Raw genomic sequence first — 49,364 nt, 5'->3', positions numbered from 1 at the left:
TAAAAAAGACAATGATGGGTTAATTCCATCATTGTCTTTTTTTGCCGAATATATTACTTTTGTGTATAGCCAAGTAACAATGTAAATAAATTAAACTGTAAAGGCAATACTACATTCCTTCTTTTACAAAAAAGTGTATAAATACTGACGATACTTCGACAATTTCCTCGGAAATATTTCCTTTCTCCACATAATTTGATACACTACATGTGAACAGACACTTGTATTACATAAGCTAAAATAATAACTTACTGTACAAATTAAAAAGCACACTCTTCATATGAAGAATGTGCTTTTATGTTATTAACGTTTAATCCAAATAGCACCTGCGGATTTATCCTCTGCCTGTCCAACAACTTGGAATTTAAGTCCAAGGTTTGGAACTTTTCTTCCTGCATCAGCAATTTGTTTGTTACTATATACTTTTGAATCATCAAAAGTTGTAACACCTTGTAATCCAGAATAGTTAAACTGTCCACGTGTTAATGAATTTGCACTCCATGCTGGTGTTTGATCAAATGAAAATGCAGCATCTGCAATTTGCATACCTGTATTACCGTAAGTTGGTCTTCCGTTTAAATTGCCAACAAATGCTTCTGGATGAGAATCTACCACACCAAGGAATCCTTCACCTGGATGCACCCCAACCCAGTTATCTTTGAAGCTATCATCTGCATACCAAACGACAAGACCTGTATTATACACTGGACCTTTTCCTGCTTTTAATCCATTATCTGATCCCGCATAGTTTCTCCACTCTAAGTAGTAATAATGAGCTTTCTTTTCTGTCCCATCAGAAACAACAAAACCATTTAAATTCATTTTAGATTGTCCTTCTGCATCATCAGAAAATACAACTTGTCCATCAACAGTTACATTTACATTATCCATCGCAAAACCTTTATATGTTACAGCTGGATCTGTAATATAATCGAATTGCAGTTTCACTTTTTTCCCTTTAAATTGACTTAAATCATATGATTTATCAATCCATTTTCCACCTGTTGTATCTTTATCTTCTTGGACTATTTTTTCTCCGAGTCTATCAATTAATGTTTTCGTTCCATCTTCTGTTACTGCATGCACTTCGACAAAATCGCACTCTGCTTCTAACTCATAATTTGCTTTATAATCGAATTTCGCATTTGTTCCTTTTGTTAAATCAAAGAATGGTGTTTCTAATGTTGTATGCATATCATCACCTCTTGTACTATAATATGCATATTTCCCTAACTCCGGTTTAATCGTTTCAACACTTTTACCTGGTAAGTTAACACGTACAACGCCTGGACGATTGGATTTCGTAACACTTTGATCGATATATGTAGGAACTCCTACACCACGCTTAATTTTATCGTAATCTACTTCTAAAATTTTTGCCCAGTTGCCACCCATATTCTTTTGTAAGAAGTCTTTATTTTGTGGTGAGAAACTAGTTGGCTCTGTTCCTGCAATTTTCCCTGTCCAACTACCTCCACTCATTAATGACCAAGCTTCGACAGGTGAACCAGTTCCAGTATATTTCGTGTCATATTCATCTGGTAAGCCAAGGTCATGTCCAAATTCATGCGCAAATACACCTACTGCTCCATCTTCTGGTTCAATTGTGTAATCATGCGCCGCTACTTTTCCACCAAAGTAATCTACCTTTGATTTCGTACCTTCAACCGCTACTGGATCTATTGCTAATTTTGAACGATGTGACCAAATTGCATCATCACCTAATTTACCGCCACCAGCTTCTTGACCAACACCAGCATGGATTACCATTAAATGATCGATTACACCATCAGGTTCATTTTGATTTCCATCACCATTTGTATCATATCTATCGAATTGATCAAATTGAGATAAATCTAACCCTTTCTCAGCGGCTGCATGTAAAGCTTCTTTCACTAAATCACGTGCGCCTTTTGGTCCTTTATTATCGTGACCACTGCTACCATCAGCACCATAATCAGACGCTTTTCCTGGAACAGTTAGCCACTCCGTTACATATCCATCTGTCGTATAACTTCCACCAGACTGCTCTTCATAATATTGTTTAAATGTTTTTACTTTCGAACCATCAAATAACGTGTATGGTTCATTACCAAATAACATTTTTTGATAATGCTCTCTACTAAAGTCTTTCGAATACATATACCCTGGCGTTTGATCAATATTATTATGTTTATAATCACTAAATTCAACGAGTAATACTAATACTTTATCATTTCGAACCGGTCCATTATATGGCGCTTGCTTTGCTTTAGAAGTTGGAACTTGCCCATTCAATTGCTTTTTATTTGGTTCCGGTTTTTGTTCAGGACTAACATTTTTTTCAGGTTTCTTTACTTTCTCCTTTTCCTCCATTTTTTTCTCTTTTACTTTTTTCACGAAATCAGATGCCTCTTTAGCAGTATCCGCTGGAAGAATTTCTTTATTTGCCTGATCGCCTTGTTTCTTTTCAATATACTTTTCGACAGCTTTTTTCGTTTCTTCTTTAGATGATGCTGGATTAATTGTTCCTCTTTCTTTCAATGCTTCCGCTAAACGATCTTCTTGAATTAAATTGTAATCAATTGGTGTTGTAGATACATTTTCTTTCTCTTTTGCTGGCGTTTCTGCGTATGCTAGCGGAGTACTCATTACAGATGTACATCCGATAATTGCCGCAATTGCTAATGATGATAACACTTTAAATGGCGCTTTTCTTCTCATTCTATTTCTCTCCTTTTGTATATAAAACTTAAAATTCAGATAAATAAGTGCGTTTAAATCGAAATCCTACTTTCTGCCCTCCCTATATAAAAAGGCATAATTCTATAAACGTTAAGCTTTCTGTTATAGAATCATGCCCTCCAGTTTTCTGGTCAGACCCTCTATCTTCTTATATCAAAATATGAAAAATAAAGAGTGATTTGTATATATTAAATAGTTTATATAACAAATTTAAAAGACAATATGCAAAATTGCATGAAAATTCTTTTAAATAAAAAAGAACCCTAGTCAATTAAACTAGGATTCTTGATTTTCTATTATTTCTCTTGTGTTTTTTCCCAATCAGCTAAGAATTTTTCAATTCCTTGGTCTGTTAATGGGTGCTTCACTAATGAAGCAATTACGTTTGCTGGGATTGTTGCAATATGTGAACCGTTTAATGCTGCTTCAGTTACGTGAACACTGTGACGTACAGATGCTGCAATAATTTCTGTTTCAATGCCATGAATTGCAAAGATCTCTGCGATTTGGCGAATTAAGTCCATACCGTTATGGCCGATATCATCTAAGCGACCTAAGAATGGTGAAACGTATGTCGCACCAGCACGAGCTGCAAGTAATGCTTGAACTGCTGAGAATACTAATGTAACGTTTGTACGAATTCCTAAGTCAGAGAATGCTTTTACTGCTTTTAAACCTTCTGTTGTCATCGGAACCTTTACAACAACGTTTGGAGCAATTTTCGCTAATTCTTTTCCTTCTTCAATCATTTTATTAGCTTCTAAGCTAATTACTTCTGCACTTACAGGACCTTCTACAACGCTGCAGATTTCACGAATACGCTCGTGGAAATCTACACCTTCTTTTGCTACAAGTGATGGGTTTGTCGTTACTCCAGCTAATACGCCTAATGCATTTGCCTCTTTAATTTCGTTAATGTTTGCTGTATCAATAAAGAATTTCATTTGTTATTCTTCCTTCCTGGTTTTCATTTTATATTTATTTGTTTTTCTTAATAAGCTCTAATTCAATCGGAATAGATTTGTCCACTTTTTTACCTTGCGTGATCTCTTTTGCTGTTTGCATCGCCTTCTCCCCGATTAATTCCGGTTTTTGAGCAACTGTTGCAGCCATACGCCCATCTTTAACCGCCTTTACAGCATCTTCTGTTGCATCAAAACCAACAACGACTACATCTGTTTTTCCAGAAGACTTCAATGCTTCAAGTGCCCCTAATGCCATTTCATCGTTATGCGCAAACACGGCTTTAATATCACCATTTGCTTGCAAAATGTTTTCCATAACAGATAATCCTTTTGCTCTATCAAAATCAGCTGCTTGTTTTGCAACTACTTTTAAAGACTTATCCGCTACGTTATGGAATCCTTTCCCGCGCTCACGAGCAGCAGAAGAGCCAGGGATTCCTTCTAATTCAGCAACATTTGCTCCCTCGCCAACTAATTCACGAATGTAATCACTAGCCATTTGACCACCTTCAATATTATTAGAGGCAATGTGAGAAACAACTTTACCTGAATTTGCAACGCGGTCTACAGTAATAACAGGGACATTTGCTGCATTTGCCGCACTTACTGCTGAAGCAACAGCATCTGAATCAGTTGGATTAATAACAACTACATCGACACCTTTTTGAATTAAATCTTCAACATCATTTGTTTGCTTTGCTGCATCATTTTGCGCATCAACAGCAATCAATTCAATGCCGCTTTCTTTCGCTGTCTTTTCTGCCCCTTTTTTCAAAGTCACAAAAAATGGATTGTTTAAAGTTGAAACAGAGAATCCAACTTTAATAGTTTTATTTCGACCTTTATCGCTAGAATCCTTTGCCCATTCTGGTGGTTCCATTGAACAACCAGCAGTAATGACCATAATACATGCAACGAGTATAAGTAACCATTTCTTCATGAACTTTCCCTCCATTACGCTTCTTTTCGACGATCAATTAATACAGCTAGTAAGATTACAAGCCCTTTTACAACTTGTTGGAAGAAAGAAGATACACCTAATAAATTTAAACCGTTATTTAGTACACCGATAATGAGTACACCGATGAATGTACCAACAATCCATCCTCTTCCCCCAGAAAGACTTGTTCCACCTAATACAACTGCTGCAATTGCATCTAATTCGTAAGAAGTACCTGCAGTTGGCTGTGCAGAATCTAGTCGTGATGTTAAGACAATACCTGCAAGCGCTGCCAAAATTCCGGAAAGACCATAAATCATTACTTTAATTCTCGTAACATTAATACCTGATAGTGCTGCTGCTTCTTCATTTCCACCAATTGCAAATGTACGGCGACCAAATGTCGTTTTCTTCAAAATGAAGTACAGTACTGCGAAAGCGATCATCATTGTAACAGCTGGTACCGGAATACCGAGAAAATAACCACGTCCAAACATTTGGAACATTAAATGATCACCAAGACCAGTGATCGGACGTCCGTCCATATAAACAAGCGTCAACCCACGAAAAATAGTCATTGTTGCTAACGTCGCAATAAATGGAGCTACTTTTCCCTTCGCAATAATGATACCGTTTACAATCCCCATTATAAGACCAGCCACTAATCCAACTGCCATTGCAAGAAACGGGTCCATGCCACTTGCCATCATTCCAGCAACAAGTGCACTTGATAATGCTAAAATAGAACCTACCGATAAGTCAATACCCCCTGTTAAAATTACAAAGGTCATTCCGAATGCAATAAGCGCATTAATCGATACTTGACGCAGTATATTAAATAAATTTGGAATTTCAATAAATGCTGGATTTAAAGCTGTAATTACGACGATAATTAATACTAAACCGATTAAAGAACCGAGTTGCTGTAATACATTCCCCTTCTTAGCCATTCTTACTCTCCCCCTGTAGCTAGTGCCATAATAGACTCTTGTGATGCCCCATCTTTCTCTAAAATGCCTCCGACTTTTCCTTCATGAATGACAAGAACGCGATCACTCATTCCTAAAACTTCTGGAAGCTCAGATGATACCATAATAACGGCATCGCCTTGCTCAGTAAGCTTATTCATAATAGAGTAAATTTCTTTTTTCGCTCCAACATCTACACCCCTTGTGGGCTCATCTAAAATGAGTAACTGCGGGTGGATACCTAGCCATTTTGCAATAACAACCTTTTGCTGATTTCCACCAGAAAGAGATTTCACTGCTTGCTCTCCACTAGATGCTTTCACATTAAGTAGCTTCATCATATCCGCTGTAAACTGTTGTTCTAATTCGTTACTTAAGACATTTCCCTTTGAAAGACTCTCTAAATTCGGTAAAGCTAAATTTTCTCGAATTGAGAAATCTAACACTAACCCTTCAGATTTTCTATCCTCTGTAATAAAGGCTATTCTTTGTCTAATCGCATCTATCGGACTATCAATCTTTACTTCTTGTCCACTTATAAAAATTTGGCCAGAATCTAACGGTTCGTATCCAAATATCGCTTTCATAATATCTGTACGGCCAGCTCCCATCAAGCCAGCAACACCAAGGATTTCACCTTTTCTAACTTGAAACGAAACATTTTCAAACTTCCCTTTTTTCGTTCCATTACGCATTTCAAAAATAACATCGCCAATTTGACTATTTCGTTCTGGGTAACGTTCACCAATGCTGCGCCCCACCATCATACTCACTACTTCATCAAACGATGTTTCCGGAATCAATCTCTTTCCGACATATTCCCCATCACGTAAAATCGTAATGGCATCACATATTGAAAAAATTTCTTCCATTCGGTGTGAGATATAAACGAACGAAACGCCTTCTTTACGTAATTTATTAATGACAGTAAACAACGTTTCAATTTCACGATCTGTTAATGCAGCTGTAGGTTCATCCATAATAATAACGCTCGCGTTTGTCATTAACGCTTTCGCAATTTCGATAATTTGCTGTTGTCCAACCGATAACTCTCCTGCCAACATACCGCCTTTTACATGTAACCCTAACTCCGTTAGTTGCTGCTGCGCAATCGCGTTCATTTGACGCGTACGTAAAATACCTGTCTTCCCATACATTAACTCTTTACCGAGAAACATATTTTCAGCTACTGTTAAGTTCGATAATATGTTCAATTCTTGATGTATAAATGCAATACCGTACTCTTCAGCTTCTTTCGCATTTTTAAAAGTTCGTTCTTGTCCATCAATCGTGATTGTTCCACCATCTTTTTTGTATACACCTGTTAAAATCTTCATGAGCGTTGATTTACCCGCTCCATTTTCCCCCATCAATGCATGAACTTCTCCTGTTTCAATCATAAACTGTGCATTCTTCAAAACAGGATTGCCATTGAACGCCTTTGAAATATTTTTCATTTCAATACGCATTCCCATCACTTCCCTTTATTAAAAAATCACGCCTGCATGTAAAATTACATTGGCATAAGGAGTAGCCTCTCCTGTACGAATAATCGCCTTCGCTTTCTTCGTATGCTCTTTAAATTGTTCATGAGATACATATTCAAATGCTGGCTCTATTAGTTTCAGCTCGATCTCTTTATTTACTTCCACATTATTATTAATGACTTCTTCTGCTAACGTCACTTTTTCAATTGCCATATCATCAGCTACCACTTGCAATACGTCTAAAAAGCTAGGTTTTCCAATCTCAACTGCTAAATCAATTCGTTTTACTCCGTCTGGAATTGGTAACCCGCAGTCTGCGATTACAATTGTATCTGTATGCCCAAGTGAAGCAAGGACTGATGCAATCTCACTGTTTAATACACCGTGCTTTTTCATCCGACAATCACCTGCACTTCACGTACTTTATCTCTCGTTGGCATACCGCCTTGTGCCCCAAGCTTCGTTACAGAAAGGCCACCAGCAATATTCGCAAAACGAATTGCTTTTTGAAGTGCTTCTCCTTCAGAAAGTGCAACTGCTAATGCACCATTGAATGTATCACCAGCTCCAGTCGTATCTACTACATCAACAGCAATGCTAGGAACATGTACAATCTCCGTACCATTATGGAAACGAACACCGTTAGAACCTTCTGTCATCAATAGTTTATTTGGATATTTAGCCAGTAAATCTTCAATTGGTGATGTGAAATCATCTAATACGATGCGACACTCATGTTCATTTGGCGTAATATAAGTTGCCTTTTCTAAAATATCTTCTGATAACACTTGTGCTGGTGCTGGATTTAACATAACTGGGATTTTGTGTTCCTCACAAATGGCCAATACATATTTTACTGTTTCAAGTGGAATCTCTAGTTGAAGAACAACCATATCTGCTTTTATAAGAAGATCTTTTGAACGATCTACAATCGACTCATTTACAAGAGCATTCGCCCCTTGCACGACAACAATACTGTTATCCTCTTCTGCTAAAACGATATGAGCAATTCCTGTTGCCGCATCTGTAACCGGTACCACATAGTCGATAAAAACACGTTCGTTCTCCAAATTTTTCCTAACTACAGTTCCATAATTATCGTTTCCTACCGCGCCAACCATCGCTACATTTGCGCCTAATCTAGCCGCAGCCACTGCTTGGTTGGCTCCTTTCCCTCCTGGGATTGTATGAAATGCTTCACCAATTACTGTTTCTCCTGCTTTTGGACGTTTTGTTGATACAGCCACTAAGTCCATTGAAATACTACCTACTACTGCAATATTTGGCACCTGTTTCATCTCCTTACTTCGTTGTATTTCGTTCTATAATTTCAATCGGTAAACGATAGTGTTTCTCTTCTAATACGTTTCCTTCCATCTGCTCTAACAACAGCTCTGTTGCAATTTTCCCCATCTCATAAATTGGCTGTGCAACCGTTGTAATAGATGGATACATTATTTCGGTTAAAGAAATTCCATCGAATCCGATAATTTGTAAATCATCTGGAATAGAAATCCCCTTTTGAAGTGCAGCCTTTACAATACCTATTGCAATTAAATCATTTCCAGCAACAATTCCATCAATATGTGGGTATTTTTCTAATAATTCCACCGCTACACGCTCACTATTAGCTGGATCAAATGTACTCTCTGCAATCATATAAGAAAGATTATTTTGCGTAATAACGTCTACAAAGCCTTCAAAACGTTCATTAGCAGTGCTTATGTCACGCGGTCCACGAATATGCGCAATATGTTTACAACCTTTATTTATTAATAACTTTGTCGCTGCCTGACTCCCTGCATAGTTATCTGCATATACAGTAGGTATACGCTCATTAAACATACGGTCAATTGCAACAACTGGAACAGACAACTTCATGTAATTAACACTATTTTGTGGATTTGTTGCTACAATAAATCCATCCACATTATTTTGCCTAAGTACATCAATATATTGCTTTTCTTTCTCTAAACTCTCATCAGAGTTACAAAGGACAACTGTGTATCCTTCCTTATGTGCTACATCTTCTACGGCACGTGCAACTTCTGGAAAGAATGGATTCACGATATTTGGAACAACTAAGCCAATTAAACGAGATTTTTTATTATACAGTGAACGCGCTACGGTACTAGGTTTATAATCTAGCATCTCAATTGCTCGCTCTACTTTCTTTAATGTATCTTCATGAACATATCCATTTTTATTTAACACTCTGGAAACGGTCGCAACAGATACTCCCGCTAATTTTGCAACGTCTTTAATCGTACTCATTCTCTTCCCTCTCCATTTCGTGTAACCGTTTACAGAAAATAATATAACGCATTTCTAGAAATACGTCAATCATTTCTCACGAAAAAAGCTTTTAAGGTTATACTCAAAAAAAGCACCGCCATAAGGCGATGCTTTTTCATTACGAATATGATACAGTTTGTTCTTTTTCCTCTGCAGCTGGCTCTTCAGTACCTTTTTTACGATCTGATAGTTTAATCTTCTGTAAGAAAATCGTAAAGATGGCACCTACCACGATAAATACTAATCCTGTTAAGAATACAGTATGAAGTGAGTCTACTAATGAGTTTTTCAGAATTGGTACAATGCTGTTAGCGAATGCTTCTGGCATTTGTTTTAATGCCTCTGGACTAAATAGCATCGAGTATAAACCTTGTGGGTCTGTATGAATCATATCTTTGAATTTCGTTACCATTTGTCCCGCTTCTTTAGGGAATGTATCTAATACAGGTACTAAATTCTTTGTTAACGTTGTACCTGAAGTGTTATTCATAATTGATCCTAAAATTGTAATACCAAATGTTCCACCGATTTGACGGAAGAACTGACTTGATGATGTTACAACACCAAGATCTTTTTTCGGGAAACTTTCTTGTAACGCTAATGTTAATGTTGGCATTACAAGACCCATTCCTAAACCGATAACCATCATATAAGAAGTGGCAGTTAATTTAGTTGTGTGCATATCCATCGTTGTTAATAACCAGAAACCACCAGCCATAATAAGCATTCCTGTAATAATTTGCGGTTTTACACCAACTTTTAATACAAGTTGCCCACCGATAATACTCATCACAATCATAGTAATCATCATTGGCGTCATGATTGTTCCGGATTCAGCAGCACTTACTCCTACAATTCCTTGCATGAAGAATGGTACGAACATAATCGCACCGAACATTCCGATACTCATAAAGAATCCAATCGCATTCAGTAATGTAAACGTGCGATTTTTAAAGAAATGCATCGGTAAAATCGGTTCTTCTGCTTTTGTTTCAACGATAATAAAGCTAACAATACCAATTAGAGCTAATGCAAATAACCCGATAATTTGCCAAGAATCCCATGGGTAATCTTTCCCGCCAAACGTTAATGCAAGTAGTAAACTTACAACACCGAGAATCATCGTAAAGATCCCAGCAATATCAATTTTAATCGGTCCTGTTTGTTTATGTGATTTTAATCCCATTGCAATAAAGATTGTTGCTAAAATACCAACCGGTAAGTTAATGTAGAATACCCATCTCCAGTTCACTGCGTCTACAATCCAACCACCCACTTGTGGTCCAATTACAGAAGCAAGACCGTATAACGCACCAAAAATACCTTGCCATTTCGCACGTTCTTTTCCCGTGAACATATCTCCGATAATAATCATAGCCATTGGCATCATAATACCGCCACCAAGACCTTGAATACCACGGAAAATAATTAATTCTGTCATACCATTTGCCATACCACATAACGCTGAGCCAACCATAAAGATAACTAGCCCTGTTATATATACGTTACGACGGCCAAGTAAATCCGCTAATTTACCTGCAATTGGTACAACTGTTGTTGATGTTAACATATAAGCTGTTGTTAACCATGTCATTAAGCTTAATCCGCCTAGTTCACCGACGATACGCGGCATTGCTGTACCAACGATTGTTCCATCTAATGCAGCAAATAGCATCGCGATTATTAAACCGATTAACAGCAACTTTCTATTTATGTTTTCTTGTTGCTCCATGTAATCTCCTCAATTCCTCTTAGTTATTCTCTTTTTTCTCTTGTGTCCCGCAAATAATTGTTTCTAACTTCTCAAAGAGGCGTAACAAATCTTCTCTTTCTTGTAATTCTAAATGTGAGAAATATTTTGCAATGTGCTCATTACGAGCGATCATTGCCTCTTCTACTCTAGCTTTCCCCTTTTTTGTTAACTCAATGATGACAACACGACGGTCATCTTTGTCGTGATAGCGTTCTACAAGCTCTTGATCAATTAGGCGATCAATCATGACTGTAATTGCACTAGGCTTTACATACATCTTTTTCGCTAATTTTGTCGCTCTTGAAGCACCGTAATGATCTAAAATCTTTAAAATATAAAACTGCGGTGGTGTAAGTCCTGTTGCTTGCATTTGTTCTAATAACTCCGTCTGCATTTTCTTTCCAATCGAAAAGGCAAGAGCTTGAATTTTATCGATATGCGTCATATCATTTGGCATGTTATCCACCTCTTATTTAAGCAATAAAATATTTAATGTATTTAAATATTAATCCCACGAATAAAATTCGTCAACACTTTTTATTTATAAAAACGTTTACATTTCTGTCACAAAGTTGTATAATTTTCGACGAAGTTAATATTGACAGTCACGGAGAATCGGAGTATACGGCTATGAATCATAAAAAAGGAAACTTTTTTATATTTCATGGCCTTTTTATATTCTCTCAGACTTACAACATTTCGAATTCATTAGGGGAGGATTTTCATTTTATGTTTTTCACACAATTATTTAAACCTGCACCCCACGCGGAACGCTTACCAGCTGATCGCGTTGATAGCGAATACCGTAAATTACGTTTACAAGTATTCTTAGGTATCTTCATCGGCTATGCAGGTTACTACTTTGTTCGAAAAAACTTTTCACTAGCAATGCCATACTTAATCGAACAAGGCTTTAGCAAAGGGGAACTTGGGGTTATCCTTTCAGCAGTTTCTATCGCTTACGGATTAAGTAAATTTCTTATGGGTATCGTATCCGACCGTTGTAATCCTCGCTACTTTTTAGCAGCTGGGCTATTTTTATCAGGTATCATTAATATTATTTTCGGCTCATTTTCTTTCATTACAACGAGCATTATACTTATGTTTGTCCTTCAGTTTTTAAATGGATGGGTACAAGGTATGGGATGGCCTCCTTGTGGTCGTACGATGGTTCACTGGTTCTCTATTAGTGAACGTGGTACAAAAATGTCTATTTGGAACGTTGCTCATAATGTCGGTGGCGCACTAATGCCTTCTCTTGTGACATTAGGCTTATACTTCTTCGCAAATGACTGGAAGAGTATTTTTTACTTCCCAGGTATTCTTTCAATTTTAGTTGGTATTTATGTATTAATTACGATGAGAGATACACCTCAATCTTGTGGATTACCTTCTATTGAAGAACATACTGGAGAATATCCATCAGATGAAAAAGTAAAAGATCGAGAACGCGAACTTTCAGTAAAAGAAATTTTATTTAAATACGTACTAAACAATAAATTTTTATGGTACATCGCTATCGCGAACGTTTTCGTTTATTTCGTACGTTACGGCGTTGTAGACTGGGCTCCTACTTATTTAGTAGAGGAAAAAAGTTTCACTCATAGTAGCTCTCGTACAGCTTACGCTCTATACGAATGGGCTGGTATTCCAGGTACACTTCTTTGCGGATGGATGAGTGATAAACTGTTTAAAGGACGCCGCGCACCTGCTGGTATTTTATTTATGGTTGGTGTATTTATCGCCGTTCTTGTTTACTGGCTAAACCCTCCTGGTAATCCAATGGTTGATAGTATCGCACTTGTCGCGATTGGATTTTTAATTTACGGACCTGTTATGTTAATCGGTCTACACGCACTAGACTTAGCACCAAAAAAAGCTGCTGGAACTGCCGCTGGTTTAACTGGTTTCTTCGGTTACCTAGGTGGAGCTACTTTTGCTAGCGCAGCTATGGGCTTTATCGTTGATGCATTCGGATGGGATGGCGGATTCATCTTATTACTTGTATCTTGTGTACTTGCAATGTTCTTCCTTGCTCTTACTTTAAAGACAGGATCTGCAAAACCAAAACAAGCTTAAGTACTAATATTATTCTTATCAAAAAAAGAGAGACTGTTCTTTCCAGAACACCTCTCTTTTTTCTACATATAAATCTTTTTTCTTACAAAAGATTTATTCTCCTCTTTTTATATGTTAGCGTTTTCAAATTACTTTAACACCTTATATAACAGCATTCAATCTCTGTATAAAAAGATTTTTGAATATTTTCTCAACTTACACTTGTCAAACATTGTCATTTTATATTAAAATAACAACAACATACAAAATATTTAGTCTTTTCTGAAAAGATGGAGGGATAGCCATGAAGAATCCACTTCTTCGCATTGAAAACTTACAGACTTCCTTTCGCATACAAGATCACTATCATGCCGCAGTTGATGATGTTTCGTTAACTGTCCATGAAAATGAAATTGTCGCGATCGTTGGTGAATCAGGTTGCGGAAAAAGTGCACTTGCCCTTTCTATTATGCGACTGCATAATGAAGCAAATACAAAATTACAAGGGCAGCTTAACTATAGAGATAAGGATCTACTAACTATGTCAGCCGCAGAGATGAATAAAGTACGCGGATCAAACATCGGTATGATTTTCCAAGAACCTCTTACAGCACTCGATCCTCTTATGACAGTTGGAAAACAAATCGAAGAAAACTTAGACTACCACACAAGCCTTTCAAAAGTTGAAAAGAAAGAACGCACCTTAGAACTACTCCATCAAGTTGGTATTCCAAAACCAGAACTTACATATAAACAATACCCACATGAATTATCTGGCGGAATGAGACAAAGAATTGTTATCGCAATTGCAATTGCTTGTAACCCAGCACTCATTATTGCTGATGAGCCAACAACGGCTCTTGACGTAACCATCCAAGCACAAATTTTAGACTTACTAAAATCTATTCAAGAACAAACGAAAATGGGCATCATTTTAATTACCCATGATTTAAGTGTTGTCGCAGAAACAGCCGATCGTATCGTCGTTATGTACGCCGGACAAGTTGTAGAAACAGGAAAAGTTGAAGAGATTTTTAATAACCCTCTTCACCCATATACTCGTTCTCTATTAAACTCCATTCCATCTGCGTATGCTGAAAAAGAAAAATTGCATGTAATTCAAGGGGTGGTTCCTTCGTTAGCGAAGCTTCCTCGCACAGGTTGTCGCTTCCAAGCTCGAATTCCATGGATTAGACCTGATCAGCACGAGGAAAATCCAATTTTACATGAAGTAAAGCCAGACCATTGGGTGCGTTGTACTTGCTACAAGCATTTCAACTTCCAAGATAAGAAAGGAGATGACGTAACTCATGGCACTGCTTAAAGTAGAAGATTTAAAAGTACATTTCCCAATTAAAGGTGGTTTCTTCGGCCGCACATTAGATTACGTGCGTGCTGTCGATGGTGTAAGTTTTGAATTACAACCAGGTGAAACATATGGGATCGTTGGTGAATCAGGAAGTGGCAAATCAACAACGGGTAAAGCAATTATGCATTTAACGAAAGCAACAGAGGGTAGCATTCATTTTAATAATAGGGATTTAACAAAGTTAAGTCGCTCTGAGCTACGTGAACAACGAAAAGATATTCAAATGATTTTCCAAGATCCGTATTCATCATTAAATCCGAAGAAACGTGTTCTCGACATTATTGCTGAGCCTCTTCGAAATTTTGAGAAGCTCTCACCTGATGAAGAACGTAGAGCAGTTCAAGAATATCTTGATAAAGTTGGTCTAAATCCAGAGTCAATTTATAAATATCCACATGAATTTTCCGGTGGGCAAAGGCAGCGGATTGGTATTGCACGCGCTCTTACATTAAAACCGAAGCTTATTATCGCTGATGAACCTGTATCAGCACTGGATGTTTCTGTACAAGCTCAAGTATTAAACTTCTTACAAGATTTACAAGCTGAGCTCGGACTAACATACTTATTCATTAGTCATGATTTAGGTGTAATTCGTCATATGTGTGACCGTATCGGTGTTATGTATCGCGGACGCATCGTCGAAGAAGCAACTAGTGCAGAAATTTATAGTAATCCGCAACATATTTATACGAAGCGCCTAATATCAGCAATTCCTGATATTCGTCCTGAAAACAGAGAGAGACAGCGTAAGCTCCGTCAACAAGTAAGCTCTGAATACGAGAAATCATACGAAAATTATTTCAATGAACACGGTCGGGCTTATGACTTAAAAGCAATCTCGCCAACGCACCGGGTGGCATTACCATAAGGGAGTGATAAAACATGTGGAAGTTTATATTACGGAGATTTTTAGTAATGATCCCGCAATTATTCGTGTTAAGTGTACTTGTCTTTCTACTAGCTAAGGCAATGCCAGGCGATGCCTTAACCGGCAGAGCGATGAATCCAAAAGCGGATCCAAAAGTGATTGAAGAACAACGTGAAAAGCTTGGATTAAATGACCCAGTTGCAACACAATATGTTCGCTGGATTAAAAATGCCGTCCAAGGTGACTTCGGTATTTCCTATGCACATAAAATGAAAGTAACCGATTTAATTGGAGAACGACTTGGAAATACAGTATCTTTAGCACTTGTCATTCTTATTCTTACTTATTTAATTGCCATACCACTAGGAGTTATAAGTGGGCGGTGGAATGATACATGGGCTGATCGACTCATTACCATTTACAACTATCTAGGATTTGCTACACCGCTATTTATATTTGCATTAATTATGCTCTTCCTATTCGGATTTAAGTTTGCAATATTCCCAACCGGTGGTAGCGTCGATCCTCAAGTTGCAACAGGTACATTTGCTTACTATTTAAGCAAATTGAATCACCTTCTATTACCAGCTTTATCCGGCGCATTAATTGCAACAGTTGGTACAGTTCAATATTTACGAAGCGAAATTATCGATACGAAACATAAAGATTTTGTTCGTACAGTAAGAGCAAAAGGTGTTCCAGAATCAAAAATCTATTCTAGACATATTTTACGAAATTCATTCTTACCAATTGCAGCCTTCTTAGGTTATGAAATTACAGGATTGGTTGGCGGTGCCATCTTCTTAGAAAGTATTTTTAGCTACCCAGGAATTGGACAGCTATTTATACAATCTATCTCTCAACGCGATTTTAGTGTAATAACTGCACTCGTTATGTTTACTGGATTTGCAACGTTACTTGGAACTCTCCTTTCAGATATTATTCTAAGCATCGTCGATCCACGTATTCGTATTGATTAAAGAAAGGAGCAGACGTTATGTTAGCAAACCCTGAAAAACAAACTGAAGTTGTTCATTACGAAAAAAGCCCTTCTGGTTTCTCTATTATGTGGCGAGAACTTCGTAAAGATAAATTAGCAATGTTTTCACTTATTTTCCTAGCAATCTTATTACTAGCAGTCTACGCAACATCTTTTATTATGAAACAAGAAGATATTGTACGAGTTGATTTATTCGCTATTTATGCTCCTCCCTCTGCTGAACATTGGTTAGGAACAGATTACGGAGGACGCGATATTTTCGGCCAACTTATTATTGGTACACGTAACTCATTTACAATTGGATTAGCAATTACTATTCTTTCTTGTTTAATTGGCCTTTCGATTGGATTAATTGCCGGTTATTTTGGAGGAGCTATTGATAATATCATTATGCGCATTATCGACTTTGTTATGGTTTTACCATTTTTAATGCTTGTAATTGTATTTATTACACTTGTTCCTACATTCAATATCTTTACTTTCATTTTAATTATGAGCGTGTTCTTATGGACAGGAAAGGCAAGATTAATTCGCTCAAAAGTATTAACTGAAAAAGAACTAGATTATGTCTCTGCATCTAAAACTTTAGGAACACCAAACTGGAAAATCATCCTTTTCCAAGTACTACCTAACTTAAGTTCCATTATCATTGTTAGTATTACATTAAACCTTGCTGGAAACATCGGTATTGAATCTGGTCTAACTTTCTTAGGATTTGGTCTACCAGAAAGTACACCAAGCCTTGGTACACTTGTTAGTTATGCTAGAAATCCAGATGTATTACAAGAGAAATGGTGGATTTGGTTACCCGCATCAGTCATGATTTTAACATTGATGCTGTGTATAAATTTTATTGGTCAAGCGCTACGCCGTTCGGCCGACGCAAGACAAAGAAAAGGATAAGGGGTGGAAGAAATGACAAATAAGCCAAAGTTTTTCAAAGTATTAAGTACACTTGCGGTTTCAACATTACTACTTTCAGCATGTGGGGGCAGTGGTGGTAGTGAAAAAACGAGCAGCACAAAAAAAGTAGATACAAATAAATTTAGTGCATCTGTTAAAAATGATAAAAAGGAAATTAAAGATGGTTCATTAACATATGGTCTTGTTTCTAACACACCATTTGAAGGACTTTTGAACTTCGCTGTATATGAAGGAGATCCTGATAACCAAGTCATTACCATTTTCGATGAATCTTTATTATCAAATGACGAAAACTGGGAATACACGAATGATGGTGCTGCTACATATGAAATTTCTAAAGATAAAAAGACAATTACACTGAAAATTAAAGATAATGTAAAATGGCATGATGGAAATCCTGTTACTGCAGAGGATTTAGAATATTCTTATCTTGTAATTGGTAGCAAACAATATGCCGGTTCTCGCTATGACACTCAAATGCAAATGATTGAAGGTATGGAAGATTACCACAATGGAAAAGCTGACAAAATTTCAGGTATAAAAGTAACGGATCCAAAAACAATTTCGATTACATATAAAGAGCCGAATCCTTCAGTGAAAACTGGGCTTTGGGCATACCCTCTTCATAAGAAATATTTAGGAGATGTACCAATCGATAAATTAGCAGAATCTGATAAAATCCGTAAAAACCCAATTGGTTTTGGACCTTTTAAAGTGAAGAAAATTACTCCTGGAGAATCCGTTGAATTTGAACGTTTTGATGACTATTATGGTGGAAAACCAAAGCTGAAAAGCATGGTTTTAAAAGTTGTTAACCCTTCCGTTGTTAACGCGTCCTTAAAAAATGGCGATATTGACATTGCTGAAGTAAGTGCAGATCAATATCCAAATGTAAGTAAATTAAAAAATGCACAATTAGTCGGTAAAACCGATTTATACTATAGTTATATCGGCTTTAAATTAGGCCATATGGATAAAGAAAAAGAAGAAGTAGTGATGGATAAAGAGAAATTTAAAGATGTTCGTGTACGTCAGGCGATGGCGTATGCTATTGATCGAAAAGAAATTGGTGAAAAATTATATCACGGCCTACGTTATCCGGCTAACTCACCAATCCCACCATCTCTACCAAAATATCATAACAATAAAATTGGTGCCTATGATAAAGATGTAGAGAAAGCTAAAAAGTTATTAGATGAAGCTGGCTATAAAGATACGAACGGGGATGGATTCCGTGAAGATCCGAATGGTAAAGAATTTAAAGCTAATTTCTTATCAATGAGTGGTAGCGATGTAAGTGAACCACTTGCAAAATTCTTTATTCAATCTTGGAAAGACATCGGGCTAAAAGTTGAGCTTCTTGATGGTCGCTTGCATGAATTCAACTCATTCTACGATATGATAAAAAAAGATGATCCAAAAGTTGATCTTTTCGCGGCAGCTTGGGGAACTGCATCTGATCCAGACCCTTCTGGTATTTGGGCTAAAGACGCATCGTTCAATTACACACGTTGGGCTACTGACAAAAACACAGAATTATTAAAAGAAGGTATTTCTCCAAAAGCTGCTGATGAAAAGTACCGTAAAGATGTATACGATAAATGGCAAAAATTAGTTCATGATGAAGTGCCATTAATTCCACTTCATTATAAATTTGACTTAAAAGGTGTAAATAATCGCGTAAAAGATTATAAATATACACCAGTGGATCAATATAAATGGGGTAACGTTAGCGTAACAAGCGATAAAGCAGAAACAGAGAAATAAGAAAATAGCTCCTGGCGCTGAGATACATGCCAGGAGCTATTTTTTATTTACAATCCTTCTCTTGCTATTAATAACAACCAATTCCTTCCCTACTCTAAAATTAAAAGATTTGATGAACCATCTTTATTAAAATAGCTAACGTAACAGATGCAGCGAATCCCCCTAAACAAATAAGACCGACACCTTGGCTATATGATAAATTTTGAAATGCTTTCATCTTTTTCATCCCCCCTCTCTCCCCTTCGATATGTTTATTTTACCAATGGAATAATTTTCATAACATCGATTTCACTAACAACTAACTTACAAATTTGTAAGTTAACTATTCCCCTTTAAAGCTATATATCTAGTATGTCCAAGCTCTCTCCCTTTATACGTCAAAAAAGACCTCGAATTATATCAAGGTCTTGCTTACACTACAGAATATATCACTCAATTTATTTAATAATCATCACCGGGCATTTCACACGTTTTGCTATTTTATGACTGACACTACCAAGCACCATTTCTTGCAATGTATTTAATCCTCTACTCCCAGCAATAACAAGGTCTATATCCCCTGTATTTACATATTGAACGATCGTATCTCCAGGATCACCATGTAATATCGTAATTGTATAAGGAATGTCCTCTTTCTTTAATAAACCTTCAATCTCTTTTAATTTATCTTTTCGACTAGCCGATATTGTTTCTAAATCTGTTTGACCTTGTATAATATCTGATTTTGCCGTTCTATTATCTACTACGTACACAACTTCAACATTTGTTTCTTCATTAAATTTCGCAATATACGTTGCATGTTCCGCTGCTCGAAGTGCATGTTCAGAACCGTCACATGCTAATATAATTTGTTTGTACATATGCTGAATCCCCTTTTCGTTATCCTACCCGTATTATATAATAAAGCCCCCTAAAAAGGAGGCTTCTAACTAGCAATTCTTTTATTATAAGTAGCTAAATTTGAAATGATCTTCGAGCTTCGTTCATTTAATCCCGTTATACTTACTTTCACGCCACTTTGTTCATACTTCATGATAACTTTATCAATTGCGGCTACTGCTGAATCGTCCCATACGTGTGCGTGAGTAAAATTCAACTCAACTTCTTTTACATCTTCATTGAATGAAAAGTTATTTATAAAGTCTGCTGTAGATGCAAAGAAAAGTTGACCGTGAATTTCGTATATTTTCTTATTTTCAATATATAAATGTTTCACGTGAATCTTTGCCATATTGAAAGCAAATAAAACTGCACTAATTACTGTTCCGATAATTACACCTAATGCTAAATTATGTGTAATTAAGACAATCACAACTGTTACGATCATAACTAATGCATTTCCTTTTGGTACTTTATGAATCGTTGTTACAGAGTTCCAATCAAACGTTCCGATTGAAACCATAATCATAACTGCAACTAATGCTGCCATCGGAATATGAACGACATAGTCACCTAAAACAAATAGTAAAACGATTAAAAATCCACCCGCTACAAATGTTGATAAACGACCTCGTCCACCTGATTTAATATTAATAACAGATTGTCCAATCATTGCACATCCTGCCATTCCTCCGAAGAAACCAGCCACAATATTTGCAATACCTTGCCCACGTGCTTCCTTATGTTTATTACTTTCCGTATGCGTCATATCATCTAAAACTGAAGCTGTTAATAATGACTCTAGTAAACCGATAATTGCAAGCATAACTGCGTACGGTAAAATAATCCCTAATGTCTCAAGTGTAAAAGGCACGTCAGGCATACTAAAGAATGGTAATTCTTTCGGCAAGCTTCCCATATCTCCTACTGTTTTCAACTGTAATCCGCTCATAAGTGCAATACTTGTCACAATAATAATGGAAATCAGTGTAGACGGTACAGCAGTCGTAATACGTGGAAATATATATATAATTGCAAGTCCTAATACGACAAGTGCATACATTTGCCAAGTTGCATTTTTAAAATGCGGCAATTGCGCTGTAAAAACTAAAATTCCAAGTGAATTTAAAAAACCACTCATAACAGATTTAGGAACAAACTTCATAAATGAGCTCAGTTTGAACACGCCAAAAATAATTTGGACAATACCCGTTAATATTGTTGTAGCAAATAAGTATTGCAAACCGTGATCTTTAACGAGCGTCACCATTAATAATGCCATTGCACCTGTTGCAGCTGAAATCATCCCAGTTCGTCCACCAACAAATGAAATGGTAACTGCAATACAAAAGGCTGCGTATAACCCAACGGTCGGATCCACGCCTGCAATAACAGAGAAAGCAATCGCTTCAGGAATTAATGCTAAAGCAACGACAATTCCCGATAGTACATCCCCTCTCACATTGGAGAGCCAATCATTTTTTATCGTTTGAAACAAAATACCACTCCTCTACTCTTTTCTCATTTGATTTTCTCCATAAGAAAACCTGGCCGACTGCACGAAGGCTATTATATAACGAGTAGAGAGATTTTTGCTATGTAAAAGTTTCCTAAAGAAAAAGGCACTACCTTAGTAGCGCCCTTGTTCATTATATTAATGTCCACCGTGCCCTTGACCACTTTCTTGTACAATCTCTAACCTCTCATCCAATATACCTTGTGTTTCAAATGAAATATCACTCGTACTTCCTAATAGGAAGCCGTGGTTATACGGTCCAAGTGTTGGGTCATCTTTAAACTTCGGCTGAATACTAGCAAGGAAGTCATACACTGGTTGTGAAGCTTTTCCTTCTTCTAACAATACAATAGGGGCATGTTTACCCATATGTGAAAAAGGTGCTCCCGCAACTGCTAAGTCTGGTGTTTTACTTGAAACAAATGATAAACCGTGACCTGGTTTTGTGAACCCCCACCCAAATTTCGTTTTTGTATCTTTAAATTTCGCAAACGCAACGGAATTTTCTGTTGGGGTTTCACCACTAATACGCGTTACTTTCCCGTATTTACTTAACTCTTTTTCTACTGCTTTTGAAATGATTTTTTCTGGTCCTAATACATATATATTCGCTTTATCTTTTCTCATCTTTAATGCCTCTATCGTTGCTTCTGGCACCTTATCTTTCTCTGTATATAAAAGCGGTTCTGGCATATGAGAGATCCAATTTACAGCTGGTGTTGTATATAAACGCCCTTCTTCTTCAGACGAACCGATAATAACACTATTTGGATAGCTTCCTGTTATATCGGCATATTCTTTATCCACATCTTTAGCAAATATAGCTGGATTTGTTTCTTTTATTTGCTTTACTTTATATGCTTTTAATTGCTCTAGGATAGATGCACCTACATCCCCCATCACCATAATTTGTGTTCCATCTTTCGTTCCGAGCGGATTTAATCGTTGTATTTCTTTTAACGTCATTTCGGGTATCTTTTCTTTTTCTATAAATAAAATCGGCCCGTTATTCGGATGGTGAATAAGGTCCGCACTCGCAATACCTAATTGCCATTCGGTTACTGGTACTAAAATAATAGCGCCTGGCTGATTCTCTTTATGCGTTGCTGGCCATATCGTTTGCGAAGTTAATACTGCCATTTGCAACGGATCGTTTGTGTTTAATCTCGTTACATTTTTTAAGCTTGTCGTTAATAAATCATTCGATGCACCTTCGTTCATTTCTTTCGGCGCAGTTACCTCCTGATTCATTTTCATTTCCTTTTGCTCTGTTTTCTTCTCTTTTGTAGATTCATGATTTTTATGATCTGTATTCGTTTGTCCACACGCTGCAAGACCAACTGCTGTAATTATTGTTATCCCAAAAATTCGGGTCATCTTTTTCACTATACCGCCTCCGTATGAATCGTTTTCGAGCCAATATGATTACCTAAAATGAAATTTCACCTTTACAATAACAAGCAATTCTGAAGAAATTATGCAGATGCATGATAATCTGCACCATTTCTTCATGATTTTGACTTACAATTTAAATAATAACTACAAATGTGGAGGTACTCTATGGTCGATATACTACTCGTAGATGATGAGCCGAGAATGCTTGAATTATTAACACTTTATCTTACTCCGATCGGATACAACTGCGTATGTGCAATATCCGGGGAAGAAGCTATTTCACATATAGAAAATCGAAACTTCAAATTTGTTTTACTCGATATTATGATGCCAAAGATGGATGGTTGGGAAACGTGCAAAAGAATTCGATCCTTTAGTAACGTTCCTATCATTATGGTAACGGCTCGTGATCAAACGATAGATGTCATTCAAGGGTTAAAACTTGGAGCCGATGATTACGTAACGAAACCTTTCCATGAAGAAGAGCTTTTCGCAAGAATTGAAGCTGTTTTAAGGCGAACGAATCAACACGCGCAAATACAATATCACGGCATTTTATGGGATGAGGCAAAACACTTCGTTTCTGTCTATAATGAAGAACTTCTTCTCACTCCAATCGAATTCTCTTTACTCGGATTATTTTTACGTCATGTGAACTACGTATTAAGCCGTGATCAGCTCATTGAACGAATTTGGGGATTAAATACAAATACAGAAGATAGAACAGTCGATTCACATATTCGTAATTTGCGTGATAAATTACGAAAAGTAAATTTCCCTATTGATCACCATTTAAAAACTGTTTACGGAGTCGGATATCGATGGGTTGATACTCTAGAGTAAGGAGCTAAACGATGAAGCGCATTTCTATTCAACTCGGATTTTATTTTTTAATTGTTACACTGTTAATCGAAAGTGTTCTATTTGTCTTGCTTTATTATAGCCTTGTCAACAATAGAGTAAATGAAGAAATGACAGCTTTATTAAAGCGCGGAAATAGTCACCGAGATGTCCTTGAAAAATATTTTGATAAGCAAACAATTTCCCATGTTGCACTAATGGAATCCGAAGCCGAAACCACTGTCGTTATTACAAATGCAAATAAGGATGTACTAGCTAAATCCAACGAAATAAATACTACTATAAAAAAGCATATTGAAAAGATGCAAACACGGACAGATCATGACGGAGCAATTATAGAGAATCATTGGAAAACATCTAATTATATATGTACAGTTAGCCCCATTGTAGTGGCTAGAAAAACGGAAGGCTATGTATATATGTTTCTCGGAACGGAATCAATCGAGGAAATGATTAACGGGCTAACAAAACAATTCATTATTGCCGGAGTCATTACGTTTCTATTAACAGTCATCACCATCTTTCTCTTATCACGGTTGTTAACAAAACCATTGTTACACATGAAACATGCCACTGAAAAAATGAGTAAAGGCGATTTATCCGTTTCGTTAACGACTACTCGCAATGACGAAATTGGTGAACTAGCATCGTCTATTCAAACACTTGCTAATGATTTACATTATATGAAAACAGAGCGAAGTGAATTTCTAGCAAGTGTTGCTCATGAATTACGAACACCGTTAACATACGTAAGAGGTTATGCTGACATTGCTTTAAAAGAAACCACATCTCCTGAGCAACGTTTGCGATATTTATCTATTATAAAAGATGAGTCTGATTATATTACGAACTTAGTTCAAGATTTATTTTCACTTGCACAAATGGAGCAACATAACTTTTCTATTCAAGTAAAGGAAGTACATTTACACACCTTCCTTACTCGCATAGCCGAAAAAGTAAATGCCATGTATAAAGAAAGATACATTACAGTTTCTTTCTCTTGTCCTCCTACACTGGTAGTAAACTTAGATGAACAGCGATTTGAACAAGTTATAATAAACATGTTAAATAACGCTTATAGACATTCAAAAGAACATTCTCATATAAACATTTCTGTTACAGAAGAACATAAAAGTATCTCCATTACACTTGAAGATGAAGGCGAAGGTATTCCTCCTGAAGACCTCCCTCACATTTTCGACCGCTTTTATCGAGTTGATAAAGCAAGATCACGCGCTACAGGTGGAACTGGTTTAGGACTATCTATCGTTAAAGAAATTGTAGAACTACACGGCGGAGATGTTACTGTAACAAGCGAAGTCGATCACGGGTCTTGCTTTATCATTTCATTACCATCTATACAAAAACACGACTACTGATGGTAGTCGTGTTTCTTTATCCCGCTATTTGCCGGGCAGTAAAACCCCTACCTCAAAATTCAGCGGAAGCAAAGAAGTTAGGTGGGGTATCAACTGCCCGTAAAAGCCCGATTGGTGAAGGCTAATAATCAGTGGGAGATGAACAAAAAACCCACTGATTAAAGTTTCACTTTATAATATAAATTGACAAATTGCCCAAAACGTTTCGTATCCGTTAAAGTTAAATTAATTTCTGGATTCTTTTCTTTAAATAACGGAACACCAGAGCCTAATATATGCGGTGTAATCGTAACAATATATTCATCAATTAGATTATTCTTAAAGAATTCTCTCAGTAGCTCTCCTCCACCGACCATCCATATTTTAGATCCTTCTTGTGCTTTTAACCTTTTAGTAAACTCCACTACATCTTCATTTACAAACTCCACGTTTCCGTCTGAACCTTTTTCTGAACGAGAAAAAACATAGCATGCTTTATCTAGGTACGGAAATGTTTCTGTATGCTCTACTACATAATCGTACGTTCGTTTTCCCATAATGATTGTATCAATCGTTTCATACATTTCTGTATAACCGTTATCTCCCTCTCCTTCGGTTTCCATTAACCACTCTAAATCATCATTCTCTTTCGCAATATATCCATCCAAACTAGCGGCTATAAATAAAACAACTTCACGTGACATCTCTTTTCCTCCTTACAACGTATATTGATAAAATTACCTTATACACACTATACTAACCTTAAAACATGACAATTCATGTCATGTTAAAAAAGAAACGAGTGAGATAGTTGTCAAAAGCAAAACGTTTACTAGACATTCTTATATTCGTGTCTGCGAAAAGAACATTTACAGCTCAGGAAATAGCTGATGAATTTAATATTTCCGTTCGTACTGTTCATAGATATATTTTAGATTTAAGTGATATGGGATTACCCCTTTACGCAGAACAAGGTCGTAATGGAGGATATAAAGTATTAACGAATAAAGTCATTCCGCCTATTTTATTCACCGAAGAAGAAGCAGTATCCATCTTTTTTGCTTTTCAGTCTTTAAGCTACTACAGAGACTTACCATTTAACACAGAAATCAATTCCGTTACGCATAAACTGTATAGCTCTCTACAACATGATGCGAAAGCGAAAGTTGATAAAATACGTTCTTATATTGCTTTTTGGAATCCGAAGAGAGCAATTGATACCCCTCTTTTAAACGAAGTGTTAACCGCGGCTATTGAAAATAAAGATTTACACTTTCAATACGAATCTAAATCGGGGATAAAAACAAAACATGTTCATCCTATCGGGGTATATGCTCATGATGGGCTATGGTACTTACCATCCTATGACTTCAGTAGAAAAAAAGTATTACTGTATCGCGTTGATCGTATTCTTTCTATATTATCAACAGAAGAAAATGAAGATACGTTCATGAATTTAGAAGAATGGTTCGACTCGAGCTCTAACGTAGTACACATTCCTACCCAGTTACATGTCTCATTAACAGCAGAAGGCGTGCGCCAATGTAAAAGCGTTCCTTACCTTGAAGAATTCGTGGTAGTAAACGAAGACGGGACAGGGTATATACATTCAACAATTGATAAAGGTGAAATTAACTTTATTACCCCTTTATTTTATAGACTTGGAAAAGATGCACGAGTTTTAGAGCCGAAAGAATTAATAGATGGTTTACGTATGCGTGCGAAAGAAATTTTACATATGTATGAAGACGAAAAAAGCTGCTAACTATAAGCAGCTTTTTAGTCTAGTTGTTCCTATTATGTTTACGATTGACGAATATCGAACCACCAACGATTTTTCTCATTCATATTCTCAGTTCCACTAGAACCACTGTAACGGAAAGCTTCAAGGAAAAGTGAACCTAATTTATCCTCATCTACAAAATAGCCTAATTTAACATTTACCGTTTGTCCTGGTCGAATACTGCCAATATTATAAAAGCTTTTTCCATCTCCGTGAGGTTCTAAATAATCAACTTCGCCTGTCATAATATTTTTTTCCTCAATTCCATCTCTTTCAGCGTAGTTCCATGCATTACCTTCAGATTTAAGCAACTTTATGGATGGATGCATATAGATTTCTTTTGTCGACTTTTTACCAATATTTTTCACTGTTGTTGTTAAGTAAACAAATTTAGGATTAACTAATTTTGATTCTACTAATTTATCAATTGAATCTTTACCATTTCCGAGTTTATATTCATCCCGTCTGTATGGTAGCAATTCTCCCATCTGATTTAAAGCCTTATTCTCGCTTAGTATTTCTAAGCCACGTTCATTAAAGTTTTCTTGTTTAAAATCTTTGATTGAATCAAAGACTTCAACTTTTTCTATTACATATTCAATTTGGCTGTTATCCATGATTATAGTTACTGGAACCTTTTGTCCTATATGAAATAGTCGTTTGCTATCTTTTTTCAAAGGAATAACCTTAGTTTTTTTAGGTTCATCTGCTTTGCTAAAACGATTTTCATCATAATCTACTATATGTGATGCCTTTTCTTTTGACGTAGGCTCAAGTGAAATGCTCCCTAACACATCCATCATTTGTTCTTCGTTTACATCGGATCCAATATAACTTTCTAACATAATCCCTTCTTTCTCAAAAAAGAGAAAGACCTTTCTGTCAAACATTACATTGTTGTTTCCTGTTTCTTTATGGACAATTACTGCTTTCCTACCATTTATCTCTTTTTCTTCGTAACTTTTCGAGTACAAAGTTTGAAAATCTGTATTCTCCCCTACTCTCCGAAGAGCGAATGAAAATCCCCCCTTTGCATAGTTATCTTTAAAGGAATATTTCATAGCAGAGTCATCAATTGCCTCCATATTTTCTGGTAATTTATCGATTTTCAATTTATACCACTTGTCAGCCTTTTTCGAGTCCTTATTTGTTACTGAAACATTTACTTCATAATTTTGTTTTTGAACGATCATATTATAGACTTTTACTGCACCAAAAACTGTTGTCGGCATACCAATCAATAAACAAGCAGCAGCGATTAACATGCGATGTCTTTTACGCTGTTTCTGCGGTTGTCCATCTTTCAGCTTCATTTCCTCCATAAACAATTTCTTTTTGCGCGTATATGTATGTGAAAATTCATGTTGTTCTTCGAGTTTATCAAAATCATCTAAAGCAATTTTTTCAGCAAGTTCATATATTTCTTTGGAGTTCTTTGAATTCGTCATGTTGTATACCTCCTATCATATTTTGGACTCGTTTTCGAGCGCGTTCAAACTGCTTACGGACATTGGCCTCATTTATCCCCATGACATTTGAAATTTCTTGATACGTTAAGTTATAGAAGACTTTGTACTTAAACACCTGTCTGTTAGATTCACTTAATTCTTTTAGCAATGTATCAATTTGAACCTCCGACATTTTACGTTTTTCCCACTCTTCAACATTTTCATCTACTGCTTCTATTGATTCTCTTTCATATTCTTCTAAAAATGTTTCATGTCGTTTATTTTTTCGGTAACTATCAATCGCCTTGTTTTTCGCTACCCTCAAAATGTAGCGTTTAAGCTCTTCAGTGCTCAAGCTATGAAGCTTTTCCAAGTTCTTATAAAGAGTAATAAACGTCTCTTGAACTGCATCTTCAGCCTGTTGAATATTATTTAAAATAGAATAAGCTACATAATAAATTTTTTGTTCATATAACTCATATAGCTCTTCCATCTTTTCATAATCGTTGTTTATAACTTTCATATAATTCCTCCTCTCACTCTATATAACGAATGGGCGATATAATTTGTGACACAGCGATATCGTCTTATAGATAAAATCTAATAATAGAATAAACAAAAGCCCAATTTCTCTATTTTAACTGAGAAATTGGGCTTTTTAATATTAGAATTTTCCTGACTGCTACGCCTTTTCAGTAAACAGTATTTGCTCTATCGCTTCTTGTAACAAATTCTTTGTCTCTTCAAAGTTATGATTCTGCTGTTCTCCTGACTGCACCGCATAAAACTCAGCAAACGAACGCTCTTTATATCTCGGTACGACATGCATATGATAATGTGTTAACTCATTAAAGATTCCACCATTTTGACAAACTGTAATTCCATCTGGTTTATATAATGATTTAATCGCTTTTGCAATCAGCTTAGCAGCATCCATAATGGATTTCGCTATAACATCATCTAATTCGTCCACTTCTACAACATGCTGCTTCGGCACAATTAAAGTATGTCCTGGATAGAAAGGTTCATGATCTAAAAAGCAAGTTACATAATCATCTTCATATACTTTATATATTTTTTCCTCTTCGTTTGCTAATTTACAGCCTAAACAGTCCATTACACTTTCCCCTCTTTCAAAAACATAAAAACGTGAGAATACGGCTCTCACGTTTTTATGTTTCACTTTATTAGTTCAATTGTTTCCGTAACCTTTATACTATCTTTTACAGATTGAACAATCGTGCAATTTTTCACTGCAAGTTGTAGCGCCTGGTCCAATTGCTCTTCTGTAATGTTTTGTGCTTTAATTTTATAGTGCAAATGAACACTTTCAACTGGTTTTGATAAAGCTTCACTTCTACCAATTTCAGTCTCAATTGTAAACGTATCGTATGTAATACGTTTCTTTTCTAAAATTGTTCGAAAGACAATTGCACTGCATCCTGCGATAGAAGAAACGAGTAATTGTAACGGTGAATACCCATCTTCTTTTCCAATTGCTAATGGACCATACGATAAATCTGCCTGTATATCATCATGCTTAATTTTTATTTTCATACTTCGCTTCCATCTCCACTTTCATCGGTTTCTTCCGTTTCTTACTCATATAATAATATATATAGCAGAAAATGATAAATGGAATACCACAGTATAACGCCATTCGTTGTTCTGGAATAAACGCTAAACTAATAACAACGATACTATTTGTAATTAAAGCTAAAATAGGAACAATCGGATATAACGGTGTTTTATATTTTAAGTCCTCTAACTTTCCTCCGCCTTTTATATACTGACTTCTAAAGCGAAGTTGCGATAGAGCAATAATAATCCAACTTGATACAGCTGATAAACCAGCTATAGATAATAAATACATGTATACTGTATCTTCTGCAAGGAAGCTTGTGAATAAAGATAACCCTGCTACTGCAATCGTTACGACTAGCGCTGTAATTGGAATACCTCGTTTATTTACTTTCTTGAAAGAAGTTGGTGCCATTCCTTCATTTGCAAGTGACCATAATATACGAGTTGCCGCGTATAATCCTGAATTCGCTACAGATAGTAACGCTGTAATAATAACGAAGTTCATAATATCAGCTGCGTATGGAATACCGATTTTATCAAATACGACTACGAATGGGCTTTCAATTACGCCAGCTTCTTTCCAAGAAATTAATCCTACTAAAATCGTCATTGTTAAAATGAAGAATAACATAATGCGCCATACTGTATTACGAATCGCACGTGGAATTGTTTTTTCTGGATCTTTACTTTCTCCTGCTGCAATCCCGATTAACTCTGTTCCTTGGAATGAGAAGTTAACCGTAATCATCGTAAGTAATACGGCAGCTAGTCCATTCGGGAATAATCCGCCATCGCTTACAAAGTTAGAGAAAAGAGGTGCTGCTTCTTTTCCGTCATATGATATAAACCCTAGTAATGCACTACCACCAAGAACAACAAATGCAAGAATTGTAACTACTTTAATACTAGAGAACCAAAACTCTAATTCAGCATAACTCTTCGCTGAGATAGCGTTTGAAGCATATAAAATAACGCCGAATACGAGACACCATACCCAAACATCAACATTCGGAAACCATCTTTTCATCATTAAACCGATTGACGTTAATTCTAGTCCTACTGTTACTGCCCAGCCAAGCCAATATAGCCAGCCGATCATAAAGCCCGTTCCTGGTCCAATAAACTTCGTCGCATACTTTTGAAAAGAGCCTGAAACTGGCATTGCTACCGTTAACTCTCCAAGACAAAGCATTGTTAAATACATAATAAATCCGCCTACTAAATATGAAAGGATGGCTCCCCCTGGTCCAGCCTGATTAATGGTGTAACCTGAACCTAAGAAAAAACCAGTCCCGATTACACCACCTAGTGCGATCATAAATAAATGTCTACTCTTCATCGTACGATGTAATTTCTCATTCGTTGGTTGCTGCATCTAAATCCTCCCCCTACCGATACCCCTATATCTTGTTAAAATTTTCTGATAATAAAAATATACACGAAAGCGATTACAATTTCTATATAAAATTAAAACTTTTCTGATAAAACAATACAAAAAATCGAATTATCGTGAGAATCAGATTCTAATTAGAGGAAAATAAGGATAAACAAGGAAAAATCTTTACATATATTGTAAAGGTTAACGGAGTTCTAATCTTCTCGATAAAATTGATAAACTATAATTTACGATAAAGTACATACAAGCTACTACTATAAACGTTGGAATCATATAATTTACATTCTGTCCGCTAATAATTTGAGCATTATGCATAAGCTCTGGCAGTGATATACCAACTGCTAATGATGTATCTTTCAGCAATGAAATAAACTGACTGACAAGTGGCGGGACCATTCTCCTTAATGCTTGTGGCAAAATAATATGCCAAAGTGCTTGAACATACGTTAATCCTGAAGACCTTGCGGCCTCAATCTGTCCTTTTTCAATAGATAATAGACCACTTCGAACAATTTCAGATATCATTGCTGCTTCAAATACTGTTAAAGCAACAATTACAGCTGTTATAATTTCTAATTTCAATCCTACTTCTGGAAGTGCAAAATACGTGAAAAATATAATTAAAAGTAGTGGTAAGTTTCGAATCACTTCAACGATAATTCCTAATACTTGTGAGACTACGGGGATTTTCATATAGCGCAATATCCCTATTACACTACCAATAATAAAGCTAAGTACAATTGCAACGAGCGCTACCTCTAACGTTATAAGTAATCCTTTTAATAAAAACAGAATATGATCCCCTGTTATTGCTCCCTTAAAATCCATTTACACCGCCTCCTTTGCCAAGCGTTTTTCTAAATAACGCACTAGCATACTGAGCGGAATTGTTAATATTAAATAAAATACCCCGACAAATATATAGACGTCGAACGTAACAAATGTCTTCGTTGAAATTAAGTCTCCTTGATACATTAAATCCGTACCAGCGATAATTCCAAGTATGGAAGAGTTTTTTACTAAATTGAGAAATTGATTTCCTAAAGGAGGGATTACGATTTTCATCGCCTGGGGTAAAACAACATAATACATTCCCTGTACATACGTTAATCCTGAAGACCGCGCCGCTTCCATTTGACCTTTTGCAACTGATAAAATACCAGCGCGAATGACTTCTGCAATAAATGCTGCCGTGTATACGGTAAGCGTTACTGTCCCTGCTACAAAACCATTTAAAGTAATTCCTATTACAGGTAAAGCGAAATAAAATATAAATGCAATTAATACGAGTGGAATATTTCTTACAAACTCTACAAAAGCTGATCCTATCCAATTTAAAATACGAATAGGTGCAATACGCATTACAGCCAAAATTACTCCCAAAATAAAGCTGCCTATTAACGCAATTACACTAGACATCACTGTATATTTAAAGCCTTCTAAATACATATCAATGTTATTCGTTAATATAGAAAAATCAGGCACATATTCTCCCCTCTTTCTTTACAAGAAGAGGATGAGTATCCCCTCATCCTCTTGCTATTTATCAATGGGAATACAGCTCCATTCATGAAACTATCACTTTACTACTCTTGTTTTTGCCCAATCCATTTCTCATACAATTTGTCGTACTCCCCGTTCGCCTTCATATCTTTTAGTAAGCTATTAATCTCTTTTGTTAAATCATCTGCACCTTTTTGTACCGCAATTCCGTACGGCTCATCCGTGAAAATTTTCCCTACAACTTCATAATTCGAATCTTGTTTTGCCATGCCGTAAAGAATTGCATTATCTGTCGTTAATACATCGCCTTTCCCTGCTTTTAACGCCGTAAATGCCTCACTGTAATTTTCAAATTCTAATACAGTCGACTCTGGAGATTTTTGGCGTATATTATTTGTAGACGTTGAGCCTTTTACCGCTAACACTTTCACACCTTTTTTCACATCATCAATATTTTTAATATCGCTTCCTTTTTTAACAAGTAACGATTGCCCTGCTTTAAAATATACATCTGAAAAATCTACTTCCTTTTTACGTTCTTCCGTAATTGTCATTGTTGCGATAATTGCATCAATATCACCGTTTTTCAGTAGTGGAATACGCGTTTTAGACGTTACTTCTTTTAATTCTAGTTTCTTTTCATCTCCAAGGATTTTTTTCGCAAGCGCCTTTGCGATATCAACATCAAACCCTTCTACTTGCCCTGTTGAAGGATTTTTCAATCCGAATAAGTTCGTATCATTCTTCACCCCAACTACTAGCTTCCCGCGCTTTTTAATTTGCTCCACAGCCTCGCCTTGCTTCGTATTCGTTTCTTTCGCCTCATCTTTTTTACTTCCACATCCAGCAACGACAAGTACGAATAAACATGAGAATACGATTAACGTAAATAACTTTTTCATTTTAAGCATGAAATTCCTCCTTTAATGATTTAACACTCTTCTTAAAAATAGACGCGCCCTTTCTTGTTCAGGACTTGCAAAAAATTGCGCCGGTGTTGTATCCTCAATGATCTTGCCATCATCCATAAATAAAATCCGATCTGCCACTTCTCGCGCAAATCCCATTTCATGCGTGACAACGACCATCGTCATCCCTTCTTTAGCTAGCGTTTTCATAACATCAAGTACTTCTCCGATCATCTCTGGATCAAGGGCAGACGTAGGCTCATCAAATAGCATAATTTCTGGCTGCATTGCGAGCCCCCTAGCAATTGCTACCCTTTGCTGTTGTCCTCCAGATAGTTGATGCGGGTATACACTAGCCTTCTCTGGGATTCCTACCTTCTCTAAATAAAACATCGCTGTTTTCTCAGCTTCTTCTTTTGAAACTTTATTTACTTTAATCGGTGCTAGTGTAATATTTTGAAGAACCGTTTTATGTGGATATAAATAAAAATGTTGAAAGACCATTCCAATATTTCGGCGTAATTCATTCATATCTGTTTTTGCATTGTGTACCTCCGTACCTTGTACAATTAACGCTCCATCTGTAATTGTCTCTAACTGATTTATACACCGTAGCAACGTACTTTTTCCTGATCCGGACGGCCCAACAACTACTACCACTTCACCTTTTTTCACTTGTACATTAATATCTTTTAAAACTTGAAAAGTACCATAATATTTATTTACATTACGAAACTCTATCAACATACTCCCCCCCTTCCCCTAACAAAGCATGTACATTCTTTTTATATTCAAAAATAGGCAAAAAAATAACTTCCAGCCTCATTTTGCCCATAAAAAAAGCAAAGGGATTTTCCCTTTGCTTTTTCATTTCTATTCTATTAAGATACTTCTTCTTTCTTATCTTTTCCGTATTCATGCTCCCAGAAATCAGCATTTTTAATTCCTAATGGCCCTGGATCGAATACTGGATCTTTTCCTTCTTTTTTCTGCTTTTCATAATCCTTTAATGCAACTAATGCAGGTTTTTGTAATAGTAAAATCGCAATGATATTTACCCATGCCATAATTCCTACACCGATGTCGCCTAAAGCCCAAGCTGTTGCTGCTGTTTTTATACAGCCGTAGAATACAGCTCCTAAAAATACAAATTTTAGTACCAGGGAAAGCCAAGGGCGGTCTTTATCACGATTTAAGTACGCGATATTCGTTTCTGCAATGTAGTAATACGCCATAATTGTTGTAAAGGCAAAGAATAGTAACGAAATTGCAACGAAACCGTTTCCAAATCCAGGGAAAACAGATTCTACCGCTGCCTGTGTATATCCTGGTCCTGGCTGAGCACCATTTAATTTATTTACGATAAAGTTTTTTCCGCTTGCATCAAATACGTTATACATGCCTGTAATAATCATCATAAATGCTGTTGCTGAGCAAACAAATAATGTATCAATGTAAACGGAAAATGCTTGCACTAAACCTTGTTTAGCTGGATGTGATACTTCAGCTGCTGCTGCTGCATGTGGTCCAGTTCCTTGTCCTGCTTCATTGGAATAAATACCACGTTTTACTCCCCAAGAAATGGCTAAACCGATAATACCACCGAAAGCCGCTTCTAAAGCAAAAGCACTTCTTATAATTAACATAAATGCTTCTGGCAATTTTTCAATATTCATAGCAACAATAACACAAGCTACTAAAATATAACCAACTGCCATAAACGGTACAACAACTTGTGCAACGTTAACGATTCGCTTTACGCCACCGAAGATGATAAGAGCTAATACAACAACTAATAAAGCCCCTGATACGGTAGTGTTAATTCCAAAAGCTGTTTCTAAGCTTACTGCAATACTATTTGCTTGCACACCTGGCAGTAAAAGCCCCGTTGCAAGAATTGTAGCTGCAACGAATACTAATGCATACCATTTCACACCTAAACCTTTTTCAATGTAATAAGCCGGTCCACCACGAAACTGTCCTTGATGTTTCGTTTTATATATTTGCGCGAGTGTTGATTCCACATAAGCTGATCCTGCTCCCAAAAAGGCTACTGCCCACATCCAAAATACAGCTCCTGGTCCACCGAAGGCAACCGCCGTTGCTACCCCAGCTATATTCCCTGTCCCAACGCGCCCTGATAATGAAAGTGCTAACGCTTGGAATGAAGAAACACCAGCCTCTGATTTTTCACCTTGAAATGTCAGCTTCACCATTTCTCCTACATGCCTTACTTGTAAAAACCTCGTTCGAATGGAAAAATATAAACCTACTCCTAAACATAAATAAACAAGTGCTGGACTCCAAACAATATTATTTAACCAGTTTACGAAAGCTTCCAACATTCCCCCTCCTTCTTTATAAAGAATATTCAGAATATATATAAAATTATAAGTGTATAACGAATCTAGGACAATATTATTTTAATAAAGTAAACATATTTTTGTATAAAAAAACAAAGTATACATTTATTTTATATACTTTGTTTTGAACAAAATGTATTATATATTCACAATTGCTTCTCTTTTTATAATTCTTTCGTACAGCTCTTCTGATAATTTCCTGAAGTTATCTGGCATATCTTTCCCTTTAAACTTCTTTTGAAGCGTGCCATATAAACCTATATCGCGTAAGCGTAAAAATAGCGGTAACGATTCATACCAACTATCCGCCAGTCTGTGCTCATACCCATATCCTTTTCGTAACACTTGTAATTGTTTACGAGCAAAACCTGTCTTCTCTTCCGCTGTCCACGGTGTAAATAGAACAGAGTAATAGAGAACCATCGCTAAATCATGTATAAAGTAATTATAAGCCGCATCATCAAAGTCAAAGATTGTTAGCTCTTTACCATCATAATGAAAATTACCTGGATGAATGTCACCGTGCATAAGGCCGAATGTTTCTCTTTCAATTGGAAGAGCCTTTATTTCATCCATTAATACCGCTGCAATCTTTTTTACTTGATCATCTTCTAATTCATTAACAATGCCACTTTCATCTTCTTCCCACGTATCACGATAGTCTGTTTTAGGATAGTTCATTGTTAGGCGATGCAGTTGTCCAATTGCTTTGCCCCATGCTTCAAAATAAGCATCTCCCCAATAAGGCGACTCTTCTCCTTTTACTTGCTCACCTTTTGCATATGTAAATAAAGAAGCGAAAAAGAAACTTTCATCCTCTGCTCCGATTTCTTCTACAAGATTTTGAGACGTTGAATAAAGAGGCCCTGCTACCTTTGCCCCATGCTCTGCAACATATCGTAAAAAATCTAGTTCCGCTTCGACTTCTTTTTTTGAACGGTGAGAAGAGTGGGTTAAACGTAATACGTAATCTTCACCACGATTGCCCTTCGCCTTAAAAATATAATTTTCAAAATCTCCAAGTGGTTTCTCTTCCACTATTACATGAAATGCCTTTGCTGCTCTTCTTAAAATCTCTTTTGTAAAAACTCGTTCTACAGATATTTCCATATGTATCCCTCCTATATATCTTCTTAATTCGACACAAACGTGAGAAGTACTGCTATGAAATTGAATAGTGCGTAGAAGATAATAGAACATAACCTTCAAGCCTATTTTTTCAAACAACCCAAGCATAATTTTCTCACAAAAAGCAAAAATTAACAGAAATGATTTCAAAGGAAAGGAGATGGAAAGTATGACTGAACAGAAAAGTTCACAACAAGATAATAACAAAAAGCATATGTTTCCATCACTTCCGGAGAACATTAATTACATTGAAAATAAACTTTTCCATTCTGATGATATAAAAAAACTAGATCTCCCTTTTCAAAACGGAAAAGGAACGATCTTATATATCGAATCCTTATCAGATCCAAATTTAATGCATCAATTAGCTCTTGAGCCATTATTAACGCGGTCTGATTTATCTTTAGAGAAAGCTTTTTCCACGTTAAATATGAAAAAAGAAACGAATTTGAATTATGGGGTACAGCTTTTATTACAAGGAAAATCCTTATATTTTCATGAACATGTCGACAGTTTTTGTATTTTCGAAACGGCTTTATCTTTAAAGAGAGATATAACAGAACCTGATAATGAAGGTATTGTACGTGGACCGCATACTGGTTTCGTAGAAGATTTAGCAACCAATTTAGCTTCTATTCGTAAACTCATAAAAAGTCCAAATGTCGTCGTTAAATATTTCACACTTGGTGAAGAAATGCACACGAAAGTGGCAATTGCTTACATGCAAAACATAGCGAATGACGATCTCGTTACAGAAGTAAAAAGACGGTTAGAAACGATTAAAACGGACGCACTTATGCCTCCAGGATACATACAAGAATTTATAGAGGATACGTCTTTCTCACCCTTCCCGCAGCAATTAAATACAGAGCGTCCAGATAGAGTCGCAGCAAATTTAATGGAAGGGCGCGTCGCTATTTTATCTGATGGAGATCCAACAGCGCTCATCGTACCTGTTACGTTATTCGCTTTCTATCAATCACCAGATGATTATAATAACCGCTGGATTGTCGGTTCTTTCGTCCGAATGATTCGTTTAGTAAGTTTTTTAATTGCTTTTCTCTTACCAGCTTTATATATTGCAACTGTCGCTTTTCATCCTGATGTGTTGCCGCTCGAACTTGTGTACACAATTAAAGCTTCATTAGAGAAAGTACCACTCCCACCTATTTTTGAAGCGCTCTTAATGGAGTTAATTTTCGAGTTATTACGGGAAGCTGGTATTCGTCTACCGAGCCGCGTTGGACAAACAATCGGTATTGTAGGTGGTTTAGTAATTGGTGATGCAATTGTAAAAGCGGGACTCGTTTCTTACACAATGATTATCGTTGTAGCTTTAACTGCAATCTCATCTTTTCTCGTTCCATCAAACGATATGAGTTCAGCTGTTCGAATTCTCCGTTTTCCATTAATGCTCCTTGCTGCCATATTCGGTTATGTAGGAATATCATTCGGTCTAATTATAACTTTCGTTCACTTATGTCAGCTTCATTCTTTTCATACACCATATCTTTCTCCCCTTGCACCAATGCGGATAAAGGATATGAAAGATTCTTTCGTAAGGCTACCAATTTGGTCATTTTGGGAAAGACCACATGATCCAAAACCGAAAAAAATGCAGCGCCAACATGTAACGAGAGAGGATGAGGACGGTGACAAACACGCAAAGTAAAATTTCTCTAGTTCAATTTACCCTTTTCGTTATTCAATGCCAAATCGGAGTCGGTATACTTTCTCTCCCAAACCGTCTTCACCCAATAGCGAAAGGTGGTGGGTGGATTTCTGCTCTCATCGCTGGACTTGCAATTCAGCTTATTATTTTACTTATGTGGCTTTTCTTAAAACGATTTCCTGATGCTGATATGTACGAAAGTGTTTGTATGTTATTTGGTAATAAATTTGGAAAACTATTAGGTTTTCTTTATGTTTTTTATTTCACTCTTATTGGTATGACAGTTATGTTAAGCGCTTGTAATGTCATTAAAGTTTGGATATTACAGGCCACTCCTTGGTCTGCCATTCTCATGCTATTTACAATAGCTTGTTGTTATGTAGCTTATAATACGTTTAAAGTCATCGTACGATTTTATGTCATGGCCTCTATTCTTATTTTACCTATGGCGCTTTTAATTGGACTTGGGCTCTCACGGGCTGATTTTTCTTATATTTTTCCCATTACAGAGGCTGGATGGTGGAATATTATTCAAGCATCGAAAGAAACAATTACGGCTATGTATGGTTTTGAAATCTTTCTCATCGCATTTCCTAAAGTAAATGGGACTGCTGTTGCAAAACTAAAAGCAATTTCTATCGCTAATGGATTTGTAACTCTCTTTTATGCTTTTACCGTTTGGATTTGCTTTATCGTATTTAGCCCAAAACAAGTTGAGCTTATTCCAGAACCAGTTGCTTACTTATTACGCTCCTTGCATATCGGGATTATAGACCGAACTGATTTACTATTCATACCAATTTGGATGATAACTGTTGTAGCTTCTATTGCTAGTTATTACTGTGCAGCCTCTATAGGAATCGGGCATATCTTCAATCTTGCTAATCATAAAAAGGCTGTTCCAATCGTTGGTATTATTGCTTTTAGTGTAGCCTTATTTATAGATACACCTGAAGAATTAAAAGTAATTTCAACTTTCACTGATAAGTTCACCTATATTTTCATCGTTGTCCTCCCTTTTTTATTTCTACTTTATTCAGTAATAAGAAAGAAGAAAGGAGAACAGTATGTTCAAAAAAAGAGTTAAATTACTTTTTATATTATGTACTAGTTCCCTCCTTTCTGGCTGTTGGGATCAAGAACCATTAAGAGAAGCGAGATTAGCTTATAGTATTGGATATGATATTACGGAAGAGAATAAACTTCAGCAAACGCTTGAACTCGTAAAAAGTTCAAGCGGAGAGCAATCTTCATTCGAGAATGAAATACATTCAGCAAACGGGCATAACGTAAGGGATACAAGCGATGCCTTAAAAAAAAATGTGACTGGTAATATTCGCTATTTCAAATATGGTGTTCAATTACTAGGAACCAAAATTCTAAAAAAAGGTATACTACCCTATTTAGATGTCAGCTTTCGGGACCCAACAAACCCAACGGCTTTAGTAAAACTTATTGCAGTAGATGGTGAAACGTCCGAAATACTGGAAAAAAAGAAAGTAGGAAATTTACTAATTGGAGATTTTCTAAAGAAAAAAGTGAAAAGCTTAGAAGATATGAGTGTATTTCCAAAAGAAACTTTAGAAACAGCTGCTACAAAAATGTTAGATCCCGGTAAAGACTTTACCCTCCCTTCTATAAAAATAAAAGGAAAAGAAGTAATTACAAACGGGTTAGCTTTATTTAACAATGATAAATTAACTGGGCATTTATCTTTGAAACAATCTGTTTTATTCGTATTATTAACCGGAAAAATGGGAACAAGCGCCCGTATAACCCAAAAACTTACTAGCGATGAATCAGAGAAAACATCTGATTATTTAACAATGGAAATTAGCAATCGAAAGTTAAAACGAGACTTAAAAATAACAACAGATAAAAAAGGAAATGTTTATGCTCACATTAAGCTCCAACTAAAAGTAATAGCACTTGAAGCCCCAAGAGATAATATTTATAAAATGGAAGCAAGAAAAAAACTAAATAAGGAATTATCAAAGCAACTTACGAAAGAAGCGAAAAAAATAACAAACAAACTACAAAAAGCAAATTGTGATGCTTTCGGAATTGGTAGACATCTCATTGCTTATCATCCTGACTTATGGAAGAAAAAAAATTGGAATAAAGATTATGCAAAAGTAAAATTTAAGCCTGAGGTAGAAGTAAGCATTTTGTATAGCGGTGTCTTAAAATAAAAGGTTGTATGCCACGCGGGCATACAACCTTTCTATTTCGTATAACGATATACAATGGATTCATATGGTCTTAAGTTAAGGTTTGTAATATTCTTGCTGGAATCTTTATAATTCGACAGTAGTATTTCTTGTTTCATTCCATCTAATTGAACATGTGCTGGTACAGCGTACGTTATTTCTTCTCCATAGAAGTTATTGATAACAAGTAATATTTCATCATTTACAGTACGTGTGTATGCCCAAATCTTAGGATGATTTCCATCTAAAATAGCATATTCTCCTTCTGTAATAACATCATACGTTTTTCTAAGTTCTATTAACTTTTTATAATGATAAAATACAGATTCCTTATCTTCTAATGCCCTCTCTACGTTTATTTCTGTAAAGTTTTCTGCCACTGAAATCCAAGGTGTACTTGTTGTAAAACCACTGTTTACCTTTTCATTCCACTGCATCGGAGTACGGGAGTTATCACGAGATTTTTGTTTTAAAATCTCGATAATCTCTTCTTTTGATAATCCTTTTTCTCGCTTTATATCGTATATGTTTAATGATTCTACATCGCGATATTGCTCAATGGATTCAAATTTAGGATTCGTCATACCGATTTCTTCGCCTTGATAAATGTAAGGTGTGCCCTGCAACATATGCATAGCTGTTGCTAACATTTTCGCAGATTCATTTCGGTACTTTCTATCATCACCGAAGCGTGACACAATACGAGGCTGGTCATGATTACACCAGAATAATGCATTCCATCCTCCGCCCTTTTGCATTTCAATTTGCCAATTAGACATAATCTCTTTTAATTTAATAAAATCAAAATCTGCTTTCGTCCACTTGTCTCCATTCGGATAATCTACTTTTAAATGATGAAAACTAAATGTCATACTTAATTCACTGCGCTCAGGGTTTGAATATTTAATACAATTATCAATTGTCGTAGATGACATTTCTCCAACTGTAATTACATCTTTCCCTTCAAAAACATTTCGGTTCATCTCTTGTAAATATTCATGAACCCGCGGACCATCTGTATAATATTTACGGCCATCGCTTGTCGCCTTACTTCCGTCATCATTTAAAAACTGTTGATCTTTTGAAATTAAATTAATAACATCTAATCGGAATCCAGTTACCCCTTTATCCAGCCAAAAACGCATCATATCATATACTTCTTCACGAAGTTTTTCATTTTCCCAATTTAAATCCGCTTGCGTCTCATCAAATAGATGTAAAAAATATTGCTCTGTCTTCTCATCATATTTCCAAGCTGACCCACCAAACTTAGATTGCCAATTATTTTTTTCATCACGCCAAATGTAATAATTACGATATGGACTATTTTTATCTTCCTTCGCTTCCTTAAACCACTTATGCTCCGTCGAACTATGATTTACAACGATATCAAGCATAATTTCAATATTACGTGCCTTTGCTTCTTCTAAAAGCTCTTCAAACTCTTCCATCGTTCCGTAAGATGGATCAATGCTGTAGTAATCACTTACATCGTATCCATTATCATTTTGTGGTGATTGGTATATCGGTGTTAACCAAATATAATCTACTCCGAGTTCTTTTAAATAATCTAGTTTCTCTGTAACCCCTTTTATATCACCGGTTTCTTTATTGTAATAGCTATTAAAGCTCTTCGGATAAATTTGATAAACTACACTTTTATGCCAATCCTTCATGTTTAACTTCCTCCTACTTCTGTTTTGCTCGTTTTGCAAATAACCACGTTAACGTAAATGGGATTACAACCGCGATAATCATTCCGACAATAAATATTGGAATCGATTTCGGAATGATAGAAATAAATGCTGGTAATCCGCCAATTCCGATGGCAGGTGCTAATACACCATTTAGCGTAATAAATATAGCTGCAGTAGCTGATCCTATAATCGCTGCATAGAACGGGAATTTATTTCGTAAGTTTACACCAAACATAGCTGGCTCGGTAATACCGAAATATGCTGAGATTGCTGATGTAGATGCCATACTTTTATCATTTTGATTTTTAGAAATCCAGAACATCGCAAGTGCCGCACTACCTTGCGCAATGTTAGAAAGAGCAATCATTGGCCAAATGAATGTACCACCGTGCTGTGCAATTAATTGTAAGTCGATAGCAATAAACATATGATGCATACCTGTAATGACAAGCGGTGCATATAATGCTCCAAACAATACTGCTCCAACTACTGGTACTGTTTCATATACACCTACTAATCCAGCTGTTAATAAATCTCCAATATGACGTGTAACTGGACCAATAATTCCTAATGCTAACACACCTGTTACAACAATCGTTGTAATGGGTACAACTAATAATTGAATTGCATTTGGTACATGTTTCTTCAAGAAAATTTCCACTTTACTTAATACGAATGCTGCTACTAAAACCGGTAAGATTTGACCTTGATACCCTACCTTTTCAATTTGAAATAATCCTAAAATATCGAAGTACTCAATCTTTTGTCCATCTAAACCAGTCGCTGCTTTACCATAATCCCACGCATTTAATAAGGCTGGATGCACAAGCATTAATCCCATAACAATCCCTAATATCGGACTACCACCAAAACGCTTCGTTGCTGACCAACCGACAAGTGCTGGTAAGAATACGAATGCTGTATTCGCCATCATATTAATTAAATCCCAAAGACCACTTAAGTTTGGATACACATCTAATAAATTTTTACCTTCAAAAAATAAGTCCTTCGCCCCTAATAGATTGTTAATTCCCATTAGTAAACCAGCTGTTACGATTGCTGGTAATATCGGCATAAATACATCTGAAAATACTTTTACAAACTTTTGAGCTGGATTTAACTTTTGGTTTCCAGAGTCTTTCACGTCAGCTACTGTCGCTTCCTTCATACCTGCAAGCGTTATCAATTCCGCATATACTCGATCCACATCTCCTGGACCAATTACAATTTGAAATACCCCAGCGTTATGAAACGCTCCCTTCACTAATGAAATAGACTGCAATTTATCATTATCTATTTTACTTTCATCTTTTAAAGCGATACGGAGCCTCGTTACACAGTGTGCAGCTTGTTCAATATTGTCTTTCCCACCAATATACTGCAACACTTCCTCTGCTGTTTTACGATAGTCTTTCCCCATATTCCCGTCCCTCTTTTCTTTTTTTGATACCGTTTACAATTACATATTAACTCGTATATATAAGTTAGTCAACACTCGTATATACGAGTTTGTTATTTTTTTATAAAAAAAGAGATGAAACAATAGTTTGTTCCATCTCTTTACTTCCTCCGCGCCACATCCGAAAAATGAAAAATATCTAAACGATGGCGTGATTCTGTATATTCGAACTGACTTCCATCATAAAAATGCGTAAAGTTTTTCACAACGACAACATAGTCTGTTCCATTTAAATCTAAATACTTTCTATCGTCCTCTTTACATGGCTGCACTTCAATTACCCTCTGTGAGTAACTAATATGAAGATCTAGTTCTTTCTCAATGTATTTATAAATAGACTTCGCTGCAATTTCACTCGTTAATCCAGGAATATATTCCGATACAAAATGATTGATATCCAAAATTACTTTTTCTCCATCAATATTTCGTACGCGTTTAATGTGATCTATTTCTGTTTTCTCTTTCACATTTAATAGCTTTGCAACCTCTTTTGTCGCTTTTACTCTCTCCATTTCCACGACTTCTGTAATACAATGACGTCCTAAACGTTCATTTTCTTCTTGGAAACTTACAATACCACCAAAGTTGAATTCAATGTTTTTTCGCTTTAAAACAAAAACACCTTTTCCATGTATTTTTTGAACATATCCACGCTCTTGTAATAAATCTACAGCTTTTCTTACCGTACCTCGGCTTGCTTCATACTGCTTCATTAATTCAGTTTCTGATGGGATTTTGCATCCCTCTTTTAATTGTTTATTATCAATTGACTTGCTGATTTCTGTATAAATTTGTTCATACTTGCTCATCATCTACAATAGCCCCTTGTCACCTTCTAATTCTATATGTATTATACCACGCTACACTCTTCTGCCAATCTCTCACTTATTTTCCAGTATAGGAAAAATACAGGTAAATATTTAATCTCTAAAACGTATTTTTATAAAAATTTTTATATTTTTCTTTTCATTCAAAAAAACATGTAGTATACTAACTTCAAAATCAGAGGAGAAAGGGAGCAAAGAACTATGCTTACTTATACAACAATTGTAGTTACATTTGCACAAAAACATCATCATCATACGTAACCCTTGAAACCTAGCGGGAAAATTACGCGTAGGTACAAGGGTTATTCCCGTTGTACCTACGTTAGGCGAAGAGCCATGTAGGTATTTTTTATCTACATGGCTCTTTTTTTATTGCCAAAAAGCTAGTAAAAAATGATGTTTACGCAAAACTTACTACAAAGGAGTTAACAAAAATGGAAACGAAAAAATGGGGATTATGGATTTTAACAGCTTTTGTGATCGGAAATATGGTTGGCGGTGGCGTATTTATGCTCCCAGCAAATTTAGCACACGTATCGGGTCCAATGGGTTCTACACTTGCGTGGAGTATTACAGGACTTGGCGTATTTATGATTGCACTCGTATTTGGAAATTTAGCAATCCGAAAGCCAGAATTAAAAGCTGGACCACAAAGTTATGCTCAAGCAATGTTCCCTTCAAAAAAAGCGGGTAAAGTTGCAGGATACAGTATGGCATGGGGATATTGGGCTGCAAACTGGGCTGCAACCGCATCTGTTATTATTTCCTTTGCTGGATATTTATCAACATTCTTTCCAGTTTTACAAAGTAAGCAAATTCTCTTTTCAACGAACGGATTTTCACTAGAACTCGGAAAAGGATTAACTTTCCTCGTATGTAGCCTTATGTTATGGGGAATTCAATATATTCTTTCTCAAAATATTGACCGAGCTGGGAATATGAATCTTCTTGCTACCATTGCAAAGATTATCGGATTTACAATGTTTATTGTAATCACATTATTCATTTTCAATGCCTCTAATTTCGGAGACGGTCAAACATTTATGAATGAAGCGGGACAATCCATTTCGTTAGGTGGACAAATCAACTCAGCTGCTATCGCAACACTTTGGGCATTTATCGGTATTGAATCTGCTGTAATGCTTTCTAATCGTGCAAAATCTCAGCGCGATGTAAAAAAGGCTACCATTTTCGGATTAATTATCGCTCTTCTTATTTACATGTCAATTACTCTACTTACAATGGGAGCACTCTCGCAAGATGCTTTAAAAGAATCGCAAAAACCATTAGTAGACGCGTTAAATTTAGCAATTGGTACTAAAGGCGCATATATCATGGCTTTACTTGCACTTGTATCTTTATTTGGATCTACAGTTGGATGGATCGTTGTTAGTTCAGAAGTACCTTATCAGGCAGCAAAGAATGGACTTTTCCCTAAGTTTTTTGCGAAAACAAATAAAAAAGGTAGTCCTTCAAAATCATTATTTATTACAAATGTGATGACGCAAATTTTCTTATTCTCAACGATTTCCGGCACTGTGTCAGAAGCTTATAATTTCGCTATCGTTGTAGCAACATTAGCTTATTTAATTCCATACCTTGTTTCTACGCTGTACCAATTCAAATTGGTTATTACAGGAGAAACGTATGATGTAATGCCAGGCTCTCGAATAAAGGATGGGATCATTACTGCATTAGCATTTGTATACTCTATTTGGGTTATCAAAACCGGAACTGCTGATTTAAAAACGTTCTTCTTAGGAATTGGATTGTTCGTATTAGGTCTTATTCTTTATCCAGTACTAATGAAAAACTCACAAAAAACGAATTAAAAAAAGAGAAGCTACCAGCTTCTCTTTTTTTATTAAAAATCTGTAATTAACTTTTCTTTTAACTCTCCTACAGATAAAGGCTTCGCATAATAAAATCCTTGTACGTAATCACAGCCCATAGATTGTAATAAACTTTCTTGCTCTACTGTTTCTACCCCTTCAGCAACTACTGCTAAATTTAAACTATGAGCAATTTCAATAACAGATTTTACAATCGTTCGCTCTGGCTGTGCATGATCATAATGAAATTCACGAATAAAGTTACGATCAATTTTTACTATATCCAGTGGTAGTTGTTTTAGGTAATATAAAGAAGAATAGCCCGTTCCGAAGTCATCTAAAGCAATTAAAATACCCATATTTCTTAATTCTTGTAATGTAGCAATAATATAATCAAAATGACGAACAGCAATGCTTTCTGTTATTTCTAAAATTAAACGATTCGGTGGAAAGCCAGTTCTCCTTAAAATGCTACGTACAGATAAAATAAAACGCTTTTGCATTAATTGTTGTATGGATAAATTCACAGATAACTTTAGTCCTTCTTCGTAATCTGGCAATGTTTTAAACAAGCGACATGACTTTTCTAATACCCAGTCTCCTAATTTTATAATAAGTCCAGATTCTTCAGCTACTGGAATAAATTCGTCTGGCGAAATAGGGCCTTCTTCTGTCGAACAACGTGCTAAAGCCTCAATACCAGTATATTTCTTCGTTTTCAAATCAATAATAGGCTGCAGTGCCACATCTAACTCTTCATCACGAATTGCCTTTTGCAAAGCGAATTCAATTTTCATTCTACGATTTATTTTCGCACGTAACTCATCTGTAAAGAAACACGCGGCATTTCTGCCCTGTTCTTTCGCGCTATACATAGCTAAATCCGAATTCTTCAATAAAGTTTCTACATCTTGTCCATCTTGCGGATATGAGCACAGCCCTAGACTAGCTGAAATGTATACTTCATGACCTTCAAGCATAAATGGTGCCTGAAAACACGACAACACTGATGTCGCTAACTGCCTCATTTCATCTTGCGTATGTTTTTTTGTTAACAACACAAATTCGTCGCCACCCAGTCTAGCCAGGACGTCTTTCTCTCCTAGCACATAATGCAACCGTGAAGCAACTTCGCTCAAAAGTAAATCCCCTATCATATGACCTAGCGTATCGTTTACTAATTTAAAACGATCCAAATCAAAGTAAATCATACCAAATTCTTTTTTGCCTGCAATCATCTCGTTTACAGTCGTTATTAACTGCAATCGGTTCGGTAAACTCGTTAAAGCATCATGATACGCAAGTTCCCTATAACGACTTTCACTTAACCGTAGCCTCTGTTCTGCTTCTTTCCTACTACTAATATCATTTCGGATTGCTATAAATTGATATGGCTCTCCTTTTTCATTTAAAAATGGAACAATTGTTGTTTTAACCCAATAATATGTCCCATCTTTTGCTTGATTTCGAATCTCACCTCTCCATACTTTTCCGCTCAAAATGCGCTTCCAAAGAATTTGAAAAAATGATTTTGGGTGATATCCTGAATTTAAAATACGATGATCTTTCCCTATTAACTCTTCTCGTGTATATTTGGAGATTTCACAAAATTTATCATTTACATATGTAATAAGACCATTTCGGTCTGTAATCGCAACAATTGAAGACTCATCTAATGCTAACTTTAAATCTCGCAATGAAGAGTCATATAATGCATGACCTCTTTGTTCTAGCATGCGCATCTCTCCTTGCTTCCTATCTGACTAAGACACAACTTGTTTCTTTTCATAGAAATAGAGATATTTCATTTCCTAATAATCGTCCTTTACATAAATCACATTTTGAAATATGCCGATTAAAATAACATAATATTATTTGTAATAAAAAGCAATATAATACCGCTTCAATTATAAATAGTAGTTTCTGACCGTTATAATTAGCTTACTTTATTATACCTTATTCATTCTCTTACATTCCTTTATAACTAGCTCCATACAACCACTGTTCCCTACTAATTCCGCTCACATTTAACCTCTTTACTTTACTAGCGAAATAGAAGTATGATCACACTATACAACTATTCACGAATAATAATATAGAAATTAAAATTCGTATATATGTTTTTGAATTACAATAACAAAATATTAACATATTTCCACCTTTATTTTGGAAGTATTTTATAAATAAATACTTTATTAAACGAAAAAAAGAGGGTAGCCTCTTTTCTTCGTTTAATACGGATATGGCATTTGCTGATAACCCGGATATGGCGTTGGATATGGTGCTGGGTATGGCGCTGGATAAGCTACTGGGTACGGTGCTGGATAGTAGCCTCCACCTGCTGCACCCGTTAATGCACCAGCTGTAAGTCCGCCTAACATGCCTCCAGCAAAACTTCCAGGGAAAAATCCACCGCCCCATGAGCCG

The 49,364-nt window shown here is 36.1% G+C and carries 43 protein-coding genes and 1 pseudogene; 13 read left to right on the top strand and 31 right to left on the bottom strand.

Translation table 11 applies throughout. From position 1 onward, the window contains the following. Window positions 1-303: 303 nt before the first annotated feature. The 10 genes from inhA2 to MR113_RS15980 all read right to left on the bottom strand — a co-directional run bounded on the left by inhA2 (window position 304) and on the right by MR113_RS15980 (window position 11,589). On the bottom strand, window positions 304-2,703 hold the full coding sequence (gene inhA2 / locus MR113_RS16025; protein ID WP_242255455.1) for a M6 family metalloprotease immune inhibitor InhA2: 2,400 nt from the start codon (window positions 2,701-2,703) through the stop codon (window positions 304-306). Window positions 2,704-3,020: 317 nt separating this feature from the next. Beyond that, on the bottom strand, window positions 3,021-3,668 hold the full coding sequence (gene fsa, locus MR113_RS16020) for a fructose-6-phosphate aldolase (RefSeq protein WP_000667665.1): 648 nt from the start codon (window positions 3,666-3,668) through the stop codon (window positions 3,021-3,023). A 34-nt stretch (window positions 3,669-3,702) separates the two neighbouring features. Beyond that, complete coding sequence (rbsB, locus tag MR113_RS16015) at window positions 3,703-4,629, bottom strand: ribose ABC transporter substrate-binding protein RbsB (RefSeq protein ID WP_242255453.1); 927 nt, start codon at window positions 4,627-4,629, stop codon at window positions 3,703-3,705. A gap of 14 nt (window positions 4,630-4,643) precedes the next feature. Next, window positions 4,644-5,579: an ABC transporter permease subunit gene (locus MR113_RS16010; protein ID WP_061676340.1), complete on the bottom strand. Its 936-nt coding sequence runs from the start codon at window positions 5,577-5,579 to the stop codon at window positions 4,644-4,646. A gap of 2 nt (window positions 5,580-5,581) precedes the next feature. After that, window positions 5,582-7,066: a ribose ABC transporter ATP-binding protein RbsA gene (rbsA, locus tag MR113_RS16005; protein ID WP_242255451.1), complete on the bottom strand. Its 1,485-nt coding sequence runs from the start codon at window positions 7,064-7,066 to the stop codon at window positions 5,582-5,584. A gap of 18 nt (window positions 7,067-7,084) precedes the next feature. Further along, window positions 7,085-7,480 (bottom strand): D-ribose pyranase, encoded by a 396-nt coding sequence (gene rbsD / locus MR113_RS16000; RefSeq protein ID WP_063261562.1) that lies wholly within the window; start codon window positions 7,478-7,480, stop codon window positions 7,085-7,087. Then, window positions 7,477-8,373, bottom strand: coding sequence for a ribokinase (gene rbsK / locus MR113_RS15995; protein WP_242255450.1), 897 nt, complete (start codon window positions 8,371-8,373; stop codon window positions 7,477-7,479). Before rbsK ends, rbsD begins: the two co-directional genes overlap by 4 nt. A 13-nt stretch (window positions 8,374-8,386) precedes the next feature. After that, window positions 8,387-9,358 carry a ribose operon transcriptional repressor RbsR gene (gene rbsR, locus MR113_RS15990; protein ID WP_242255449.1) on the bottom strand — a complete coding sequence of 324 codons (972 nt, stop codon included), beginning with the start codon at window positions 9,356-9,358 and terminating at the stop codon, window positions 8,387-8,389. Window positions 9,359-9,497: 139 nt separating this feature from the next. After that, a complete protein-coding gene (locus MR113_RS15985) occupies window positions 9,498-11,111 on the bottom strand; it encodes an MDR family MFS transporter (protein WP_242255448.1) in 1,614 nt (537 codons plus the stop codon). Between the two features lie 19 nt (window positions 11,112-11,130). Beyond that, the gene (locus MR113_RS15980; RefSeq protein WP_078419432.1) at window positions 11,131-11,589 is read right to left on the bottom strand and encodes a MarR family winged helix-turn-helix transcriptional regulator; all 459 of its coding nucleotides are present in this window, start codon (window positions 11,587-11,589) and stop codon (window positions 11,131-11,133) included. A gap of 272 nt (window positions 11,590-11,861) precedes the next feature. Here MR113_RS15980 and glpT point away from each other — a divergent pair, with 272 nt between their 5' ends. The 6 genes from glpT (at window position 11,862) to opp4A (ending at window position 19,118) form a co-directional block, all read left to right on the top strand. Continuing rightward, the gene (gene glpT, locus MR113_RS15975) at window positions 11,862-13,211 is read left to right on the top strand and encodes a glycerol-3-phosphate transporter (protein WP_088061884.1); all 1,350 of its coding nucleotides are present in this window, start codon (window positions 11,862-11,864) and stop codon (window positions 13,209-13,211) included. A 283-nt stretch (window positions 13,212-13,494) separates the two neighbouring features. Continuing rightward, a complete protein-coding gene (locus MR113_RS15970) occupies window positions 13,495-14,514 on the top strand; it encodes an ABC transporter ATP-binding protein (RefSeq protein WP_242255447.1) in 1,020 nt (339 codons plus the stop codon). After that, window positions 14,501-15,427, top strand: a complete 927-nt coding sequence (locus MR113_RS15965; RefSeq protein ID WP_242255446.1) for an ABC transporter ATP-binding protein — start codon at window positions 14,501-14,503, stop codon at window positions 15,425-15,427. The genes MR113_RS15970 and MR113_RS15965 overlap by 14 nt, the downstream gene beginning before the upstream one ends. A gap of 14 nt (window positions 15,428-15,441) precedes the next feature. Then, window positions 15,442-16,407 carry an oligopeptide ABC transporter permease gene (gene opp4B / locus MR113_RS15960; RefSeq protein ID WP_098254745.1) on the top strand — a complete coding sequence of 322 codons (966 nt, stop codon included), beginning with the start codon at window positions 15,442-15,444 and terminating at the stop codon, window positions 16,405-16,407. Between the two features lie 17 nt (window positions 16,408-16,424). Next, entirely contained in the window at window positions 16,425-17,330 is a 906-nt protein-coding gene (locus MR113_RS15955) for an ABC transporter permease (RefSeq protein ID WP_242255445.1), read from the top strand. 12 nt (window positions 17,331-17,342) lie between these two features. Next, on the top strand, window positions 17,343-19,118 hold the full coding sequence (gene opp4A, locus MR113_RS15950) for an oligopeptide ABC transporter substrate-binding protein (RefSeq protein WP_242255444.1): 1,776 nt from the start codon (window positions 17,343-17,345) through the stop codon (window positions 19,116-19,118). Between the two features lie 100 nt (window positions 19,119-19,218). Here the strand turns inward: opp4A and MR113_RS15945 are convergent, their stop codons facing one another. The 4 genes from MR113_RS15945 to MR113_RS15930 form a co-directional block, all read right to left on the bottom strand. Then, window positions 19,219-19,344: a DUF4027 family protein gene (locus MR113_RS15945; RefSeq protein ID WP_000738294.1), complete on the bottom strand. Its 126-nt coding sequence runs from the start codon at window positions 19,342-19,344 to the stop codon at window positions 19,219-19,221. Between the two features lie 211 nt (window positions 19,345-19,555). After that, window positions 19,556-19,978, bottom strand: a complete 423-nt coding sequence (locus MR113_RS15940; protein ID WP_242255442.1) for a universal stress protein — start codon at window positions 19,976-19,978, stop codon at window positions 19,556-19,558. Between the two features lie 65 nt (window positions 19,979-20,043). Then, window positions 20,044-21,495: a SulP family inorganic anion transporter gene (locus MR113_RS15935; RefSeq protein ID WP_242255440.1), complete on the bottom strand. Its 1,452-nt coding sequence runs from the start codon at window positions 21,493-21,495 to the stop codon at window positions 20,044-20,046. 156 nt (window positions 21,496-21,651) lie between these two features. Next, window positions 21,652-22,899, bottom strand: a complete 1,248-nt coding sequence (locus MR113_RS15930) for a cell wall-binding repeat-containing protein (RefSeq protein WP_242255438.1) — start codon at window positions 22,897-22,899, stop codon at window positions 21,652-21,654. A gap of 174 nt (window positions 22,900-23,073) precedes the next feature. Here MR113_RS15930 and MR113_RS15925 point away from each other — a divergent pair, with 174 nt between their 5' ends. Continuing rightward, window positions 23,074-23,751: a response regulator transcription factor gene (locus MR113_RS15925; RefSeq protein ID WP_242255436.1), complete on the top strand. Its 678-nt coding sequence runs from the start codon at window positions 23,074-23,076 to the stop codon at window positions 23,749-23,751. A gap of 11 nt (window positions 23,752-23,762) precedes the next feature. Beyond that, window positions 23,763-25,148 carry a sensor histidine kinase gene (locus tag MR113_RS15920; RefSeq protein WP_242255434.1) on the top strand — a complete coding sequence of 462 codons (1,386 nt, stop codon included), beginning with the start codon at window positions 23,763-23,765 and terminating at the stop codon, window positions 25,146-25,148. 158 nt (window positions 25,149-25,306) lie between these two features. Here MR113_RS15920 and MR113_RS15915 read toward each other — a convergent pair whose 3' ends face one another. Beyond that, entirely contained in the window at window positions 25,307-25,831 is a 525-nt protein-coding gene (locus MR113_RS15915) for a dihydrofolate reductase family protein (RefSeq protein WP_242255432.1), read from the bottom strand. Window positions 25,832-25,938: 107 nt separating this feature from the next. On the opposite strand from MR113_RS15915, the gene MR113_RS15910 reads away from it, so the two are divergent. Beyond that, window positions 25,939-26,892: a helix-turn-helix transcriptional regulator gene (locus tag MR113_RS15910; RefSeq protein WP_242255430.1), complete on the top strand. Its 954-nt coding sequence runs from the start codon at window positions 25,939-25,941 to the stop codon at window positions 26,890-26,892. Between the two features lie 38 nt (window positions 26,893-26,930). Here MR113_RS15910 and MR113_RS15905 read toward each other — a convergent pair whose 3' ends face one another. From MR113_RS15905 to MR113_RS15855, 11 genes are all read right to left on the bottom strand, one after another. Beyond that, the gene (locus tag MR113_RS15905) at window positions 26,931-28,358 is read right to left on the bottom strand and encodes a DUF4367 domain-containing protein (protein ID WP_242255427.1); all 1,428 of its coding nucleotides are present in this window, start codon (window positions 28,356-28,358) and stop codon (window positions 26,931-26,933) included. Further along, entirely contained in the window at window positions 28,324-28,881 is a 558-nt protein-coding gene (locus MR113_RS15900) for an RNA polymerase sigma factor (RefSeq protein WP_242255425.1), read from the bottom strand. Before MR113_RS15900 ends, MR113_RS15905 begins: the two co-directional genes overlap by 35 nt. Before the next feature lie 159 nt (window positions 28,882-29,040). Then, window positions 29,041-29,526 (bottom strand): HIT family protein, encoded by a 486-nt coding sequence (locus MR113_RS15895; RefSeq protein WP_242255423.1) that lies wholly within the window; start codon window positions 29,524-29,526, stop codon window positions 29,041-29,043. Between the two features lie 11 nt (window positions 29,527-29,537). Beyond that, the gene (locus MR113_RS15890) at window positions 29,538-29,915 is read right to left on the bottom strand and encodes an OsmC family protein (RefSeq protein ID WP_242255421.1); all 378 of its coding nucleotides are present in this window, start codon (window positions 29,913-29,915) and stop codon (window positions 29,538-29,540) included. Then, window positions 29,899-31,317, bottom strand: a complete 1,419-nt coding sequence (locus tag MR113_RS15885; protein WP_098885065.1) for an amino acid permease — start codon at window positions 31,315-31,317, stop codon at window positions 29,899-29,901. Before MR113_RS15885 ends, MR113_RS15890 begins: the two co-directional genes overlap by 17 nt. Window positions 31,318-31,521: 204 nt before the next feature. Beyond that, the gene (locus MR113_RS15880) at window positions 31,522-32,166 is read right to left on the bottom strand and encodes an amino acid ABC transporter permease (protein ID WP_242255419.1); all 645 of its coding nucleotides are present in this window, start codon (window positions 32,164-32,166) and stop codon (window positions 31,522-31,524) included. Then, window positions 32,167-32,823 carry an amino acid ABC transporter permease gene (locus MR113_RS15875; RefSeq protein ID WP_061676362.1) on the bottom strand — a complete coding sequence of 219 codons (657 nt, stop codon included), beginning with the start codon at window positions 32,821-32,823 and terminating at the stop codon, window positions 32,167-32,169. 101 nt (window positions 32,824-32,924) lie between these two features. Continuing rightward, on the bottom strand, window positions 32,925-33,752 hold the full coding sequence (glnH, locus tag MR113_RS15870) for a glutamine ABC transporter substrate-binding protein GlnH (RefSeq protein ID WP_242255417.1): 828 nt from the start codon (window positions 33,750-33,752) through the stop codon (window positions 32,925-32,927). Between the two features lie 12 nt (window positions 33,753-33,764). Then, complete coding sequence (locus MR113_RS15865) at window positions 33,765-34,493, bottom strand: amino acid ABC transporter ATP-binding protein (RefSeq protein WP_242242660.1); 729 nt, start codon at window positions 34,491-34,493, stop codon at window positions 33,765-33,767. Window positions 34,494-34,630: 137 nt separating this feature from the next. Continuing rightward, window positions 34,631-36,091, bottom strand: a complete 1,461-nt coding sequence (locus MR113_RS15860) for an alanine/glycine:cation symporter family protein (protein WP_242255415.1) — start codon at window positions 36,089-36,091, stop codon at window positions 34,631-34,633. Window positions 36,092-36,250: 159 nt separating this feature from the next. Further along, complete coding sequence (locus tag MR113_RS15855; protein ID WP_242255413.1) at window positions 36,251-37,222, bottom strand: phosphotransferase enzyme family protein; 972 nt, start codon at window positions 37,220-37,222, stop codon at window positions 36,251-36,253. Window positions 37,223-37,409: 187 nt separating this feature from the next. On the opposite strand from MR113_RS15855, the gene gerKA reads away from it, so the two are divergent. Genes gerKA through gerKC form a run of 3 tightly spaced genes read left to right on the top strand, consistent with a single transcriptional unit; the run spans window position 37,410 to window position 41,104 of the window. Further along, the gene (gene gerKA / locus MR113_RS15850; RefSeq protein WP_242255411.1) at window positions 37,410-38,912 is read left to right on the top strand and encodes a spore germination protein GerKA; all 1,503 of its coding nucleotides are present in this window, start codon (window positions 37,410-37,412) and stop codon (window positions 38,910-38,912) included. Continuing rightward, window positions 38,893-39,999, top strand: coding sequence for a GerAB/ArcD/ProY family transporter (locus tag MR113_RS15845; RefSeq protein WP_242255410.1), 1,107 nt, complete (start codon window positions 38,893-38,895; stop codon window positions 39,997-39,999). The genes gerKA and MR113_RS15845 overlap by 20 nt, the downstream gene beginning before the upstream one ends. Continuing rightward, entirely contained in the window at window positions 39,980-41,104 is a 1,125-nt protein-coding gene (gene gerKC / locus MR113_RS15840) for a spore germination protein GerKC (RefSeq protein WP_242255407.1), read from the top strand. Before MR113_RS15845 ends, gerKC begins: the two co-directional genes overlap by 20 nt. 32 nt (window positions 41,105-41,136) lie before the next feature. Here the strand turns inward: gerKC and treC are convergent, their stop codons facing one another. The 3 genes from treC to treR all read right to left on the bottom strand — a co-directional run bounded on the left by treC (window position 41,137) and on the right by treR (window position 45,090). After that, window positions 41,137-42,798 carry an alpha,alpha-phosphotrehalase gene (gene treC, locus MR113_RS15835; RefSeq protein ID WP_098597524.1) on the bottom strand — a complete coding sequence of 554 codons (1,662 nt, stop codon included), beginning with the start codon at window positions 42,796-42,798 and terminating at the stop codon, window positions 41,137-41,139. Between the two features lie 13 nt (window positions 42,799-42,811). Continuing rightward, entirely contained in the window at window positions 42,812-44,239 is a 1,428-nt protein-coding gene (gene treP / locus MR113_RS15830; protein WP_071720980.1) for a PTS system trehalose-specific EIIBC component, read from the bottom strand. Window positions 44,240-44,379: 140 nt separating this feature from the next. Then, window positions 44,380-45,090, bottom strand: a complete 711-nt coding sequence (gene treR, locus MR113_RS15825) for a trehalose operon repressor (RefSeq protein WP_242255405.1) — start codon at window positions 45,088-45,090, stop codon at window positions 44,380-44,382. 449 nt (window positions 45,091-45,539) lie between these two features. Here treR and MR113_RS15820 point away from each other — a divergent pair, with 449 nt between their 5' ends. After that, the gene (locus MR113_RS15820; protein ID WP_242255403.1) at window positions 45,540-46,937 is read left to right on the top strand and encodes an amino acid permease; all 1,398 of its coding nucleotides are present in this window, start codon (window positions 45,540-45,542) and stop codon (window positions 46,935-46,937) included. Window positions 46,938-46,969: 32 nt separating this feature from the next. Here the strand turns inward: MR113_RS15820 and MR113_RS15815 are convergent, their stop codons facing one another. Both MR113_RS15815 and MR113_RS15810 read right to left on the bottom strand, forming a co-directional pair. Next, window positions 46,970-48,673 (bottom strand): putative bifunctional diguanylate cyclase/phosphodiesterase, encoded by a 1,704-nt coding sequence (locus MR113_RS15815; protein WP_242255401.1) that lies wholly within the window; start codon window positions 48,671-48,673, stop codon window positions 46,970-46,972. Window positions 48,674-49,168: 495 nt separating this feature from the next. After that, window positions 49,169-49,364 (bottom strand): annotated as a pseudogene (locus MR113_RS15810) (cobalt transporter); the annotation flags it as partial.

This window comes from Bacillus cereus group sp. BfR-BA-01379, assembly GCF_022663605.1.
GTDB lineage: Bacteria > Bacillota > Bacilli > Bacillales > Bacillaceae_G > Bacillus_A > Bacillus_A mobilis.
The sequence above is the reverse complement of the archived record's forward strand: the minus strand, read 5'-3'. Positions and strand labels throughout refer to the sequence as shown.

Bases quoted from the DNA above. Each gene is read 5' to 3' on its own strand.
- inhA2 (WP_242255455.1), bottom strand. From the start codon at position 2,703: ATGAGAAGAAAAGCGCCATTTAAAGTGTTATCATCATTAGCAATTGCG.
- fsa (WP_000667665.1), bottom strand. From the start codon at position 3,668: ATGAAATTCTTTATTGATACAGCAAACATTAACGAAATTAAAGAGGCA.
- rbsB (WP_242255453.1), bottom strand. From the start codon at position 4,629: ATGAAGAAATGGTTACTTATACTCGTTGCATGTATTATGGTCATTACT.
- MR113_RS16010 (WP_061676340.1), bottom strand. From the start codon at position 5,579: ATGGCTAAGAAGGGGAATGTATTACAGCAACTCGGTTCTTTAATCGGT.
- rbsA (WP_242255451.1), bottom strand. From the start codon at position 7,066: ATGCGTATTGAAATGAAAAATATTTCAAAGGCGTTCAATGGCAATCCT.
- rbsD (WP_063261562.1), bottom strand. From the start codon at position 7,480: ATGAAAAAGCACGGTGTATTAAACAGTGAGATTGCATCAGTCCTTGCT.
- rbsR (WP_242255449.1), bottom strand. From the start codon at position 9,358: ATGAGTACGATTAAAGACGTTGCAAAATTAGCGGGAGTATCTGTTGCG.
- MR113_RS15985 (WP_242255448.1), bottom strand. From the start codon at position 11,111: ATGGAGCAACAAGAAAACATAAATAGAAAGTTGCTGTTAATCGGTTTA.
- MR113_RS15980 (WP_078419432.1), bottom strand. From the start codon at position 11,589: ATGCCAAATGATATGACGCATATCGATAAAATTCAAGCTCTTGCCTTT.
- glpT (WP_088061884.1), top strand. From the start codon at position 11,862: ATGTTTTTCACACAATTATTTAAACCTGCACCCCACGCGGAACGCTTA.
- MR113_RS15970 (WP_242255447.1), top strand. From the start codon at position 13,495: ATGAAGAATCCACTTCTTCGCATTGAAAACTTACAGACTTCCTTTCGC.
- MR113_RS15965 (WP_242255446.1), top strand. From the start codon at position 14,501: ATGGCACTGCTTAAAGTAGAAGATTTAAAAGTACATTTCCCAATTAAA.
- opp4B (WP_098254745.1), top strand. From the start codon at position 15,442: ATGTGGAAGTTTATATTACGGAGATTTTTAGTAATGATCCCGCAATTA.
- MR113_RS15955 (WP_242255445.1), top strand. From the start codon at position 16,425: ATGTTAGCAAACCCTGAAAAACAAACTGAAGTTGTTCATTACGAAAAA.
- opp4A (WP_242255444.1), top strand. From the start codon at position 17,343: ATGACAAATAAGCCAAAGTTTTTCAAAGTATTAAGTACACTTGCGGTT.
- MR113_RS15945 (WP_000738294.1), bottom strand. From the start codon at position 19,344: ATGAAAAAGATGAAAGCATTTCAAAATTTATCATATAGCCAAGGTGTC.
- MR113_RS15940 (WP_242255442.1), bottom strand. From the start codon at position 19,978: ATGTACAAACAAATTATATTAGCATGTGACGGTTCTGAACATGCACTT.
- MR113_RS15925 (WP_242255436.1), top strand. From the start codon at position 23,074: ATGGTCGATATACTACTCGTAGATGATGAGCCGAGAATGCTTGAATTA.
- MR113_RS15920 (WP_242255434.1), top strand. From the start codon at position 23,763: ATGAAGCGCATTTCTATTCAACTCGGATTTTATTTTTTAATTGTTACA.
- MR113_RS15915 (WP_242255432.1), bottom strand. From the start codon at position 25,831: ATGTCACGTGAAGTTGTTTTATTTATAGCCGCTAGTTTGGATGGATAT.
- MR113_RS15905 (WP_242255427.1), bottom strand. From the start codon at position 28,358: ATGACGAATTCAAAGAACTCCAAAGAAATATATGAACTTGCTGAAAAA.
- MR113_RS15900 (WP_242255425.1), bottom strand. From the start codon at position 28,881: ATGAAAGTTATAAACAACGATTATGAAAAGATGGAAGAGCTATATGAG.
- MR113_RS15890 (WP_242255421.1), bottom strand. From the start codon at position 29,915: ATGAAAATAAAAATTAAGCATGATGATATACAGGCAGATTTATCGTAT.
- MR113_RS15885 (WP_098885065.1), bottom strand. From the start codon at position 31,317: ATGCAGCAACCAACGAATGAGAAATTACATCGTACGATGAAGAGTAGA.
- MR113_RS15880 (WP_242255419.1), bottom strand. From the start codon at position 32,166: ATGGATTTTAAGGGAGCAATAACAGGGGATCATATTCTGTTTTTATTA.
- glnH (WP_242255417.1), bottom strand. From the start codon at position 33,752: ATGCTTAAAATGAAAAAGTTATTTACGTTAATCGTATTCTCATGTTTA.
- MR113_RS15855 (WP_242255413.1), bottom strand. From the start codon at position 37,222: ATGGAAATATCTGTAGAACGAGTTTTTACAAAAGAGATTTTAAGAAGA.
- gerKA (WP_242255411.1), top strand. From the start codon at position 37,410: ATGACTGAACAGAAAAGTTCACAACAAGATAATAACAAAAAGCATATG.
- gerKC (WP_242255407.1), top strand. From the start codon at position 39,980: ATGTTCAAAAAAAGAGTTAAATTACTTTTTATATTATGTACTAGTTCC.
- treC (WP_098597524.1), bottom strand. From the start codon at position 42,798: ATGAAGGATTGGCATAAAAGTGTAGTTTATCAAATTTATCCGAAGAGC.
- treP (WP_071720980.1), bottom strand. From the start codon at position 44,239: ATGGGGAAAGACTATCGTAAAACAGCAGAGGAAGTGTTGCAGTATATT.
- treR (WP_242255405.1), bottom strand. From the start codon at position 45,090: ATGATGAGCAAGTATGAACAAATTTATACAGAAATCAGCAAGTCAATT.
- MR113_RS15820 (WP_242255403.1), top strand. From the start codon at position 45,540: ATGGAAACGAAAAAATGGGGATTATGGATTTTAACAGCTTTTGTGATC.
- MR113_RS15815 (WP_242255401.1), bottom strand. From the start codon at position 48,673: ATGCTAGAACAAAGAGGTCATGCATTATATGACTCTTCATTGCGAGAT.